General features: G+C 34.8%; 62 protein-coding genes, 1 pseudogene and 1 other annotated feature. Of the genes and pseudogenes, 37 read left to right on the top strand and 26 right to left on the bottom strand.

Features of this window, described 5'->3' with window-relative positions; translation table 11 throughout:
• Window positions 1-87: 87 nt before the first annotated feature.
• Window positions 88-252: a hypothetical protein gene (locus A9G28_RS13670; protein ID WP_176702154.1), complete on the bottom strand. Its 165-nt coding sequence runs from the start codon at window positions 250-252 to the stop codon at window positions 88-90.
• 192 nt (window positions 253-444) lie between these two features.
• Window positions 445-2,592 carry a replication endonuclease gene (locus A9G28_RS12120; RefSeq protein ID WP_065580838.1) on the bottom strand — a complete coding sequence of 716 codons (2,148 nt, stop codon included), beginning with the start codon at window positions 2,590-2,592 and terminating at the stop codon, window positions 445-447.
• A 62-nt stretch (window positions 2,593-2,654) separates the two neighbouring features.
• On the opposite strand from A9G28_RS12120, the gene A9G28_RS12115 reads away from it, so the two are divergent.
• A complete protein-coding gene (locus A9G28_RS12115) occupies window positions 2,655-2,927 on the top strand; it encodes a hypothetical protein (protein WP_065580837.1) in 273 nt (90 codons plus the stop codon).
• Here the strand turns inward: A9G28_RS12115 and A9G28_RS13940 are convergent.
• The 6 genes from A9G28_RS13940 to A9G28_RS12085 form a co-directional block, all read right to left on the bottom strand.
• Entirely contained in the window at window positions 2,910-3,044 is a 135-nt protein-coding gene (locus tag A9G28_RS13940; protein ID WP_255307570.1) for a hypothetical protein, read from the bottom strand. The two genes, A9G28_RS12115 and A9G28_RS13940, sit on opposite strands and share 18 nt — an antisense overlap.
• 18 nt (window positions 3,045-3,062) lie before the next feature.
• Window positions 3,063-3,884: a DNA adenine methylase gene (locus A9G28_RS12110; RefSeq protein ID WP_065580836.1), complete on the bottom strand. Its 822-nt coding sequence runs from the start codon at window positions 3,882-3,884 to the stop codon at window positions 3,063-3,065.
• A gap of 261 nt (window positions 3,885-4,145) precedes the next feature.
• Window positions 4,146-4,373, bottom strand: coding sequence for a TraR/DksA family transcriptional regulator (locus tag A9G28_RS12100; RefSeq protein ID WP_065580834.1), 228 nt, complete (start codon window positions 4,371-4,373; stop codon window positions 4,146-4,148).
• Window positions 4,373-4,588 carry a DUF2732 family protein gene (locus tag A9G28_RS12095; RefSeq protein ID WP_065580833.1) on the bottom strand — a complete coding sequence of 72 codons (216 nt, stop codon included), beginning with the start codon at window positions 4,586-4,588 and terminating at the stop codon, window positions 4,373-4,375. The genes A9G28_RS12100 and A9G28_RS12095 overlap by 1 nt, the downstream gene beginning before the upstream one ends.
• Window positions 4,589-4,933: a hypothetical protein gene (locus tag A9G28_RS12090; protein ID WP_065580832.1), complete on the bottom strand. Its 345-nt coding sequence runs from the start codon at window positions 4,931-4,933 to the stop codon at window positions 4,589-4,591.
• Between the two features lie 199 nt (window positions 4,934-5,132).
• Complete coding sequence (locus A9G28_RS12085) at window positions 5,133-5,372, bottom strand: MerR family transcriptional regulator (RefSeq protein WP_065580831.1); 240 nt, start codon at window positions 5,370-5,372, stop codon at window positions 5,133-5,135.
• 119 nt (window positions 5,373-5,491) lie between these two features.
• Between A9G28_RS12085 and A9G28_RS12080 the strand changes: the two genes are divergently transcribed.
• The 8 genes from A9G28_RS12080 to A9G28_RS12045 all read left to right on the top strand — a co-directional run bounded on the left by A9G28_RS12080 (window position 5,492) and on the right by A9G28_RS12045 (window position 11,323).
• Window positions 5,492-5,848: a helix-turn-helix domain-containing protein gene (locus tag A9G28_RS12080; RefSeq protein WP_065580830.1), complete on the top strand. Its 357-nt coding sequence runs from the start codon at window positions 5,492-5,494 to the stop codon at window positions 5,846-5,848.
• A gap of 14 nt (window positions 5,849-5,862) precedes the next feature.
• Window positions 5,863-7,107, top strand: coding sequence for a BRCT domain-containing protein (locus tag A9G28_RS12075; protein ID WP_065580829.1), 1,245 nt, complete (start codon window positions 5,863-5,865; stop codon window positions 7,105-7,107).
• Window positions 7,108-7,192: 85 nt separating this feature from the next.
• A complete protein-coding gene (locus A9G28_RS12070; RefSeq protein ID WP_065580828.1) occupies window positions 7,193-7,606 on the top strand; it encodes a hypothetical protein in 414 nt (137 codons plus the stop codon).
• Window positions 7,607-7,663: 57 nt separating this feature from the next.
• Window positions 7,664-8,794 carry a hypothetical protein gene (locus tag A9G28_RS12065; protein ID WP_065580827.1) on the top strand — a complete coding sequence of 377 codons (1,131 nt, stop codon included), beginning with the start codon at window positions 7,664-7,666 and terminating at the stop codon, window positions 8,792-8,794.
• Window positions 8,795-8,800: 6 nt separating this feature from the next.
• The gene (locus A9G28_RS12060; protein WP_065580826.1) at window positions 8,801-9,136 is read left to right on the top strand and encodes an STAS-like domain-containing protein; all 336 of its coding nucleotides are present in this window, start codon (window positions 8,801-8,803) and stop codon (window positions 9,134-9,136) included.
• Window positions 9,137-9,140: 4 nt separating this feature from the next.
• Window positions 9,141-9,569, top strand: a complete 429-nt coding sequence (locus A9G28_RS12055; RefSeq protein ID WP_065580825.1) for a hypothetical protein — start codon at window positions 9,141-9,143, stop codon at window positions 9,567-9,569.
• 63 nt (window positions 9,570-9,632) lie between these two features.
• On the top strand, window positions 9,633-10,631 hold the full coding sequence (locus tag A9G28_RS12050) for a phage integrase (RefSeq protein WP_065580824.1): 999 nt from the start codon (window positions 9,633-9,635) through the stop codon (window positions 10,629-10,631).
• 11 nt (window positions 10,632-10,642) lie between these two features.
• Entirely contained in the window at window positions 10,643-11,323 is a 681-nt protein-coding gene (locus A9G28_RS12045; RefSeq protein ID WP_065580823.1) for a hypothetical protein, read from the top strand.
• Window positions 11,324-12,094: 771 nt separating this feature from the next.
• On the opposite strand, the gene A9G28_RS12040 is transcribed toward A9G28_RS12045, so the two are convergent.
• A complete protein-coding gene (locus tag A9G28_RS12040) occupies window positions 12,095-12,559 on the bottom strand; it encodes an STY0301 family protein (RefSeq protein WP_065580822.1) in 465 nt (154 codons plus the stop codon).
• A gap of 606 nt (window positions 12,560-13,165) precedes the next feature.
• Between A9G28_RS12040 and A9G28_RS12035 the strand changes: the two genes are divergently transcribed.
• The 13 genes from A9G28_RS12035 (at window position 13,166) to A9G28_RS11975 (ending at window position 25,014) form a co-directional block, all read left to right on the top strand.
• On the top strand, window positions 13,166-13,525 hold the full coding sequence (locus A9G28_RS12035) for a hypothetical protein (RefSeq protein ID WP_065580821.1): 360 nt from the start codon (window positions 13,166-13,168) through the stop codon (window positions 13,523-13,525).
• A gap of 262 nt (window positions 13,526-13,787) precedes the next feature.
• On the top strand, window positions 13,788-14,078 hold the full coding sequence (locus A9G28_RS12030) for a hypothetical protein (RefSeq protein ID WP_065566475.1): 291 nt from the start codon (window positions 13,788-13,790) through the stop codon (window positions 14,076-14,078).
• Window positions 14,079-14,195: 117 nt separating this feature from the next.
• Window positions 14,196-14,498, top strand: a complete 303-nt coding sequence (locus A9G28_RS12025) for a hypothetical protein (protein ID WP_065580820.1) — start codon at window positions 14,196-14,198, stop codon at window positions 14,496-14,498.
• 365 nt (window positions 14,499-14,863) lie between these two features.
• Complete coding sequence (locus tag A9G28_RS12020) at window positions 14,864-15,841, top strand: HlyD family secretion protein (RefSeq protein ID WP_065580819.1); 978 nt, start codon at window positions 14,864-14,866, stop codon at window positions 15,839-15,841.
• Between the two features lie 41 nt (window positions 15,842-15,882).
• Window positions 15,883-17,043, top strand: coding sequence for an ABC transporter permease (locus A9G28_RS12015; RefSeq protein WP_065580818.1), 1,161 nt, complete (start codon window positions 15,883-15,885; stop codon window positions 17,041-17,043).
• Window positions 17,040-18,230 carry an ABC transporter permease gene (locus tag A9G28_RS12010; RefSeq protein ID WP_065580817.1) on the top strand — a complete coding sequence of 397 codons (1,191 nt, stop codon included), beginning with the start codon at window positions 17,040-17,042 and terminating at the stop codon, window positions 18,228-18,230. Before A9G28_RS12015 ends, A9G28_RS12010 begins: the two co-directional genes overlap by 4 nt.
• Before the next feature lie 312 nt (window positions 18,231-18,542).
• Window positions 18,543-19,262: an epoxyqueuosine reductase QueH gene (locus tag A9G28_RS12005; RefSeq protein ID WP_065566245.1), complete on the top strand. Its 720-nt coding sequence runs from the start codon at window positions 18,543-18,545 to the stop codon at window positions 19,260-19,262.
• A 152-nt stretch (window positions 19,263-19,414) separates the two neighbouring features.
• A complete protein-coding gene (locus A9G28_RS12000) occupies window positions 19,415-20,032 on the top strand; it encodes a CDP-alcohol phosphatidyltransferase family protein (protein WP_065580816.1) in 618 nt (205 codons plus the stop codon).
• A 3-nt stretch (window positions 20,033-20,035) separates the two neighbouring features.
• On the top strand, window positions 20,036-21,793 hold the full coding sequence (locus A9G28_RS11995) for a bifunctional alpha/beta hydrolase/class I SAM-dependent methyltransferase (RefSeq protein ID WP_065580815.1): 1,758 nt from the start codon (window positions 20,036-20,038) through the stop codon (window positions 21,791-21,793).
• Between the two features lie 6 nt (window positions 21,794-21,799).
• Complete coding sequence (locus tag A9G28_RS11990) at window positions 21,800-23,113, top strand: phosphatase PAP2/dual specificity phosphatase family protein (protein ID WP_065580814.1); 1,314 nt, start codon at window positions 21,800-21,802, stop codon at window positions 23,111-23,113.
• Window positions 23,114-23,124: 11 nt separating this feature from the next.
• Window positions 23,125-23,619 (top strand): hypothetical protein, encoded by a 495-nt coding sequence (locus A9G28_RS11985; RefSeq protein ID WP_065580813.1) that lies wholly within the window; start codon window positions 23,125-23,127, stop codon window positions 23,617-23,619.
• Window positions 23,620-23,675: 56 nt separating this feature from the next.
• The gene (locus tag A9G28_RS11980; RefSeq protein ID WP_065580812.1) at window positions 23,676-24,614 is read left to right on the top strand and encodes a phosphatidate cytidylyltransferase; all 939 of its coding nucleotides are present in this window, start codon (window positions 23,676-23,678) and stop codon (window positions 24,612-24,614) included.
• A 136-nt stretch (window positions 24,615-24,750) separates the two neighbouring features.
• The gene (locus A9G28_RS11975) at window positions 24,751-25,014 is read left to right on the top strand and encodes an HPr family phosphocarrier protein (protein ID WP_034913021.1); all 264 of its coding nucleotides are present in this window, start codon (window positions 24,751-24,753) and stop codon (window positions 25,012-25,014) included.
• A 120-nt stretch (window positions 25,015-25,134) separates the two neighbouring features.
• On the opposite strand, the gene A9G28_RS11970 is transcribed toward A9G28_RS11975, so the two are convergent.
• Window positions 25,135-26,496: an APC family permease gene (locus A9G28_RS11970; protein WP_065580811.1), complete on the bottom strand. Its 1,362-nt coding sequence runs from the start codon at window positions 26,494-26,496 to the stop codon at window positions 25,135-25,137.
• A 365-nt stretch (window positions 26,497-26,861) separates the two neighbouring features.
• Here A9G28_RS11970 and A9G28_RS11965 point away from each other — a divergent pair, with 365 nt between their 5' ends.
• Both A9G28_RS11965 and A9G28_RS11960 read left to right on the top strand, forming a co-directional pair.
• On the top strand, window positions 26,862-27,296 hold the full coding sequence (locus A9G28_RS11965) for a PTS sugar transporter subunit IIA (RefSeq protein WP_065580810.1): 435 nt from the start codon (window positions 26,862-26,864) through the stop codon (window positions 27,294-27,296).
• Window positions 27,289-28,683 (top strand): PTS fructose transporter subunit IIC, encoded by a 1,395-nt coding sequence (locus tag A9G28_RS11960; protein ID WP_065580809.1) that lies wholly within the window; start codon window positions 27,289-27,291, stop codon window positions 28,681-28,683. Before A9G28_RS11965 ends, A9G28_RS11960 begins: the two co-directional genes overlap by 8 nt.
• Window positions 28,684-29,154: 471 nt before the next feature.
• Here the strand turns inward: A9G28_RS11960 and A9G28_RS11955 are convergent, their stop codons facing one another.
• Window positions 29,155-29,346, bottom strand: coding sequence for a hypothetical protein (locus tag A9G28_RS11955; RefSeq protein ID WP_065580808.1), 192 nt, complete (start codon window positions 29,344-29,346; stop codon window positions 29,155-29,157).
• Window positions 29,347-29,629: 283 nt separating this feature from the next.
• Window positions 29,630-31,312, bottom strand: coding sequence for an amidohydrolase (locus A9G28_RS11950; RefSeq protein ID WP_065580807.1), 1,683 nt, complete (start codon window positions 31,310-31,312; stop codon window positions 29,630-29,632).
• 148 nt (window positions 31,313-31,460) lie between these two features.
• Between A9G28_RS11950 and matP the strand changes: the two genes are divergently transcribed.
• The 3 genes from matP to cysB all read left to right on the top strand — a co-directional run bounded on the left by matP (window position 31,461) and on the right by cysB (window position 35,701).
• Entirely contained in the window at window positions 31,461-31,925 is a 465-nt protein-coding gene (matP, locus tag A9G28_RS11945) for a macrodomain Ter protein MatP (protein WP_065566256.1), read from the top strand.
• Window positions 31,926-31,954: 29 nt separating this feature from the next.
• Window positions 31,955-34,564, top strand: coding sequence for a type I DNA topoisomerase (topA, locus tag A9G28_RS11940; RefSeq protein ID WP_065580806.1), 2,610 nt, complete (start codon window positions 31,955-31,957; stop codon window positions 34,562-34,564).
• Between the two features lie 165 nt (window positions 34,565-34,729).
• On the top strand, window positions 34,730-35,701 hold the full coding sequence (gene cysB, locus A9G28_RS11935; RefSeq protein WP_065580805.1) for an HTH-type transcriptional regulator CysB: 972 nt from the start codon (window positions 34,730-34,732) through the stop codon (window positions 35,699-35,701).
• Between the two features lie 72 nt (window positions 35,702-35,773).
• On the opposite strand, the gene hisIE is transcribed toward cysB, so the two are convergent.
• The 9 genes from hisIE to A9G28_RS11890 form a co-directional block, all read right to left on the bottom strand.
• Window positions 35,774-36,400, bottom strand: a complete 627-nt coding sequence (gene hisIE, locus A9G28_RS11930) for a bifunctional phosphoribosyl-AMP cyclohydrolase/phosphoribosyl-ATP diphosphatase HisIE (protein WP_065580804.1) — start codon at window positions 36,398-36,400, stop codon at window positions 35,774-35,776.
• Window positions 36,394-37,170: an imidazole glycerol phosphate synthase subunit HisF gene (gene hisF / locus A9G28_RS11925; protein ID WP_065580803.1), complete on the bottom strand. Its 777-nt coding sequence runs from the start codon at window positions 37,168-37,170 to the stop codon at window positions 36,394-36,396. Before hisF ends, hisIE begins: the two co-directional genes overlap by 7 nt.
• Window positions 37,152-37,904, bottom strand: coding sequence for a 1-(5-phosphoribosyl)-5-[(5-phosphoribosylamino)methylideneamino]imidazole-4-carboxamide isomerase (gene hisA, locus A9G28_RS11920; RefSeq protein ID WP_065580802.1), 753 nt, complete (start codon window positions 37,902-37,904; stop codon window positions 37,152-37,154). The genes hisF and hisA overlap by 19 nt, the downstream gene beginning before the upstream one ends.
• A 2-nt stretch (window positions 37,905-37,906) precedes the next feature.
• On the bottom strand, window positions 37,907-38,494 hold the full coding sequence (gene hisH, locus A9G28_RS11915; protein WP_065566262.1) for an imidazole glycerol phosphate synthase subunit HisH: 588 nt from the start codon (window positions 38,492-38,494) through the stop codon (window positions 37,907-37,909).
• Entirely contained in the window at window positions 38,495-39,562 is a 1,068-nt protein-coding gene (gene hisB / locus A9G28_RS11910) for a bifunctional histidinol-phosphatase/imidazoleglycerol-phosphate dehydratase HisB (protein WP_065580801.1), read from the bottom strand. It abuts the gene before it with no gap.
• Window positions 39,563-39,570: 8 nt separating this feature from the next.
• On the bottom strand, window positions 39,571-40,629 hold the full coding sequence (gene hisC, locus A9G28_RS11905) for a histidinol-phosphate transaminase (RefSeq protein ID WP_176702153.1): 1,059 nt from the start codon (window positions 40,627-40,629) through the stop codon (window positions 39,571-39,573).
• 10 nt (window positions 40,630-40,639) lie between these two features.
• Window positions 40,640-41,938 (bottom strand): histidinol dehydrogenase, encoded by a 1,299-nt coding sequence (gene hisD, locus A9G28_RS11900; RefSeq protein WP_065580799.1) that lies wholly within the window; start codon window positions 41,936-41,938, stop codon window positions 40,640-40,642.
• Window positions 41,939-41,942: 4 nt separating this feature from the next.
• A complete protein-coding gene (gene hisG, locus A9G28_RS11895) occupies window positions 41,943-42,842 on the bottom strand; it encodes an ATP phosphoribosyltransferase (protein WP_065580798.1) in 900 nt (299 codons plus the stop codon).
• A gap of 38 nt (window positions 42,843-42,880) precedes the next feature.
• Window positions 42,881-43,005 (bottom strand) — a sequence feature (His leader region).
• Window positions 43,006-43,262: 257 nt separating this feature from the next.
• Window positions 43,263-43,655: an Lrp/AsnC family transcriptional regulator gene (locus tag A9G28_RS11890; RefSeq protein WP_065580797.1), complete on the bottom strand. Its 393-nt coding sequence runs from the start codon at window positions 43,653-43,655 to the stop codon at window positions 43,263-43,265.
• A gap of 106 nt (window positions 43,656-43,761) precedes the next feature.
• Here A9G28_RS11890 and A9G28_RS11885 point away from each other — a divergent pair, with 106 nt between their 5' ends.
• A complete protein-coding gene (locus A9G28_RS11885; protein ID WP_065580796.1) occupies window positions 43,762-44,313 on the top strand; it encodes a cysteine hydrolase family protein in 552 nt (183 codons plus the stop codon).
• Between the two features lie 217 nt (window positions 44,314-44,530).
• Here the strand turns inward: A9G28_RS11885 and pgm are convergent, their stop codons facing one another.
• The 3 genes from pgm to A9G28_RS11870 all read right to left on the bottom strand — a co-directional run bounded on the left by pgm (window position 44,531) and on the right by A9G28_RS11870 (window position 46,984).
• Window positions 44,531-46,168, bottom strand: coding sequence for a phosphoglucomutase (alpha-D-glucose-1,6-bisphosphate-dependent) (pgm, locus tag A9G28_RS11880; RefSeq protein ID WP_065580795.1), 1,638 nt, complete (start codon window positions 46,166-46,168; stop codon window positions 44,531-44,533).
• A 104-nt stretch (window positions 46,169-46,272) separates the two neighbouring features.
• Window positions 46,273-46,776 (bottom strand): hypothetical protein, encoded by a 504-nt coding sequence (locus tag A9G28_RS11875; RefSeq protein WP_065580794.1) that lies wholly within the window; start codon window positions 46,774-46,776, stop codon window positions 46,273-46,275.
• Between the two features lie 22 nt (window positions 46,777-46,798).
• A complete protein-coding gene (locus tag A9G28_RS11870) occupies window positions 46,799-46,984 on the bottom strand; it encodes a hypothetical protein (protein WP_065580793.1) in 186 nt (61 codons plus the stop codon).
• Window positions 46,985-47,150: 166 nt separating this feature from the next.
• Here A9G28_RS11870 and A9G28_RS11865 point away from each other — a divergent pair, with 166 nt between their 5' ends.
• A complete protein-coding gene (locus A9G28_RS11865; RefSeq protein ID WP_065566277.1) occupies window positions 47,151-47,651 on the top strand; it encodes a glycine zipper 2TM domain-containing protein in 501 nt (166 codons plus the stop codon).
• Between the two features lie 199 nt (window positions 47,652-47,850).
• Window positions 47,851-48,258 carry a lactoylglutathione lyase gene (gene gloA, locus A9G28_RS11860; protein ID WP_065566272.1) on the top strand — a complete coding sequence of 136 codons (408 nt, stop codon included), beginning with the start codon at window positions 47,851-47,853 and terminating at the stop codon, window positions 48,256-48,258.
• 51 nt (window positions 48,259-48,309) lie between these two features.
• Here gloA and gmk read toward each other — a convergent pair whose 3' ends face one another.
• Window positions 48,310-48,942, bottom strand: a complete 633-nt coding sequence (gmk, locus tag A9G28_RS11855; RefSeq protein WP_065580792.1) for a guanylate kinase — start codon at window positions 48,940-48,942, stop codon at window positions 48,310-48,312.
• Window positions 48,943-49,627: 685 nt separating this feature from the next.
• Here gmk and A9G28_RS11850 point away from each other — a divergent pair.
• The 7 genes and pseudogenes from A9G28_RS11850 (at window position 49,628) to A9G28_RS13925 (ending at window position 57,057) form a co-directional block, all read left to right on the top strand.
• A complete protein-coding gene (locus A9G28_RS11850; protein ID WP_065580791.1) occupies window positions 49,628-50,107 on the top strand; it encodes a YhcH/YjgK/YiaL family protein in 480 nt (159 codons plus the stop codon).
• 15 nt (window positions 50,108-50,122) lie between these two features.
• Window positions 50,123-51,061, top strand: a complete 939-nt coding sequence (locus tag A9G28_RS11845; protein WP_442903270.1) for a sugar kinase — start codon at window positions 50,123-50,125, stop codon at window positions 51,059-51,061.
• A 228-nt stretch (window positions 51,062-51,289) separates the two neighbouring features.
• Window positions 51,290-54,130 carry an excinuclease ABC subunit UvrA gene (uvrA, locus tag A9G28_RS11840; protein ID WP_141673624.1) on the top strand — a complete coding sequence of 947 codons (2,841 nt, stop codon included), beginning with the start codon at window positions 51,290-51,292 and terminating at the stop codon, window positions 54,128-54,130.
• 1,199 nt (window positions 54,131-55,329) lie between these two features.
• A pseudogene (locus A9G28_RS14275) lies at window positions 55,330-55,638 on the top strand (reverse transcriptase N-terminal domain-containing protein); the annotation flags it as partial.
• Between the two features lie 33 nt (window positions 55,639-55,671).
• On the top strand, window positions 55,672-56,133 hold the full coding sequence (locus A9G28_RS14270) for a reverse transcriptase domain-containing protein (RefSeq protein ID WP_442903269.1): 462 nt from the start codon (window positions 55,672-55,674) through the stop codon (window positions 56,131-56,133).
• Window positions 56,103-56,699 carry a group II intron maturase-specific domain-containing protein gene (locus tag A9G28_RS13975; RefSeq protein WP_335340527.1) on the top strand — a complete coding sequence of 199 codons (597 nt, stop codon included), beginning with the start codon at window positions 56,103-56,105 and terminating at the stop codon, window positions 56,697-56,699. Before A9G28_RS14270 ends, A9G28_RS13975 begins: the two co-directional genes overlap by 31 nt.
• Window positions 56,671-57,057: an HNH endonuclease gene (locus tag A9G28_RS13925; RefSeq protein ID WP_255307569.1), complete on the top strand. Its 387-nt coding sequence runs from the start codon at window positions 56,671-56,673 to the stop codon at window positions 57,055-57,057. Before A9G28_RS13975 ends, A9G28_RS13925 begins: the two co-directional genes overlap by 29 nt.
• Before the next feature lie 151 nt (window positions 57,058-57,208).
• Here the strand turns inward: A9G28_RS13925 and A9G28_RS11830 are convergent.
• Window positions 57,209-57,511, bottom strand: a 303-nt coding sequence (locus A9G28_RS11830; protein ID WP_141674712.1) for an integrase core domain-containing protein, incomplete at its 5' end; no start/stop codon positions are given.

Below are 57,511 nucleotides of genomic sequence, written 5' to 3'. Positions count from 1 at the left end.
TAATAAACTTAAAATCATTTTTTTCATACATACCTCTAAAAATTTAACTAATTTAATGATTATCGGTAACTTAATTATAAATAAAATTTATTTTTCTTTACCAATTAAATTTTCTTTTATTGGCTCCAACAAATCACGAATCCAAAACAGTGTAATATCCTTATCTCTTTCTGTTAGATGTTCGGATTCTGTTATAACACGGATCAGTAATTCAGCTCTTTCTACTTTTTTTGCTTTTTCTAATTCATCCATATCCAATTCCCTTTTACTGTTTTTTTATGCAGTATATTTGCACGATAAATTTAAGCAAGAAAAATTTGAAAATTTGTGATTAATATCTAACCAACCAACTAAATATATAAAATATTATAAATTAATGAAGATTATGTACCATATAACGGCATAGACTCCTGAAAGTTTTTTACAGTTGTTATCAAATTTGGACTAAAAATCAAACTCAACAAAATCATTTTTAATCGGCTTTTTAAATCGGCTTGGCGAATTGCTAACGATGAGATGCACACCATCTAATGCGTTATCTAATTTTAACCACTGACTTTCACTAATTTTTATACTCTCTCGCAAATAAAGTCTATTAATAGTGAAATTATCATCGGGCAAGCCGATTATTTTTAATTGTTTTCTAATTTCTTCACGCTGATCGTCCTGCGGTGATTTTTTAACCTGCGTACAGTTATTGACAGAACTCCAAGGCGTGCGTGCCGCACGTTTTTTAAGGTCAAGGTCCTTGCTTGGTTTTTCTTTTTTAACTATTTTCCACTTAATCAGTCTGGTGCAAATAAACGAAGCTAGCCCTGACAGCGGTGAAAATACACCTTTTATTTTTTTAATGGTTTCCTCATATTGATTTAGTTCTTCTTCATAAGATAGCCTAACCTTTAAATCTTTACGCAAAACCATAGGGCCGCCTTGGTGGCTTGTATATGCTGCCCAGTCGCCAACATCTGCGGATGCTAAAACAGGATCAATAATTTTATCTTCTACTTTTTGATTTCTTAATCTGCGTAGCTCTCGCCAAACGGTAACAGGTGCACCGCCTAATTGTTGAAATTGGCGGATCTTCCAACGGCTTGCCCAGGCAGTTACCGCTTTGGCTGTTTCTTTTAAGTTTTCGCCAGTTTCATCATCTACTTCATTATCCAACGCATAACCATCAATATTTTTAGAAATATATTTAGCGATGTAGCCAGTTGCTGAGCCTTTTTCTTTATCGATCATGGTAAATTCAAAACGGTTTTTGGCCGCTCCTTTTTCTTGCCCGTCTTCATCCATGGCATAGATCCACATTACTTTAAACGCTGTTTGTAAATCTTCGGGACGCATAAAAACTAAAATATGCCAATGCGGTGTGCCATCGTGATGAGGTTCTGCAACACGGAAGCCAAAAAACTTAATATCCTCACGATTAAGCTTTGCTCGAATCCTTGACCATACTTTACACAAATAGGTTTGAGTTGCACGTGGATTATTACCTTGCCAATTTTCGACAAATCCACCTTTTGAATAGGCGCTGTGATATTTTGATGGGGCGGTCAATGTAATAAAAGCACCGATATAACCCATTTCATCAGCCAAATCTTCAAAACCACGCATACGAGTCATTAACTCAGCACGACGAATGGCAGGGTTAGCAATTGATTTATAGACTTGCAAATCAAGGGGTATTTGCTCGCCAGTTTCTTCATTTTCAATTGCCATTTGTTCTAAATATTTTTTATTGCGTCGCTTTTGCTCCTTCCATTCTGATTGGCAAGATTGACTAGCATACGGAGTAGCTTTCTTTTGTACTTGCCCAACTGCAATGGACAAATGTTCATGCTGAAAATCTCGGCGGTTTTTTAACTTGTTATACCACCAATCCTCATTGGTTAATTTTGTCAACGCTTTGACAATATTTTCATTTGTTAATTTTCCCTTTTTATAATCGGCAAAGTAGGGCGGTACGATATTGATGCCGTCAAGTTCATTTAAAACAGATTTATAAAGTTGATGCTCAAGCCCAAGCTGATTAACTTCATTGGCAGATAAACAAAACTCATGATCAGCTAGTAAGTATTGTATAAGTTTATCTATATAACGGGCTATTTCGACACTAAGTTCAGCAATTCGCGCTCTGCCAAATGTAGGCAAGTTCTCAAACTCAGCAGAAAATTCAATAGATAGTGCACTTGGTTTAATAAATTCATATTGTTTATTAACCAAATCAAGCCTTGATTTAATATTACCGCCAAGTGTTTTACGCAAAAATGTATTGGCGGCTTTTCGGCTTTTTGTTTGAAATAATTTGATGTATTTATTTGCAAAATAGCTACTTAAAAAGTCTGGCAAACCAGAAAAATAATTAGCTCTAAAATTATGATCTTCGGTATCTACTTGCCATAATTTTATTTCACTATATGAAAGCCCATTAGGCATTTTTGGTGATAATGCATGTGGATTAAATGGTGTTCTGATAACTTCTTTATTAGGTAAGAATTTCCCAACTTTTTCATAATAATCACGCATATCAGAAAGCAAGGCATATTTAGCCTTGTTACTGATTGATGGTAGGTTTTGCGTGATTGATGTCATGTTAATTTTTCTAATTTTGTATGCTATATTGTTCTAAAAACACATAACAAAAGGTAGCCAATATGGAAGATAAATACATTAAAGATGTTGCAATTAGTAAGCTTGATAGTGAAATAACCAAAATCATTGAACTAGTCGATGCAAGAGGTCTTGGCGGCAACCCAATGGTTATTGGAATACAAAATGAAGATGGTGTTGTATATCGAAAAATCATAACTTATGGCCTCGGTTCATATTTGGATTTAGTTCAAAGTATTGCTCGTTTGGGGCTTATCGATTTATATAAAGATGATTTAACCCCGCATAAATACGATAGTTTATTTATTCATCCCTAAAATAGTTTTTCTTAACTGGTCGCTTTCATCTGTGCGGCCATATTTATGTTCATATTTTGCAATATATTTAAGTTTGTCATTAGCTTGCGCTTTATTGCTTATTTGTTTGTTTTTCATGGTTTTTCATCCTTATTGTTAAAGCATATCCGGCGTTAACACGCCAATAATTTCTTTTGCGGGCTGACGATTGCCGTTTGCCGCAACTGACCGCGGGGCGTCGATTTCGTAGATTTCGAAATCACTAAAAATACCCCGCACTATTATGTTGTTACTGTTTGATACGATCGCAGTTGCTCCACGTCTAACGGCATGAACAAGCAAATCACGTAACAATTTAGTAACTGGGTAATTAAATTTATGAGGAGTGTAGCCGGTAAAAATATCGTTTTTAGTGCCAGAAATGTACGGCGGATCACAATAAATGACATCGCCCGCATCGGCCGTTTCGATCGCCGCTCTAAAATCTGCTGCTATTAATGTAGTTGGTCGGGAGATCAGCTTATTGCTAAATGCGATTAGTTCAGTTTTTGGAAAATAAACTTTTTTATATTTGCCGTACGGTACATTAAATTCGCCTTTCTGGTTATAACGGCAAATACCATTAAAGCAATGGCGATTTAAATAGATAAACTCCGCAGCACGATCTAACGTGAATGGTTGCGTTATATTGCAATTAAATCGGCAGCGAACCTCATAAAAATTGATGTCACTGTCAAATAATGATTGAGCCGTATTTATTAATCCCGCTAAATCATCACGCAACCAATGATAAACATTAATTAAATCACGGTTTTTATCAGCTAATACATAGCTATCATAATTTGTATTAATAAACACATTACCCGCACCGACAAATGGCTCTATTAGTCTCTTGCCGCTTGGCAAGTGAGGTAATAACTGAGGAATAAGCCGACCCTTACCGCCGACCCATTTTAAAAAGGACTTGTCTACACGCATTTTTATTCCTAAAAATTAATTATGATTTAACGAAATCCAAACCTAATAGTAGTTACGCAGTCGTCAACTTCCGAGCTATGTAACTTATCAACCTCGCAAATGACTACTGCGTCATCGCACGTGATAGTGAATGTGTCACCGATCTCCAATGCCTCGGACTCGCTTTTTAAAACGCTAATCACCCGAACGCCATAAACAGCAATCAACTCAAACAGTTGGGCGTCCACGTAAAAATTCTTGTACGCAGCGTGTATAAATTTTTCAAACATTCATTTTTCTCCCTCTACCTACATTTTTTAATTCTTCTAACTGTTGACAATCAAAACACAAACTGCAACCCGGCACAGCTTCACGTCTTGCCTCTGGTATTGGCTCGCCACATTCACAGCAATAAAGTGATGATTTGCCGGTGTAAACTTTTCTTTTTGCAATCAAGTTATCAAGCTCTAATTGAGCAATGTCATTGGCTCGGTCGATAACATCACGCATCAGATCTGATTCTCATAATGCTGATTGCGTATTGCTTCCGCCTCTTGTTCTAACAGCTCCGCCGACTCGGTGGGTGTTAGATAATTAGTGCGGATATGTACCGCCAAACGCTCAAGCTTTGCGGTAAATACATCGCACAACCCTGATTTAGTTTCTTCTTTTGCTTGATTTAGAGCCTGCAATAACGCATCTCCCGATAATGTTGTCATGTTCATTTATGCCACCTTTTTAGTTTCTTTCTTAAAATCCTGTTCTTCACATAGTGCGAATGCATCGATAATTGCTTGCAACCGACGTAAACCCTTTTTCAGATCTTCAATTTCGTTATCTGTTAAATTGTCGTAATTCATTTCCCAAGTGTGAGTAAATTGACTATCTACGTTATAAATCGTTGTTGTGCGCGGCTCGATGCCTGATGCGTTCAGCAGTAAACGTTTTTGCCCAGGCTTTAAATTGTTAAAAGCAGAACGGGCTAAACTGCGCTTATTGCTTAATATTTGGTGAAACTCACGCAATAGACTGCGTGGTTCTATAGTTTGATTATTTTGCATTGTGTTCATGTAACCCCCTCCCCCTGCAATGTCCAGGATTGAGTGCGCCTAGGCTCACTTAATTAGCCATTAACTTTTTATGCAACTTAATTACTTTACCGTTCGACTTCTCAACCCAGCCTTTCTGGTTATGTTGATTGATTTTGATATAAATTGTTTTCGAAACGCCGGCGCATTTCGGGCTTAAATAGACTGCATAGCTCATTGTTTATTCCTCTTTAATATTTAACTCAGGGTTAAACGCTTTAGCGCCCTCAAGGGTTAAAGCCACCATATTGATAAAGGTTGATGAACGGTCGTACTTGCCTGTGATTTGTTTTTTGCGGATAGGTAATTTGCCTTCACTAATGTATTTTTTTACCGTGCGTGGATTCATGCCTGATACACGGGCAAATTCATCAACAGTGACATAAGGCGCTGAAATAGCTATTGATATTCTTGGCGTCATAGTGCATTATTCCTATTTTTGTGTTTATGTATGTTTATATATGAGAAATCTCTATTTGAGTTAAATATAATCTCTATTAAGTAGAGAGTCAATGTTTTTTTCTAACTTAAAGGAAGAATATGGGTATAAATTTTGAAAGTGGTGGTGGGAAAGTAATAGACCGAATAATAAAATCGTACGGTTTTAAAACTAAATTAGATTTATGTAGACACCTAAATATCAGTTCAGGCACCTTGTCTATGAGATACAAAAGAGATTTTTTCCCTTCTGATTTGGTTGTGCGATGCATGGATGAAACAGGAGCAACATTAGAATGGTTGGCGAATGGTCAAGGTGAATTTTTACCGAATGAAAAACCAAAAGAAGCCGTTCTAACAGATGAAATGTTAGAAAAATTGGAACGACTGGCCAACCTGAAAGAAAAGGGTGCAATAACCGATCAAGAGTTTAACGAATTAAAGGCTAAATTGATTTGACAGGAGATTAAAGGATGAAAAACAATCATCTATTTTCAGATAAAAAACTGTTTTTATTTATGATTGTTTGTTTCTTTACACTTGTGTTTTCTATTTCATTGGCAACTAATTACGACGAAAAATCTATAATGTTAGGTCTTTTTATTGTCGTTTTATTTTTCTTTTCAGCTTTAGGGTTTTTAGTATCTTTTTTGTTTTTGACCGTAAAAAAATTAATAACAAGCACCAACAAAGTGGTTTTAAAATTTAGTGGCTTTAGTTTCTTAATTTTTTGTACATCAATTCTTTTCGTTGTATTTGTTGATAAAGATAATAATAAATTTTCATTGTTGTTGCCATCATTTGCAATTGTTATCTCTTTTTTTTCCTCAATAACATCTGCCCTTTTCGTAGCAATACGCTTTATTTTATTCAAGTTAATATCAAAAATTAATATTTCAAATTCTATACAGGTAGAAAAAGGCAATGATTCCCCAAAAATTACTGAACAAAAAGATACAACAAGTTCAGATACGATCAATTTTGGCACAGCAAAATTATCTAAAAGCTCACCTGAAAAAATTCTAAAATCCAAAGTTAAAAAAGCAATTAAAGCTGACGCAAAAAAAGAAAAAAAACAGAATCCAGTCAGAAGTATTTCTTACATTCCTCCAACTGAAGAAGAAAAAGAGAAAAAAGCTAAAGAACGTGATCGATATTTAAAAGATAATTTTGAATCTAAACTAAAAACCTTGTGGGTAGGTTCAAAAGATATTGAGTTTTCTTATTCTGATGCAAATGATGATATTAGCTATCGTCTTTTAAATTTAAATAAGGTATTGATTAACCAACATAGTGAAATCTATTTTTCTGGTATTTGTGCCGTTCGTGATGAAATCCGAACATTTAAGGTAGATCGTATTATATCCACCATTGAGTACAATTATCATGATTATAGTATTAAACAGTTTTTAACCCAAGTTTTACAAATTAGCAATAATGCTGGAAGTTCAAGAAAAAAAAGTAAAGCTAAAAAAGAAACGTTTGATGTCCATTTTACAGGGTTTAAGCAATCTGATAAAAAACGATTAATCGAACTAGCAGAAGAAAAAGATCTAACAGTAAGAAAAAGTGTTACTCAAAACTTGCAAATATTGTGCATAGGTTATAATGCTAGCCAAAACAAAATTGAAAAAGCACAAGAAATGGGAATTAGCATCATGAATGAAAGCGACTTCTTAAACTTTTTAGAAACTGGTGAGATATTATTAGGGGAGTGATTAAAAAAGTTTTGTCTAATAATCGGTGAAAAATTTAATGTATTAAAAGTTAACTTGATAAAAATTAAGGAATAGGAGATAAAATATGAAAAAAGTATTTAAAACAGTTCTATCACTTGCATTATTCTTGTTATTTTCTTCAATGAGCTATGCTAGCCCCAACGGCGTGGCGAGAGAGCTGGCTCGAATTGCTAAACAACAAATCCAAAAACAATATGGCCAATTTCCAATAAAAATAAACGATGAAACATCATTAGCAAATATCACTGCTGATGGACAATATATTATTTATGATTATCTTTATAACGATAACAGTAAAAAGTACACACCAGAGATGTTTGCCTTATATGTGCAAATGATTTTCGACAAAAGAGCCTGTGAAAATAATGACTTTGTATCATTATTTCGAAATAACGATCTTCAATTTGTGTATCGCTATACATTTAATGATAAAAAAACCATGTTCGTATCTTTTCGAATTGATGAGGTTTGTGATTAAAAACGATTTTAATGATTTAGTTAATTCAATAATAAAAATTATTAAAGTAGATATGATATGAAGAAATTTGTTTTTAGTAAACATAAAAAACATTGGCTACGCCGTTTATTAAAAAAGACAAGTCGGCGTTGGATTTCAGTTGAAAAAAAACATTTAAAAAATAGCTCTAATAGCAAGCCTCATTATCATAATGCAAAAATAAAAGGCTCGAAATACTTGAACTCTATTGTGACTATTAGCGCGCCTAAAGTAATGAGTTTAAGGCATGGGAAAATGCAACCACTTGTGATGAGTTTTATAGAGGCTCTAGAAAAGCTTAGTAAAAAATGCGCAATAACTAAAGATAAGATTTTGATCAACTTTAGCGCAACATCAAAAATTCATCCAGATGCTTGTGTTCTTTTGATTGCAACCGTAGATAATATTAGACATTTATATCCACAATTACGGTTTAAGGTAAGAAAACCTATAAAAAACCCCAGTTCAATTTTTGATCCTCATGCAATATTATGCCACTTAGGTTTTTATAAATTACTAGGTTTAAACTATAATGCGGATTGTTCTAGCAAGTATGTCAAATGTTGGCAGTATGTTAGTAGTGATGAAACAGAAGGAGCAATTACAAAACCATTAGTTGAAGAATTAATAAAAATGGGAGTTGATACAAGAGGAATGTATAAAAGTTATATGGAAGCAATTGCTAATGCGATTGAACATGCATATATGGATGAAATTAAACTACCAAATGAAAATCAGCTAAAAAAATGGTGGATGATATTAGCTAGAATTGATAATGAATTACAATTATACGTTTGTGACAAAGGTCATGGTATACCTAATACATTAAAATTGACTCAGAGTGAACATATCTTTAAATTGCTAGTTGGGAAAGTTAAAGGACTTTTAGAGTTAAATAAAGATTGTCTATATATTAAAGCATCAATGCTTGTAAAAGAAACGAAAAAAGAAGTCGCTAGAGAGACAAGGACAGAATTATCTTATAGAGGAAAAGGTAAAGATGATATAAAATCATTTATTGATAAAACAGAAGGGAGTGAGCTTGTTGTTCATTCTAATAGAGGTGTTTTTATTTATAAAGGAAAAGAGGCAATAGCAGGTAGTTGCTATAATAATCCTGCGTCAATTAATGGAACCATTCTCCAGTGGTCAATGCCAATACAGGAATAATTAATTATGAATAAGATATTATATGTTAAAGATTTTAGTACCTTTCCAGGAGCTAGATATAAGAGATTAGGACCAGCAAGTGGTGAGGAATTTAGGGATGATGTTCTAATACCTGCTTTAAAACAAAATTCCCAAATTTTAATTAATTTTGATGGGGTTGTCGGTTATGGATCTTCTTTTTTAGAAGAAGTATTTGGTGGGCTTATTAGGAAAGGAATTGATAAGAATATCGTATTAAATTTAGTTAAAACTCTTATTTCAAATGATGACGCACTTCTTAAAGAGGAAATTCAAGGATATGTAAATGATGCAATTAAAGAAAAACATATGATAGGTAATTAAAATAATGACCGCTTCTGATTATATTTCATTAACTTCTTTATTTTTCACTTTATTGGGAATTCCTATAGGGTATTATTTAGGGTGCCGAAGTGCTAGGCATGCAAAATATAATGAATTAATTGATAATTTAGAAAATATAAATCAAAAGGTACTTGAATTATTTTTAGATATTTATCACAGAAATAATTTTGAGATTAGTGACTATCATTTGATGGTTGCTTACCATAAAAAAATTCAACGACATAGTTATGAGCTCAAGGTTATTGGTAAATTTAAGGAGTTTTCTGATTTAAATCGGTTATTACTAGAACTAAAAAAAATTCTAACAAATAAATTATTTTCTGAAAAATTAGATGTAAAACAACAAGCTCTTAGCGAGTTAGTAATTAAATTGGATGCAATAAACTGTTTATATCCCAAAAAATTTTTTTAGTAGTAAAAAACAAGAATTTTTAATTTATATCACATACATATTTGTGTTTTTTGTATCTAAATTATGGCAATTAGAAAACAACAATCAGGGAAATGGCTATTCGAAAAATACCTTGAGGGCGGTCGTAGAGTTCGTAAAACTTTCGCCACCAAAGGAGAGGCGTTAGCTTACGAAAATTATTTAGAAGAGCAAACTAACCAAAAGCCTTGGTTGGGTGAAAAGATTGATAAACGCCATTTATCAGATTTAATTAACAGTTGGTATTCATTACATGGGCAAACGCTTAAAGATGGTGAAAAACGCCTAAAAGCCATGTTATTTGCTGATGATTGTATAGGTCATCCACTTGCTACCGATTTCACGTCCAAACAGTTTACTAACTATCGTCAAAAACGCATTGATGGTGAGATATTTAGAACCGATCGCATTAAAAATGTTGCCCCTCGAACCATGAACCTTGAGTTAACTTATTTTAAAGCAATGTTTAATGAGTTGATCAGGCTAGGGGAATGGCAACATAACAATCCACTTGAACGAATACGTCCATTTAAAACCGATGAGCAAGAAATGGCTTATCTAACAAAAGAGCAAATTCATGAACTCCTATTATCTTGTGAGCAAAGCACCGCCACCGATTTAACCATTATTGTTAAAATTTGCCTAGCAACAGGAGCAAGGTGGAGCGAAGCCGAAAGTCTAAAGGGCGCACAAGTTAAAGGTGGAAAAATCACCTACATTAACACCAAAGGCAAACGTAATCGTACCATTCCAATTAGCGACAAACTCTTTAACGAAATTCCCAAAAAGAATGGTGGCTTATTTACCCCCTGTTATTCAGCGTTCCGCTCGGCAATCGATCGTGCAGGAATAGAATTACCCGAACGACAATTAACCCACGTATTACGTCATACTTTTGCAAGTCATTTTATGATGAATGGTGGAAACATTTTAGTTTTACAAAAAATCCTCGGCCACACCGATATCAAAATGACCATGCGCTACGCACATTTTGCACCTGATCACTTTGAGGATGCGGTAAGGTTGAATCCATTAAATGACTAAGAGGAAATTGAATGAAATTATTAAATATATTTAAAAAAATTGAATTAGAAAATTATTATAAGAAAAATAAGCGTAAGCCAAAACTAAAACTAAAACTTAATTTAAAACAAATAATATTATCATTCATCATTCAACATCTATCACTCGTAATAGCCGTTATTTTATATGCGATTGCAATAATAACATCATTAATAAATAAAGATTCTCTTTACCCATTTTGGTTATTATTAATATCTCTTCTATTGATTCATTTTAATTACTCTCAATTTATATATAGAAGTTTTAAAAAAGATATTAAAAGTTTTACTTTACCTGTAAATCATTCAATTAATTTTAATGTGAAGGGTAACTACGTCATAGATAAAAAGTATTTAAAAGCTCTTATATCATTAGATATGGAACAATTGAAATTTGGTTATTTAGAATTAAATCATGAATATGAATGCCTAAAAAGGAGAATTAACTTAGTACTTGGACCACTAGATAAGTTGGGGATATTTCCAGGTATTGTATCTTTACTTGGTCTATTACCTCAAGTTAAAGCGATTTCTTGGCAATGGATTGAAATAATTCCTTATTCGTACGGCGGGTTAATGATTTTAGGTTTGTTTTTTTATAACAATCTTGATAAGTATGAAAGAATGCTAGCTTTAATAAAATTAGCTATTGAACTTAAAGAAGAGACTAATTAATTGGCGATAAAATGGCGGTTGACTATATCCTTATATAGCTAAATGTGTTAATATAGATATTGTTAACTGCTTGATTTAATTGTAAGTTATTGATTTTTAATGCTACTTTAAAGAACTCATAATCGATTGGTCACTGGTTCAAGTCCAGTAGGGGCCACCATTATATGATTTATCTACTTTTTATATTTAATAAACAAGGGCGTTTATGACTATGCCACTAAATATTATTGATATGTTTTTATTATCGCTGATTGTTTTTTGGTGGGTGTATTTGGCTGTTTTTGTATTGAGTATAATTATCGTTTTTGCATGTAAAAATAAATTTTTAAAGTTTATCTGTACAATATTAGCAATAGTACTATTTTGCAGTTATATTTCTCTTTATTATCTTTCGTCGTTTTATACTTATTTTAAGTTTTTTTGATAAGCATTTATGTCCCTTGAAGAAATAACAGTTTTAGCCTTATTGAGTTGTTATCCTTTTCTTCTTGCAATTATCTGTTTAGTTGAATTATTTCTAACTTTTAGCCTCTTAGAAACTCAGATTTAGCTTTCTGTCTCATTATGTTGCGCTTGCCATTAACAAAAAAATGGCTTTTAATAAAGCGATTTAATACAGATAAAACATCGTTTTTCACCGCTTGCTATGTTAATTTTGTTTAATGAGCTGATATTTTTCTGTATTCAAATCTGATTTTGCATTTTTCGGGAAATAGTTTATAGCTTGTCACTCGACTAATCTTTTACTACGAGTGAAAATTAGTTATAGGCTTAATGAATTTCTTGTAATTCACTCGTGCTGCATTTAAATACAATTTGAGGATTATCGAATTGATCTTTTGAACTAGTCATCCAGCAGCTTTTCATTGATGGATCGATTTTCTTTATTAATTGCACTTCGTCGCTATTATAGCCACAGCTAATCCAGTTACCCTCTTTATCATAAATGGTATTAACACTCCAAGTCGACTCATATTTTTTGCCATCAATAATACCTACTTCAGGTTTTAATTGAATTAATTTAACAGGTTTATCGGAATAAATACCTGCGGCATTAAGTACTTTACGCTCATTTCTTTTTTCTGAAACTTCCCAACCGTCAGGAACACTATCAATATCAAATTGAGCAGATTTAACTTTCACCGCTATTGGACAAGTAATTTCATAGGCATTAGCAGTGTGCAAAGCGCCAATTAAAACCAAAGAGGCAACACCTATCTTTAGTATTTTTTCCATTGATAAATCCTTATTAAAATATTGGCATAAATCATCATTTAATTTTATGTTAGATTGCAATTATGCAAAGATCATAAGTGTTGTCAAGCATATAGAATTTAACTCTATAATTATGTATGGTAATTGTTATGGGCATAAGCATAGGAACAAGTAAGATAAAATTTACAATATTTTGGAATGGCAACTCATTTGCAAACAAAAAATTAAGAGAGAAGCGATTTGTTAAATTCTACAGGAGGAGAATAGCCTGACAATACGAACCTAATTTCTTAATGCCCTCTAAGTAGTTATATAAGGTAACCAGAATAACGATATTGGTTTGCATTTAGGATGCCATTTCCCATTTGCAACTGTTTAAGCTTTTTGTGTAATGCAAACAGATTATTTTCTTCTGGTTGTGATGATCTGTAGGTTTGAATGAGACACTTTGCTTGATTTATTTAGTGATCTAAAGTGCAGATCATATTCTCCGGCTAAATTACTGTGTGATTTTTTTTGCAGATAAAGTTTAACCATTTTTGATTTTACCTTATCCTGATCCTTAAAAAAATTGTATGATATCTAATAATTTTTAACAAAAAATGGATAAGCAAGGATAAAAGTAAGGTGCTAAAAGTAAATAATCAGGCTATTAAGACTCTATATGGTGAAGTATATGGAAGAGATGCCTTTATTCTAAAAAATGTCATATTAGATATGTATCCTCTGGAACTAGAGGTAGTAACTTCTCTTGATTTATCTTTTTGTCAATTAAATAATGGGCTAAGTGGTGAAGTTTTAGTTTATTTTAAGTTCAAAGATATAAAAAGTTTAACGATTACGATGATTGATGAATCAAAATATCAACTGGTAAAAAAATCTTGTTTTGATAAAGTATTTGATACCGAATGTGATGAACATTATATCTTAAGTACTTATGATCATGTGTTTGATGTAATTGGTCAATGTGAAGTATGTTATAAGTAGTTATGAACGTTTAGGATGGCGTTTAAATCGTTCAGCTTTACTTATCTGCTATTTATTTGATAAAGCTAGTATGTTTAGATTTAATTGCGATTTTTTACTCAGTTTTATTTTGGGCTCTACAATAAATAATAGTTGTAGAGAATTAAAAATAGTAAACGTTTTTGTAATTGAGAAAAAGATCTATCCCATTATCCAAATAAAGTAATCAATAAGCTATGGTCACTTTCTACTTAATTCTAACCAACTTTACAAGTTTATTTATATGAGAAAAATTATTGCTATTATACACTATGTGATTTACTTAGCCGGTATGTTTATCTTATTAGTTATGGGTTCTAGCAAATACGATTGGATGCAAGAAATGGATAATACCATGACTAAATTGCCAAAAGATAGCTCTGGTAATATAGGTCTAGTAATGGCAATCTTGGGGCTAATACTAGTTATAATGCAGGCTTTTCGTTTCAAACTGACTCACAGCCATGTTGAAAGGAAAATGATTGTTGTGCTAACGTTACTTGGATCCATTATTGGGTTGATTATATGTAGTTGATGACTAATTTGCTGGAATTCGCAATAATCTAAAGATTGAAAAATGTAGTAGAGCAAACTTTTACCTTAACATAACAAAATACTAACCTTTGGGTAGTAAACTGCTGGGTGCTTTTAGATGGATAATCTTTTAATCAAAAATTTACTTTCCGCTATTGAAAAAGGTAAAGTCAGGGGATGTGATGAAATAAAGGAAATAAATGGAGAGCGCTATTTTTTTCAATATGCATTGAAAAAGAAAAGCGGATTTTATAGCACTTACCTTTTTTATATCATTGAAAGTAAGATGGACGTTATAGAGGATTATGGCATTGAGCAAATTAAACAATTCTCTGATATTATTGATGCTGTTAATTATTTTAAATCACTTGGTGTTAATATTGAGCAATTTTCGTCGATAAAAGGAAATTTGCCTTTTTAATCAAAATCAAAAATAGTAATAGAGTAGTGTTGTTATTATCATGTAGATCTATACCTTTACTGTTGAAATAGCTAAAATAAAGCTTTAGATATCGCAAATTATTGCCCGAAAGCTTAGCGTTGCATTTATATTTAGATGGCTAGTTTTTAGTGTATTATGATTCAATGTCTTTTCAATAAATAAATTTTAAAGTTAATAATTCAGCCTTCACTAAGAATAAATATTTTCAAAAATCATTCCAAATATGAAAAACACCGTGCTTCATATAAAGTCACATTTTATTGCGTATTTTAATATTTGGCTTTATATTATGTCTCTAGTAACTCTATTTTAGTTTTTCGCTAATCATTTATAAGCACAATTTTATGCATAAAAAACGCCTTTCTTTGATTGTAGCAATCATGGCTGTTATTGCCATGGTTATAATTATATATTTTGTAAATCAACCTAATACCATTATATTACAAGGTGAGGTTGAATCTAACCGTGTTGATGTGGCGGCTAGAGTACAAGGTCGAGTTATTCAATTTAATTATGATGTTGGAGATAATGTTAAACAGGGTGATATTCTTCTTAATCTTTCAAATCCAGCATTATTAGCGCAGTTAGCGACATCTGAAGCCCAATTAAAAGTGGCAATGGCAAGTCGAGATAATACTTATAGTACTAGACCAGAAACAATTGATCTGCAAAAAGCACAGTTAGATAAAGCGAAATCTGATTTATTATTAGCGCAAACCAGTTATGAGCGAATTAATCGCTTAGTTAAAAATGGAACGGTTTCCAAACAAAATTACGATGAATCGTTTAACCAATATCAAGCGGCTATTAAAGCACATGAGGCAGCTAAAGCTAACCTAGCATTAGCCGAAAATGGTAGCAGTGTAGAACAGAAAAAATTAGCCGATGTACAGGTTGAACAATCAAAGGCAGCGCTTGAGCAAGTCAACGCTGATGTAAATGAATTAACTTTAGTTTCTCCAATTAATGGTCAAATTACAACTCGTGTTGCCGAAGTAGGGCAATTATATAGCCCTGGAACTCCACTTTATTCTATCATTGATTTGAATGATATTTGGTTTACCTTTAATATTCGTGAAGATTTATTAGGCGATCTTAAAGTCGGTGATACGTTCAAGGTAAAGGTACCAGCATTAAATAATCAAGTCATTGATGTTAAAGTAACTGTCTTAAATGCTTTAGGACAATATGCCAATTGGCAAGCGACTAAAGCGACGGGTGACTTTGATTTAAAAACCTTTGAAATGCGCGCCAAACCAATTAATCAAGTGTCTGGTCTCCGTCCTGGAATGAGCGTTACCACCAAATGGCAATCTCGTTAACATAATAATGTGGAGATTTTACACAAAAGGGAACGGCATTAATGGCTAATTCGCTATTAAAAGTGATTATATGGGAACTGCATAAATTAATTAAACAGCGTTTTTTGTTTTTGTTGGTTTTCATCTATCCTTTATTGTTTATTTTTTTGTTTTTTTATATGTACCATGCAGGAGTGATTACTCAGGTACCAATAGCTGTTGTTGATCAGGATACAACATCATCATCACGTCTATTGATTCAACAAGTTGCCGCTTCACCTCAGTTACAGGTTGCTGAACGCTACCAAGATCTTTCATCTGCTAAGCATGCCTTGATTAAAGGTGATGTTTATGCGGTACTTTTTATTCAACCTAAATTTGAAAAAGATCTTATTGCAGGCCATCAACCAGAAGTAGTGGCTTTTTATAATAATCAGTATATGTCGGCAGGCACGATTATTTTTCGAGCGATGAGCTCTGCGTTAAAAACAGCTAATAGTCAAATAGTATTGCAACAACTACAAGAAAAAGGGGTTGCTGCGCCAGTTGCGCAAAAACAAATGCAAACTGTTCCAACGAGTTTACATCCATTATATAACCCAACATTAAATTACTTGTATACCTTGATTAGTGGCATAATTCCTACCATTTTGCAGATAATTATTATGCTAGCAATGGTTACTAGTGTTACCCGAGATCGGTTTGATGTAACAAGTTATCAAAAAATATTCCAATTCGCTAATCATAATATTTTTATTTTTTTATTGGGGCGAATCTTTCCTTATTTTTGCTATTTTTTATTTTGCCTGATTTTATTTGATACAATTTTAATAATTTATTTTAATTTACCGCTCAATGGGCAGTTTATGTTGCTTTTGATTGGTGATATAGGATTTATTTTAACATCTTGTTTATACGGCATTTTTTTTGGTTTGACAGGCTCAACATTGGCGCAAGCTTATGGTACTGCAAGTTTAGTTGCATCACCAGGTTTTGGTTTTACAGGACTTATTTTTCCTCGTATTGCGATGAACATTTTTGCTTCTATTTGGGGCGCTTTATTACCCGTGACATGGTACATACAAATTCGGCTAGATCAAACACTTAGAGCTCCAAATATGATAACATCATTAGAGCCATTTTTTTATTTATTGATTCAATTTAGTGTTATGGCAATTCTGATCTCTTTTCATTTACGAAAGATTCGTAGGCGGTTAATATGATTAAATCTTTGCTATTAATTTCCTATGACGAATTAAAGCGTATTTTCCAAACTAAGGCGATCGCAAGTGTCATGTTTATTGGGATCTTTCTTTATTTCTTCTTTTATCCGCAACCTTATTTACATGAAGCGATAAGAGATGTACCAATTGCTGTGATCGACCAAGATAATACCAATTATAGTCGAGAGCTAATAAGGCAAATGGATGCGAATAAATCGATAAAAATAGATTTACATATTGCGGATTTGCAAACGGCTAAATCACTTATTGAGCAACGTAAAATCTATGGGGCATTACTTATCCCATATCGCTTTCAGCAGCATATCTTAGAAGGGACTCCTAGTCCTATTATATATTATGGTGATGCAAGCTATATTTTAATTTATAGTAATGTTGCAACAGCTATTAATACTGTTGCTGGTGATTTTGGTGCTAAAATTTCAATTTCACGGAAAATAGCACAAGGCACAGATCCTGCGATAGCCACTAATAATACCGCACCTTTTAATACGCAGTTAATTAGTTTATTTAATCCACAATCGGGGTATGCGACGTATATTATTCCTGCTGCTTTTATTTTGATTTTATACCAAACATTACTTATTGGTAGCACGTTGTGTCGTTTATTTAGTAAAAATTCAGAATTTGAAATAAAGTTTATTCAGCAGCAAAGTCACGCAGCATCATCTGCATTACTATTACTTTCTGGTAAGTTATTAACTTATTTAGCGCTTTATTTGATCTATTTTATTATTTATACCGTATTTGCTAACTATTGGTATGATTTACCAAGGCTAGGTCACGTTTTAGTTTCTTTATCATTTATAATTCCCTTTATTTTGTCTACGGCATTATTCGGTAAAGTTGTATCGCATTTTGTTCATACAGTCAGCGATGTGTTTTGCTTAATTATACCGTCAAGTATGATTATATTTTTTATGACAGGATTGTCTTGGCCCAAAGAATTAATGCCTTATTTGTTTCATCTGATTGGCGATATATTTCCAGCCGTTCCCGCTATAGTCGGTTCGGTAAAAATTAATCAAATGGGCGCAAACTTTTCCGAATTTAGCCAACAATATTGGCATTTATGGATATTAACTATTGTCTATTTCTGTATCGCTTTTATTTTAGAAAAGCGGTACGTGCAAAAGGCAATGATAGCAAATGCTAGTAAAGAAAGTTAAATACTGTCATATATCCGTTTTATCATATTTATTTGACGTATTAACAAAATTGATTTAACTATTTTTATTATATTTTGTAAAAAATATTCAGCTTTCTATACCATTTGGTTATTTACAAATAATCTATTATTGCAATTTTTTTAAATTATTTGTGGTCATATCAATTAATTTGTTTTTTGGCAAAATCTTTTAAGTAAATTATACATTTCAATATAAAGATTTAACTATTGATCTTGTGTCGCAATATATATATCTATATCATAGCGCGCCATAAAGACTTTATTCATCAAAATAACAAATAAAAGAGTCCTCATGTTAATCAATGCTAAAAATATTCTAGAAAAATTAAATCCACATAATAAAGTAAATTACGATTCTGTATTAAAAGAGGTGATAGCTCATTGGCAATCTAAATCGGTGCGGCCTAAATTATTGATTCATAGTTGCTGTGCACCTTGTAGTACCTATGTTTTAGAGTACTTAGCGCAGTACGCAGATATTACCATTTATTTTGCTAATTCAAACATTCATCCTCGAGTTGAATATGAGCATCGTAGTATGGTACAACAAAAATTTATTGCTGATTTTAATCAAAAAACAGGTAATAACGTACAATTTTTAGAAGCACCTTATCAGCCAGCAGAATTTATTAAGAAAGTTAGCCATTTACGTGATGCTCCAGAAGGTGGTGAGCGTTGTCATATTTGTTACAAAATGCGTTTAGACTTAGCTGCGATTAAAGCCCAAGAATTGGGATTTGATTATTTTGCTAGTGCATTAACGCTTAGTCCTAAAAAAAATAGTCAAAAAATTAATGATCTTGGATTTGAAATTCAAGAGCTTTTTTCAGTAAATTATCTTCCTTCTGATTTTAAAAAGAATAATGGTTATAAGCGTTCGGTTGAACTTTGCAAAGAGTATGATGTATATCGGCAATGTTATTGTGGTTGCATTTTTGCTGCCAAAGCGCAAGGTGTTGATTTAAAAAATGTGATAGCTATCGCTAAGCAAGGATTAGAAAAGGGGATTTAGCTATTTGATTAGATTATTAAAAATAAACTGAAAGTATGATTAGTTCATTAAAGCCCATATGGCTAAATTGAATTAATCATTATATAGTCACAATATTATGGTATAGTTTATAAAAATTAATCGTAGTTATGCATTTATAATAAGGATTAGTCGTGTTGTCGATTTATCAATTAAAACCTAAATTCCAAGCATTTCTTCGACCTTATGCCGATTATCTTTATAGTGCCAATATAACCGCTAATCAGGTAACACTAATGGCGTGTTTTGGATCAATTTTAATCGCTTTTATTGTTGGTCGATTTGCCGCTTATCAATGGATTTTTGGTCTTATTCCAATATGGATGTTTATCCGTATGGCGCTTAATGCTATTGACGGTATGTTAGCAAGAGAATATAACCAAAAATCAAATTTAGGGGCTTATTTGAATGAGATTTGTGATGTGGTTTCGGATTGTGCGTTGCTATTAATCTTTACGCAAATAAATCAAGTCGATACCAGTTTGGTGATAGTCATTGTTTTGTTATCATTTTTAACGGAGTATGTTGGCGTGTTAGGTCTGATGGTTGGTTGCGCTCGACGTTATGATGGACCAATGGGTAAAAGTGATCGTGCTTTTGCGTTTAGTCTAATTAGTTTGGGGATTGCTACCTATTTATTGCCGCTTGATTGGCTCAATATACTATTGTTGCTTATTACCTTTTTGCTATTAATTACTGTGATTAATAGAGTCAGAAAGGGATTACAAGAATCAAAAAATAACAAGGTATAAGTTATGCGTGAACAGCAAGAAAAAACATTTATTAGTCATGATGGCTGTCAATTATTTTACCGTTATTGGCCAGCAGTTGATAGTGACAGCAATGCTAAGCCTTCGCGAGCAATTGTTCTTTTTCATCGTGGTCATGAACACTCTGGGCGAGTTGCTCATCTAGCTGATGAGTTAAATCTACCCAATTATCAAATTTTTGCTTGGGATGCGAGAGGTAATGGGCAATCGGAGGGTGAACGTGGTGATGCTCCTAATTTTGCGACTTTAATTAAAGATGCAAACTGTTTTATTGAGCATATTATGCATGAGTATGATATATGCCAAGAAGATATTGCTATTATAGCCCAAAGTGTAGGGGCGGTTATCGCTTCAGCATGGGTACATGATTATGTGCCAAATATTCGTGCCTTAGTACTTGGTTCGCCAGCTTTTGACATAAAATTATATGTACCATTAGCTGTGCCAGGTTTAAAATTACTGTATAACTTGAAAGGTAACTTTTTTGTTAATAGTTATGTAAAACCTAAATTGCTGACACATGATGCTGAGCGAGCACAATCTTTCACAGAAGATCCATTAATAACACGACCAATATCAGTACGCTTACTTTTGGATTTATATGCAGTGTCCGATCGCATTGTTAAAGATGCAAATGCGATAACGGTACCAACACAGTTATTAGTTTCTGGTTCAGATTATGTCGTTAAGCGTAAACAACAAAAACTGTTTTACAATAATTTAGGTACAGAACAAAAAGAATTTCATATATTACCTGGGTTTTATCATGATACTTTTGGTGAAAAAGATCGTAAATTAGCAATTGATTATGCAAGACGATTTATTATTGGTTGTTTTGCTAATCAACCATGCGTGCCATTATTAACCAATGCTGATTTAATGGGATACACAAGGCAAGAGGCTGATAATTTAACATTGCCGCCATCAGGTTGGATTAAGCCTTTATATTGGCGATTTATTAAAGCTAATTTAAAATATGCGAGTAAACTCTCAGATGGGATCAAACTAGGGTTTGATACTGGATTTGATTCGGGCAGCACACTTGATTATGTTTATCGTAATGAACCATCAGGAACATCAAAACTAGGACGTTTTTTTGATTATATCTATCTTCAATCGATTGGTTGGCGAGGCATTCGGCAACGTAAAGAACATCTTGAAGAACTATTAAAATTAGCTATCAATAAATTACACGAACAGAACCATTCTGTGAATATTGTTGATATAGCAGCAGGGCACGGGCGTTATATTTTAGAAACGGTTAATCAAATTGCCAACAAACCTAATTCTGTATTATTACGAGATTACAGCGATATTAATGTACAAAAAGGCAGAGCATTAATAGAAGAAAAAGGCTTAACGGCTATAGCGCGTTTTGAAAAAGGAGACGCCTTTAATCGACAGCAATTAGCCCAATTGTCACCTAATCCCACATTAGCTGTGGTTTCGGGATTATATGAGCTATTTAGTGATAATCAGATGTTACGTGATTCTTTAGCAGGGCTCGCTGAGTCTATTCCTGAAGGAGGATATTTAATTTATACCAACCAGCCATGGCATCCACAGCTAGAGTTTATTGCAAGAGCTTTAACATCTCATCGAGATGGAAAGCCATGGATTATGCGCAGGCGTACGCAACTGGAAATGGATCAATTGGTTGCATCGGCTGGTTTTAGAAAAATAACCATGCGTATTGATCAATGGGGCATTTTTACAGTATCACTTGCACAACGAATGAAATAATTAGTCATGACTAGCGTAACATGGCGGTTTAATAAGCTGATTACTTATAAATTAATATGGTTAATAAGTTTGACCGTGTTCTTTTTTACTAGCTATAATTTTGCAAACTGGTTTACTTCTACACGTAACGATGTCGGAAGTATCGTTTTTGAATGGGAAAGATCAATTCCTTTATGGCCTTGGTCTATCATACCTTATTGGTCGATAGACTGTATGTATGGGCTTGCAATTTTGCTGGCTAGTTCTTATCGAACACTAAAAATTCTTTGTTTTCGTCTTTTATCTGCTCAGATTATTTGCATAGCTTGCTTTTTGATCTTTCCGCTAAAGTATTCTTTTGAGTGCCCTGTATTAGATGGATTATCGGGGCTATTATTTGATATTTTAATGGGATTTGATAAACCTTTTAATCAAGCACCATCGCTTCATATACCCTTATTGGTTATTTTATGGCAATTTTACGCCCGTTATTTTCGAGGAATATGGCGCTATATTTTGCATATTTGGTGTTTATTGATCGGTTTATCAGTATTAACCACTTGGCAACATCATTTCTTTGACATCCCAACTGGGCTTTGGGTAGGGTGCTTTTGTGTTTGGTTATGGCCAGACAATCATTTATCACCAATAACAAACAATCAATTACCTAAACAATATGTGTGGGGTAGCGCCTATTTTTTACTGTTTTTATTGTCGTTTTGTTCTGCTATCTACTTTTCTTCTTGGGCATTATGGTTATTATGGGTTTCAGGTGTATTTTTGTTGGTTTCCCTCAATTATTTATTATTTGGCGCAGCAGGATTTCAAAAACAGACTAATGGCCACTTTAATTTAGCTGTTACTATTTTATACTTGCCTTATTTTATTATTATGTGGGTTAATTCACGATTATGGACATTTAAAAATAATCCAACGGATTTGATTATTGATAATGTTTATTTAGGTCGTATACCGTCTAATAAGACATTACAAGCCAATCAGTTTACGTCGATTGTAGATCTTTGTGCTGAATTACCAATAGCCCAATTTAATGGCCATTATAAATTGATTCCAGTATTGGATATGACACCACTTACCATGGATGAGTGTCAACAAGCAGCCGAAATTATTGAACAATATCATAAGCAAGGCAAATTATTAGTCTGTTGTGCGTTGGGGTATTCACGCAGTGCTACGGCAATTATTGCTTGGTTATTAATGACCCAAAGAGTAACTAGCTTAAATGAGGCTATAGCTAAGGTAAAATTATATCGTCATAACGTGGTTATTACGGCTAAACAACAATTAATTTTGTCGAATTGGTATGCAAAAATAACATGAAGAGAATAAATATGTTAAATCACGATGATGCAGGAATAGCAACAAAAACAGCAACAGTTAGTCAAACATCATTGGTGACATTTTGTAGTATACTCTCTATCAGCTTGCCTATCGGTATATTTTCGTTACTATTAACCATTATCGCCTTATTTTTTGCGTTGATAACAAGTGGAATGATTAATAGCAGTTTATTATCAACTGTTTTTTATTTTCTGGCCTTTATTATGGGAATAGTGGGTGTTTATTATGCATTACGGATCAAATTTGACAAAAAGTTATTTGATTATTTAGCTACCAGCAATGAATGCTTAATCAATACACTTATTGATTTAGATAATGCATTAATGGACTTTCATTTAATTAAATCTAAGCCATTAGCAACACGAACTATTACCGAGCGTCAACAAGGAACCTTAAAGCTATTTAAACAACAAATCATTATGCTAGTAATACAAATCATGTTGTTAATAGGCGCATGGATCAGTGGCCTTATCCAATTATGTTAACAAGCGTTTAGCTAAAATGTACCATCATATTAAACAAGCAATAAAGGAAAACAACAATGTCTAATTATCAAAAAGATACTTTATTATTGTTTGTTGGTATCGGTATTTTACTTGTGATGGCTTCTATTATTGGTTGGTTGTTAAAAAAACGACTGAATAGCCCTAATAAAGTCATCGATAACCTGAATACTCGCATCAATGCATGGTGGGTGATGGTGGCAATTATTGGTATTGCTTTTTTAATAGGAAAATTAGCTGTTATTTTTTTATTCTTTGTCGCATCAGGCATTGCATTACGCGAATTTCTCAGTTTAACTCCTGTTAATCGTTATGATTTTTATGTCTTGATATTTGCTTATTGTATTGCTTTACCCGTGCAATATATTTTAGTGGCTATATCATGGTATGGATTGTTTAGTATTTTTATTCCTGTTTATGGTTTTTTATTATTAGCGATATTGGCAACAATAACCGGCTCAACAGATAATTTTTTAGCACGAACCGCTGAAGTGCAATGGGGGGTAATGATTACAGTTTATAGTATTTCTTGCGTACCAGCACTATTAACATTACCTATTGATAATTATCAAGATCGTAACCTTTTATTAATTGCTTATTTAGTGTTAGTTGTTGAACTTTCTGATGTATTGCAATACGTATTTGGTAAGTTGTTTGGCAAACGCAAAATTAGCCCGAATTTATCACCATCTAAAACTATTGAAGGATTTATTGGTGGAATATTATCAGCAAGTTTACTAGGTGCTTGCTTATTTTGGATAACCCCTTTTAGCTTTATACAAGCTGGTTTAATTTCACTTATGCTTACGTTACTAGGCTTTCTAGGGGGATTGGTTATGTCAGCCATTAAACGTGATAGAGGTGTAAAAGATTGGGGAAAGCTAATCGGTGGTCATGGTGGTGTGCTTGATCGTCTTGATTCTGTCTGTTTTACTGCACCTATCTTTTTTCACGTTATGCGCTATTTTTGGGTATAACCTTATGTTAACTGTAGATAACCAAGCAGTTTAGATAAATTAAAAAATATACACGTAAAAAAAGAGCAAAACAGTTTAATTTATGATATAAATACAAGTATTGTATTAACATTAAGATAGAAATAAGGACTTTATTATGCTAAAAGAGCAAATGGTAGTTAAAAATTCAACGGGCTTACATGCTCGCCCAGTTACAACACTCGTTAAATTAGCCGGTCGCTATAAATCATCAATTGAGCTTGTTTATAATGACAAAGCAATTAAATTGAAAAGTATGATGGGATTACTTGGTGCTGGTGTTAAAGGTGGCTCAACCGTTGAAATCATTTGTGATGGTGAAGATGAACAAGCAGCAATGGATGAAATTCGTGAATTATTTGCTACTGGTTTTGGTGAGTAATTAACTGAGTTAATCAGACTAACATCAAATACTTCATTATTCCGTCGACTAAGGTCGACGGAATCATTTTTAAAAAAGACGTAACTAAACTTTTAAGTAGACCTATTTAAAAAGATTAAATTAATCTTTAATGATTGAATTCAATTCATTAGGATCAATTGATGGTAATGATTTAGTAAAACATTTAGTTAGATAAAGTAAATAACAGAATCCAAACGCCAACCAAATTAAACCGACGGTCATAGCTGTCGTTTCAAGACTTGTCCATAGCCATAATGAAAGTAAAATACCAATAGTAGGTATTAGACCATATTTTAAAAGCATTGGTACTGTTTTCTTTGCATTTCCGCCTAGGTAGCTTTTAATTACGCATAAATTAACAAAAGTAAATGCAACTAATGCGCCAAAACTAATCATAGAAACAACTAAGCCAAGCTCTAATACTAACGATAGTAATGAAAAACAAGCAACAAAGATAATTGATAAATAAGGCGTTCTAAAGCGCGGATGAATTTTATAGAAGATCTGTTTTGGTAATACTCCTTCACGCCCCATTGCATAAAAGATTCGTGACACACTAGTTTGAGCAGTCATTGCTGAGGCAAAAACACCAGTTACGTAAGCCGCTTGGAAGAAGTTATACATGAACTCTCCACCCAATTGACTAATATCATCAACACGACGCACGACATCCAAACTTGCAGTATCTTTGTTGTCTATAAAATCAGTCCATTCAGGGTAAGCTAAATGCGCACAATACGAAACAATTAAGAATATACATCCAGCAATAAGTACGGTGCATAAAATTGCTTTTGGTAATGATTTTTTAGCGTCATTTGATTCTTCGGCTAGAGTAGCTATTGCATCAAAGCCTAAAAATGCAAGACACAATATAGCCGCGCCAGAAAACAGTCCGCTAAAGTCATCTGTTGTAATCAATAATGGTTTTGCCATTGCTTCAGGTGTTAAATTGACATTATTTAACGTTAATATAACAAATAATACGATGAACACTACTTGAAAAAAGTTCAAAGTAAAATTAACCCAATTGATTAATTTTATTCCAAGATAGTTTAAGATACTGACACTGAAAAGTGATCCTAATACAAAAACATAAGCTGGAATACAATCAAATCGATCGTGTAAATATATACCTAACACTAAATAATTTAATATCGGTAGAAATAGGTAATCAAGAATTTGTGCCCAACCCACCAAAAATCCAACTTTTCCACCAAAAGTACGTTGTACATAGGAATAAGCAGAACCAGCAATGGGCAATTTATTTGCCATTCGGCAATAGCTCAAGGCTGTAAAAAAGATCATTGCAAGGGTGATGATATAGGCTATAGGTAAGTGTCCATTGCTGGCAACAGTGACTTCCCCATAAGTGGTAAAGATCCCCAAAGGAACCATATAAGCTAAACCAAATGCAATTAATGCAGGTGTGGTTAAAACTCGTTTCATTTTTATTGCGGACATGATTAACTTTACTCCTCTGTCCCAAAAAACAATAAAAAACTACTAAGTATAGTTTTGCCTTTTTACCCGCTGAAAGCGGCAAGGAATTCTGCCACATTATAATAATTATGCAAGCTAATTTTTAGTAAAAATTATTAAAGCGTGTAGATTATAAGCTTTAAACCATGTCACTAGTTATTTTAGGTTAATTAAATTCAAATTGCTTGGTTAAAGCTTAAGTTTCAATTTTCATATTTGTGATCGATATCTAATATTTGCTAGGCAAAATCCATGTGAGTGTATATAAATTATTGTATATTAAATTTACAGTATAGAGCGAAAACTAAGCCATTGAGGAAACCTATTATCAAAAAGAGGATCTATCTATGTTATCCATTCCTGTTTTATCGGTTGATTTAACTCGTGATATTGTCAATCAAAAATCAGCAGTGATTAATTTAATGGCTGAAACTAGCCAAGCATATTTAACTGATGTCAAAACCTTTTTTGACGATGTAATGATTCATGAACAAGAAATGGAAACGGATGTGTTGCCAGATGTCGCTTTACCTCACGCTAAAAGCATTGCGGTTAAAATGCCCTTTATAGTTGTTGGAAAATATATTGATGGCATTATTTGGAATAATGGCAACAAAGTAAAATTAGTCATTTTGATTGGTGCACCAGAAAATGCTAATAAAGAACACTTAGCCATTATTGCTAAATTAGCATCTAATCTAGCTGATGATGATTTTATTCAAGATTTACTTAAAATTGATATTCAATCTGTAGCAAATAAGATTCGAGGTCTATATGAATAAAAAGAAGATTGTTGCAATTTGTGCTTGTACAGCAGGCATGGCACATACTTATATTGCTAAACAAAAAATTGAAAATGAAGCGAAGAAGCGTGGCTGGGATTATAAAGTTGAAACTCAAGGTGCGGCAGGTATTGAAAATTCATTAACAGAACAAGATCTTAAACTGGCTGATGTCATTATATTAGCCTCTGATATTTCAATTGAAAATGCCGATAGGCTTGAACCGTATAAAAACATTATTAAAGTTAGTACGGGTGAAGCGGTTAAAAATACTGCCCATATTTTTGATAATGCCGAAATAATGTCAACAAAAGTTGTTAAAGATAGCATTGGAACTGAAATATTTAGAGCATTGAATACCGGTATTAGCAAATTTTTACCTGTAATTATCGCATCGGGAATCCTTTTCTCTATTGTATTAATGACTGGTGATGTGGCTAATGACACTATTTTGCCAAGTAATCAATTTTTTGCGGATTTAAAACAAGTTGCATTATATGGCTTTGCCATGATGGTCCCTGTGTTGGCAGCTTATATGGCTTATTCTATAGGTGGTAATGCCGCTTTAGCGCCGGCATTTATTATGGGATATGTAGTTAATAATCCAATTGGTGTAAATCAAGTCAGTACAGGTTTTATTGGCGCCATGATTTTTGGTATTTTAACTGGTTATTTTGTTAAATGGTTTAAAACAGTTAAAGTGCATCCAGTAATTGCGTCAGTGATGCCCGTGATGATAATACCTACAGTAACTTTATTGGTTATGGCACCCATTTATATTTATGTTTTATCTTATCCTCTTGAGTGGTTTGTTAAAGCAATGGTAGCCGCCTTAAAAGGTATGTCAGAGGTTAACGCGGCATTTTTAGGTATTGGTATAGGCATATTAGCTGCATTGGATATGGGCGGTCCTTGTAGCAAAGCGGCAACCGCGTTTACTTTAGCAGCTATGGCTGAGGGAGTTTATGGTCCAAATGGGGTATTTCGTATGTGCTGTGCTATTCCTCCATTGGGATTGGCGGTATCATCATTAATTGTTTCACGATCAAAATACAGCAAAGAAGAAAAAGAGTTTGGTATTACCGCTTTCTTTTTATCGTTAGCTGGTATTACGGAAGGAGCCATCCCTTTTGCGGCTAAAGATCCAAAACATGTCATTGTTGCCATTGTTATTGGTACTGCAATTGCTGGTATGCTAGGTATGATTAATGGTATTGATTCATTAGTCGCATTTGGTGGTTTAGTTGCGTTAGGCGGGGTGACCAAAGGAGCAATTTGGTATGTAATTGATATGTTTATCGGGGCATTGATTATTGCTGGAATCTTACATTTTACCAAAAAAACTCCGACAAAATCAGAACTGGAAATTGCTCCCGAAGCTGACTAGCTGTTAAATAATTATTAGTGCTACATCACCAATTATTGTTGGTGTAGCAATTTACAATAAAAAAGTTAAATTTAAATTATTCTAGTTTTATTTTTTTATGTTTAATAACGATTTATTATTTAAAGCCTATTGCAAAAAGATTAATGTTATTGATTCCTATTGCTTTAAAAAACTTCAATAAAATCAATGGTTTTTCTGGCTGATTTTTATCGTGATGATTTGTCGTTTTTTCTGATATATCATTTAGTTAGCTTGGCACACTAAAACATGCTTTAAGTTCACGTTTAAGTTAAGGGTAATAACCTAAGATGCTAACATTTAACTGATAACAGGTTGCGGTACTCAATACGATGAGAAATATTGATACATCTATTTGTACTTCACTTACTAGGATAGTTGATGAAGTATACCTGCATTTTCTTACTTAGATTTTATTTTCTATTTTCAGTTCTTTATTTTCTTTTTCTAGGCCTATAGTTTTTGTTGCTCACTGATTAACTTAAGTTTGCTGGTTTTGCCTGCATTGATTTGCCTAATCAAATTATAAATCATTGGTTTACCAATATCTAAATGATTAGCAATTACAGCTAATAAGAGATAGGTATTAGGTAAGGCATAATTAGTTGCCTGTTGTTTTAACTTTGTACTAACTTTTTTGAGCATAATGCGTTTTCATACAGATTGCTTAAAAGATATTGGATAGGCTACACATTAAAGACAAAATAAATGAAAGCCAGCCAACCAGTTACATTTAGGTAACCAGCATCTTTCATAATGTGGATTTGCTTATTTTTAACGAATTGTAATAGGTAAAATAGCTATGTTTAACCAATTGAAAAATATTATGAAAAATTGTATGTTTCAGATAGAGGTTGTTATTTGATTAGTAGGTGGAGGATGTCCACCTACGATGTTGTTTTATATGTTGAATATCTTTGTTATCACATTAGTTTTTTTGATAAACCGTTTTACCACCGACAATAGTTGTTAACACTTGCACATTTTGCATGTCAGTTGCTGGAATGGTAAATGGGTTGCGATCCAAAATAATCAAATCAGCAAATTTACCTTTTTCAATTGAGCCAATATATTCATCTTGCTTTAATACATAGGCGGCATTAATAGTGGCACTACGCAATACTTCAATAGCGGTTAAATTACGATCATTATCTAATCGAGGATGCTCCGTATCGATTTGTCTGGTCATGGCAATTTGGAAATCATACCATTCATTTAATGGATCAATTGGCCAATCACTCCCAAAAGCGCAAGTGACACCAGCATCAATATATTGGCCATGTGCCTCTAAGCCGTTATAACGTTCAAGACCAAATAATGTTCGATACTGCTCAATCATTGCCGTACTACAGCCTGCCCATTGGAATGAAAATACAACACAAGCGTTTAATTGTTTGTATCTAGCAAACTGATGTGATGCGCTTAGTTCATTATGTGCGGTACTTGGGCGAATATCAGCATCAGGTAATGCTTTACGCATTTTTTCAATGGCATCAAGCACGACTTCAATTGCACCTTCACCTACTGTATGCATATGTGGGTGAAATCCCGCTTTTGCTGATTCAAGTATTAAAGCATCTAACATCTCAATTGAGTAATACAGGTCACCATAACGATCTTTTTCATCAGTTAACTGGTATGGCTGAAGCAAGCGTGCTGTCATTAATGGTGCTTGCATTACGCCATCTACAAATAGTTTGGTATGCGATATCTTTATACCGGGCTTAGGTTGCCAGTTTTTATCATCGTAACGAGAAGCAAACTGTTTTACTTTCTCAATGACATTTGGAATATCCGCTATAGACGAAACATCATCTGGCGGCAGTTCACGGGCACCAAATAGACGAATCGAAAGCGTATCTTGTTGTTGTAGTCTTAAAAATGCATCAGCTTGGGTTTCGGTAATGCGCGCATCCATCACTGAAGTAACCCCTTGTTTATTGAGCTCAGCTTGTGACAGTTTTGCGATGTTAACTGCTTGTTCGTCAGTCAGTTTAGAAATGCTGTCAAATGCGCGCATGGCTGGTGCATCTTCTAATATACCATTTAATTCGCCGTCGTCGGTACGACCAATCTTTCCATCTGTTGGTTCTGGCGTGTTTCTATCTAAACCAAATTTTTCTAATGCAATGCTATTGGCAACGAGAGTATGGCAATCGTTTGAGAACAAAATTACGGGTCTTTTCGTATTGAGTCTATCAAGATCAAAACGTGTGATATCTGTGCCAATTGGTAATACCTCTTGTCGTAACCAACCACGAACTTGTAACCAATTATCGTTGTGATTTAGCGAATCTTGATCTAAAGATTGTTGGATAATGGCTAAAGTATCATCAATAGTTAAACTTTGATAATTTAAATTGCAAGATGACAATTGCATCCCTCCCCAAAAAGTGTGTAAATGGGAATCAATAATGCCGGGCATCATCGTTTTGCCTTGCAAATCGTAAATCGTTGTATGATTATCAACATAGTGGCTGTTATTTATTTCTTGGGTTGTGCCAATTGCAATAATATAGCCATTTTCGATTGCAATAGCTTCGCAGATACTATCGTGTTTGTCTGCGGTATAAATATAGCCATTAATATAAATAACATCAGCTTTAGCCATTATGAGTGTTCCTTAAATAAAGATCAAAATGAAAGGTGAACGATAGCAGATTTATAAAAAATTTGTCAAACGTAATAATTTTCTTTATTGTGTGTCGAGATTATGCTACAAATAAACTATATTAGTTACAGCGTCACAAGATGAGTCAATGAAGTATCAGCAATTAGAGAACCTTGAATGCGGTTGGAAGTGGCACTATTTAGTAAAAAGGCACCAAGAAGGTGAGTTAATAACACGTTATATTGAAAAAAGTGCTGCGCAGCATGCGGTCAATGAGTTATTGTTATTAGAACATAATCCAACGGGTGTTGTTGATTGGATAAAAGCGCATTTAAATCCCGATTTAGATAATCGCCTAAAGCAAACCATTCGGGCAAAGCGAAAACGGCATTTTAATGCAGAACAACAAAATACCCGAAAAAAGTCCATAGATTTGGAGTTTTTAGTTTGGCAACGATTGGCTAATTTAGCCAAACGCCGAGGATGCACGTTGTCACAAACCATTACACAACTCCTTGAAGATGCTGAGCAAAAAGATCAATATGCAACGAAAGTATCAACAATTAAAGATGATTTACTATCGCTTCTTGATGTAAAGCTTGATAGTAAATAATATAAACAACAGAATAAAAAGGTTTAATTATGGGAAAATCCCTTGTTATTGTGGAATCACCAGCCAAAGCAAAAACGATTAATAAATATCTTGGCAAAGATTTCGTGGTTAAATCCAGTGTCGGTCATATTCGTGATCTGCCTGTAAGTGGTAGCAGCCAACGAGCTGAAAAATCAACAAAAGACAAAAAAGATAAAACCGAGAAAAAAGTCAAACGTTCCGAAAAACAGATCTTAGTTGATCGAATGAGCGTTGATCCCTATAGCGGTTGGAAAGCTCATTACCAAATTTTACCAGGTAAAGAACGGGTGGTATCAGAATTAAAAAAATTAGCGAAAGATGCTGATATGATCTATCTGGCAACCGATTTGGATAGAGAAGGGGAAGCTATTGCTTGGCATCTTAAAGAGGTTATTGGGGGTGACGATAGTAAATATCGTCGTGTTGTTTTTAACGAAATCACTAAAACAGCGATCAAAAATGCCTTTAATCAGCCTGCAATGCTTGATATGGATCGGGTGAATGCACAACAAGCCCGCCGATTTATGGATCGAGTTGTCGGTTTTATGTTATCACCATTACTTTGGAAAAAAGTGGCAAGAGGTTTATCTGCTGGTCGTGTGCAGTCGGTTGCAGTGCGACTTGTTGTTGAACGTGAACGTGAAATTCATGCTTTTATTCCTGAAGAGTACTGGGATCTTTATGCTGATTTAAATACTGCTAAAAAAGAGCAATTAACATTACAAGTTACGCATTACAAAGATGAAGCGTTTGAGCCAAAAGATAAAGTGGCTATTGATATCGCTTTAGCACAGTTGGATAAAAACCAATATCAAGTTACCCATATTGAAGAAAAACCAACTAAAAGTAATCCAACTGCGCCGTTTATTACTTCAACATTACAACAAGCTGCAAGTACGCGTTTAGGATTTGGTGTTAAAAAGACCATGATGCTAGCGCAACGCTTATATGAGGCTGGTTATATCACTTATATGCGTACTGATTCAACCAATTTGAGTCAAGATGCATTAACCATGGTTCGGGATTACATTGGTAAAAATTTCGGTAATAAATATTTACCTAATTCACCTAATGTATACAGTAGCAAGAAAAACTCGCAAGAAGCACATGAGGCTATTCGCCCATCAGATGTGACTATTCTTGCTGATAATATTAGTGATGTAGAAGTAGATGCTTGTAAATTATACCAACTAATTTGGCGTCAATTTGTGGCTTGTCAAATGACATCGGCGGAATATAATTCAACAACAATTACCGTTAAATCTGGCGATTTTACGTTAAAAGCCAAAGGTCGTACATTGCGTTTTGATGGTTGGACGAAAGTGCAGCCACAACTGGCTAAAAACAATGAAGACAAGATATTACCGCAATTATCGGTAAATGATCAACTTGGCTTAATTAGCTTAACCCCAAATCAACACTTTACTAAACCACCTGCTCGTTATAATGAAGCATCATTAGTCAAAGAACTGGAAAAACGTGAAATTGGTCGTCCATCTACTTATGCAACGATTATTTCAACAATTCAAGATCGAGGATATGTACGTTTAGATCATCGCCGTTTTTATGCTGAAAAAATTGGTGAAATTGTTACCGATAGGCTTAGTGAAAACTTCAATGATCTAATGAGCTATGACTTTACAGCACGCATGGAACATGCATTGGATGAAATTGCTCACAAAAAGCAAGAATGGCGCGAAGTGCTTGACCAATTTTTTAGCGATTTTAGTAAGCATCTTGAAGTGGCTGAACAAGCACCTGATAAAGGTGGAATGCAACTTAATCCATTAGTGTTAACGCCTGAAATTAAATGCCCTAATTGTGCGCGTGAAATGGGAATTAAAACGGCGGGTACAGGGGTATTTTTAGCATGCTCTGGTTATGCATTACCACCAAAGGAGCGTTGTAAGCAAACAATTAATTTAATTCCTGAGCATGAAACACTTAATCTTTTAGAAGAGTCAGAAACCGCGGAAACCGATGCATTAAGAGCATGCAAACGTTGTCCTAAATGCCATACGGCAATGGATAGCTATTTACTTGATAGTGAGCGAAAATTACATATTTGTGGTAATAATCCAATTTGTGATGGTTTTATTGTTGAAAAAGGCAGCTTTAAAGTTAAAAGTTACGAAGGTCCTATTATTGAATGTGAAAAATGTGGTTCTGAGATGCATCTAAAATCAGGGCGTTTCGGCTTATATATGGGCTGTACTAACCCAGATTGTAAAAATACCCGTAAAATTCTAAAAAACGGTGAGGTTGCGCCACCAAAAGAAGATCCGGTTGATCTGCCTGAACTTAAATGTACAAAATCTGATGCGCATTTCGTATTACGTGATGGTGCATCTGGAATCTTTTTAGCCGCGCATAATTTTCCAAAATCAAGAGAAACCAGAGCGCCTTTGATTGAAGAATTGCAACGTTTTAAAGATCGTTTGCCAGAAAAATTTATCTATTTAACGCAAGCGCCAAACAAAGATCCTGATGGTAATCCATCGATTGTTCGTTTTAGTCGTAAAAATAAACAACAATATGTTACTTCTGAAGTGAATGGCAAATCGACAGGGTGGGTGATGCAATACGTGGATGGTAAATGGATAAATACCAAAAAATAGATAATAGTATCTGAATTTTTGTTAAAAAGTTTCAGGAAATTATACGTTTTAGTATGAAAATAGTTATTTTTGTTTGTACTAGAGTGTGAAAGGATTTACCTTACAAAATCACCCTTGCGATCTTATCAACAGGGTGAAACGCATACAGTTGAAGGAGCCTTTGTCATGAAATTGCAACAACTACGTTATATTGTTGAAGTCGTCAATAATGATCTTAACGTATCGTTAACATCCGAAAAACTGTATACCTCTCAACCAGGTATTAGCAAACAAATAAAACTATTAGAAGATGAACTTGGTGTTCAGATATTTACTCGAACAGGTAAACACCTTTCACATGTGACGCCTGTTGGTGAAAAAATTGTTGCGCTTTCCCGAGAAATTGTAAATAAGTCCAACGATATTAAAATTATCGCTAAAGAATTTAGTCAGCCAAATCAAGGTTCGTTAACTATTACCACAACGTATACTCAGGCTCGTTATGCTTTGCCTGTTGTGATTCAACAATTTATGCAACAATACCCGAGCATTATTTTGCATATGGAACAAGGCTCATCAGCACAATGTATTGCACAAGCGCAAGCAGGGCAGGCAGAATTTGCTATTGTAACTGAGATTTCGTCGTTAAGTGATGATATGATTGCTTTACCTTGTTATCATTGGAACCAAGCCATTATTGTGATGAAAGATCACCCGTTAGCGAAACGTAGTCTAATTTCAATTGAAGAACTCTCAAAATATCCGTTAGTCAGTTATGATTTTTCAAATGATGGTTCAGATTTAAATCAAGCTTTTACCCGAGCCCATCAGACTCCGAATATCGTTTTTAGCACAACAGATGCTGATTTAATTAAAACCTATGTGAAATTAGGAGTAGGCGTTGGTATTGTGGCAAAAATGGCTGTAAATAATACCTCAGATGATGATTTGGTCGTACTGAATGCTGGGCATATTTTTCCTTACAGTACCACCTATATTACTTTTGCTCGCTCATTATTTTTACGTAGCTATATGTATGATTTTATCAACCAGTTTTCGTCTCATCTGAATCGACAAACCGTTGATAAACTTATGCTAAGTGAAAATAATAGTGATGTATTAGCAATGTTTAATGGGATAAAATTGCCAGTTTGTTAAGTAAGCCTATTATTTTTTGCTCATTGAAAAGTAACATAAAGCGCGATAGGGATCGCACTTTATTGGTTTTTACTATTTATGCCTTGCTTTTAAAATACCAATGACATCTTGTAAAGATAGATTCTGATCTTGAAGTAAAACTAATAAGTGATAAATGAGATCTGCTGATTCATTTTTTAGCTCTTCACGGTCATGAACAGTTGCTGCAAGAGCCGTTTCGACGCCTTCTTCTCCCACTTTTTGCGCAATACGTTTAGTGCCATCGTGGTAGAGTTTTGCTGTGTATGACGATTTCGGATCGGCATTCTTGCGCGCAGCAAGTAATTGTTCTAACTCAAATAAAAATCCCCACTCAGTTTTAGCACCCACAAAACAACTGTTAGCACCTGTGTGACAAGTTGGTCCTATTGGATCGGCTAAAATAAGCAGGGTGTCATTATCGCAATCGGCAGTGATATTGATTACCTTTAGATAGTTACCAGAAGTTTCACCTTTTGTCCAAATACGTTGTTTAGTTCTTGAATAAAAGGTCACTTTACCACTACTTTGTGTTTGCGTTAATGCTTCTTGATTCATATAACCCAGCATCAAAACATCGCCAGAAATATAATGCTGAATAATAACTGGCATCAAATTATCTACTTTTTGCCAATCTAATTGTTGTGAATTTAATTTCGTATTGCAATTTTGAGTTAACATAATCGAATATCTACTCCATATTGTGCCAAATAGTGTTTTAGTTCAGCAATGTTAATAATTTGCTTATGAAAAACAGATGCAGCCAATGCGCCATCCACTTCAGCTTCGTTAAATGCCTGTAAAAAATGTTGCATAGTGCCTGCGCCACCTGAAGCAATTATAGGAACACGGCATACTTCACGAACTGCTTTAAGTTGAGCAATATCGTACCCATTGCGAACACCGTCTTGATTCATCATGTTAAGCACAATTTCACCAGCACCACGTTTTTGTACCTCTTGTACCCAGTCAAGCGTGTTCCACTTAGTTGCAACTGTACGTTTTTCATCGCCCGTGAATTGGTAAACATGATAATTGTGCGATTCTTGGTCATACCATGTATCAATACCCACTACAATACACTGCACACCATAACAATCGGCAAGTTCAGTAATTAAATGGGGGTTAGCTAATGCGGGCGAATTAATTGAGATTTTATCGGCACCAAAGGTTAATATTTGCCCCGCATCTTCAACTGTTTTTATCCCACCAGCAACACAAAAGGGGATATCAATGACTTCGGCGACTTTTGCCACCCAACTTTTATCAACTACACGGCCGTCTGACGAGGCGGTAATATCATAAAAAACCAGTTCATCAGCCCCTTCTTGTGCATAACGTTTAGCTAAAGGTACAATATCACCAATAATTTCATGATTGCGAAACTGCACGCCTTTAACTACTTGACCATCACGGACATCTAAACAAGGAATTATCCTTTTTGCCAGCATGAAATTGCCTCCTGAACAGTAAATTTTTCTTCAAGTAATGCCCGACCTACAATCACACCAGCAACACCACTGTCTTTAAGTGCTTTGACATCACTTAACTGACCAATGCCACCTGAAGCCTGAAAAGCAATTTGTGGGTATTTTTGGCTGATTTGCTGATACAATTTAACGTTTGATCCGCTAAGTGTGCCATCCTTAGAGATATCAGTGCACAGTACGTGCTTTAAACCGAACGGTAGGTAATCATCAATCACTTGTTCTAAGGTTTGGTTGGAATCTTCTTGCCAACCATGAATAGCAACATGTTTTTCTCCATCAGCATTAATGCGTACATCAAGTGCTAATACCAACCTTTCTGCGCCATATTTTGTAAACCACTGTTTGACTAATTCGGGTTGTTTAATGGCGGTTGAGCCAATAACCACTCGCGCAGCACCCGCTGATAGTAATGTTTGTACATCTTTTTCTGTGCGAATCCCTCCACCAACTTGGATTGGCACTTGTACTGCATTAATCAATGTTTGTATTAACGAAATCTGACGTGCTTTTGGATCTTTTGCGCCAGTTAAGTCCACAAGATGTAATAATTTAGCACCTTGTTTTTCATAATCTTGCAATCGTAAAAGAGGATCATTTCCGTAATCACGTTTTTGTTCATAATCACCTTGATGTAAGCGCACAACTGATCCATCAATTAAATCAAGTGCAGGTATTATTGTGGGCAAAGCAATCATGATTACATCTCCAAAAAGTTTTTGAGTAATGTGGCGCCGGCCAAGCCAGAACGCTCGGGATGAAACTGCACGCCGTAAAAGTTGTCTTTTTGTACGGCAGCGGTAAAGCTTTCGCCGTAACTGGTTTCTGCTATTGTTGCTGAGCATAATGGCATCGCGTATCCATGTACAAAGTAAAAATAAGCATCATCAGGAATATCTCGAAATAGATGATGTCCGGCTTTTGGTTTGACTTGATTCCAACCCATATGTGGTAAAGGTAGTCCACAATCAGGAATTTTTACCACATTTTCAGGAATAATGCCTAGCGTATGCACATGACCTTCATTACTATAATTTGCTAAAAGTTGCATACCAAGGCAGATCCCTAACACAGGTTGGGTACAAACTTTTATCAACTCAATTAAATTGCGTTCTTTTAAATTTTGCATAGCGGCTTTTGCTGAACCAACTCCCGGTAAAAACAGTTTATCAGAGTTAAGTACCACATCAGGCTCAAGACTAATTATTGGCTCATAACCTAATCGTTGCACAGCATATTTAACCGATGAAAGATTAGCACAGCCAGTATCGAGAATGACTATATTCATTTATAATACCCCTTTTGAGCTTGGTAAACGGTCACCGTCAATTTTTATGGCTTGTTTTAAGGTTCGCGCAAAGGCTTTAAACAAACTTTCTACTTTGTGATGATCGTTATCGCCTTCTGTTTCAATATGTAACGTGATACCCATTGCATAGCTCAGAGAGTAAAAGAAATGCTCTACCATTTGTGTGCTCATATCGCCGACTTTTTGGTGAGTAAATTCTGCTTTAAATTTAAGGTACGGCCTACCAGAAATATCTATTGCACATTTAGCTAGGCACTCATCCATAGGAATAACAGAAGCATATCGAGTAATACCTCGCTTATTATTCAGTGCTTTTTTTAGTGCCTCACCTAAAGCAAGTCCTGTATCTTCAATTGTATGGTGATCATCAATATGTAAATCGCCATCGACTTGGATATTGAGTTTAATTCCACCATGGGTAGCAATTTGATCAAGCATATGATCAAAAAAGCCAATCCCTGTATTAATTTGGCTACCACCTTGGCGATCAAGCCAGACCTCGACTAATATCTTGGTTTCTTTGGTATTACGCTCAACTTTAGCATAACGATTAACCTCTGTTAACTGTTGAGCAATTTCATTCCAATTGAGATTTTCAGGATGATAGCGTAATCCTTTTATTTGCATATTTTCAGCAAGTTGAATATCGGTGAGTCTATCACCAATAACATAACTGTTTTGTGTATCTAACTTACCACTGATAAGATAAGGTAAAACTAATTGAATTTTAGGCTTACGGCACTCGCAATTATCCTCAGGAAAATGAGGGCAAATTAGGACATCTTCAAAATTAACACCTTGTGATTTAAAAATTTGCATCATAAGGTTATGTGGGCCATCAAAATCTGCTTGTGGATAGCTACTTGTACCTAGTCCATCTTGATTGGTGACCATGACTAATTTATACCCTGCTGATTGTAGTTTTAACAGAGCAGGGATTACGTTGGGTTCAAAAGCTAATTTGTCAAAACGATCAACCTGAAAATCAATAGGTGGCTCGGTAATTAGTGTGCCATCTCGATCAATAAATAAGTATTTTTGTAACATGATTACTCCTATTTTATCGTTTTGAGTGCTGAAATTACCGCCTCGCATTCAGCTTGAGTGCCAATGGTAATGCGAATCATATTTTGTTGTCCAATTACTTTGCTTTGATCTCGTAAAATAATTCCTTTATTCCATAAGGTGTTAAATACTTCTTTATTATCTTGAAATTTAACACATAAGTAGTTGGATCGACTTGGGTAAACTTTTTCAACAATCGGTAGTTGAGATAATTGGTTGGTAAACTTCTCTTTCTGCTTATTTAAATTGATCACATGCAATTTCATGGTATTAATACCATCTTTACTCAGCGCTTGTGTTGCAATATCGGCCACGGGCGTTGCAAGAGGATAAGGCGCAATGACTTTTTGTAGTGCATCAATCACTGCTTTATTGGCAATAGTAAAACCGCAACGTAATCCTGCTAACGCAAACGCTTTAGATAAGGTACGCAAAATCACTAAGTGTGGATAATTAGCAAGCCAACTAACGACTGATGATTCGGGTGAAAATTCAATATAAGCTTCATCAATGATAACTAATGCACGATCTTTAGCTATATCAAGTAACATCTTAATATCATCAGGATTGATTAAATTACCTGTAGGATTATTAGGTGAGCAGACATAGATCAGTTTTACTTTATCAAGATTTTGTTTTATTCCTTGAAGATCGAGCTGCCAATCTGCTGTTGTTGGAACAGTTTTGGTTTCTATTCCAAGTGTTTCAGCACTAACTTGATACATACCATAAGTTGGCGGGCAATATAAAATACTATCTTGAGTAGGCTCACAAAAAGCACGCATTAATAACTCAATGGCTTCATCTGCTCCTCGGCTCACAATGACTTGTTCTGGCGTAACACCAACATATTGAGCGTAACGGTTGATAACCTTTTCTGGTTGTGGTTCAGGATAACGGTTTAGGCTTTGTTCCTTTAACTCAAAATGCGGTGCAACGGGGAATTCATTGGCATTTAACCACACATCGCCATTACCACCAATTCGACGAGCAGATTGGTATGGCGTTAGTTTTTGTACATTCTTTCTAATAAGTTTATTGATATCCATGTTAATTACCTTATTTATTTTCCGCTTGTAATGCCGCTAAACGGAGTGTTACGGCTTGTTTATGTGCAGTAAGTTGTTCAGCTTCGGCCATAAGCTCAACAGCGTTGCCTATCATTTTTAATCCCTCTGGCGTTAATTTTTGCACGGTCATACGCTTTTGAAAATCAGCAAGTCCAAGACTAGAATATGTTGCGGTATAGCCATAAGTAGGTAGTACATGATTGGTTCCTGATGCGTAATCTCCTGCTGATTCTGGTGACCAATTCCCTAAAAATACTGAGCCAGCACTAGTGATTTTTTCAACTAACTCATCCGCATTAGATGTTTGAATAATCAAATGTTCTGGCCCGTAGCAATTACTGATATTGACACATTCATCTAAATCGCTAGTCACAATTAAACGACTTTCTTGTAAGGCTTTTTCGGCAATGTTTTTGCGCGATAGATTGGCTAGTTGTTTATCAACTTCGATCGATACTGTTTGAGCTATTTTCTCATCTGGCGTTAACAAAACGACTTGCGAATCTGGACCATGTTCCGCTTGTGATAAAAGATCGGCGGCAATAAAAGCAGGATTTGCCGAACTATCAGCAATGACCAGCACCTCAGAAGGGCCAGCAGGCATGTCAATAGCAGCACCATCTAAACTCTGGCTTACTTGACGTTTCGCTTCGGTGACATACGCATTACCAGGTCCAAAGATTTTAGCCACTTTAGGTACCGATTCTGTACCAAATGCCATAGCAGCGATAGCTTGAGCTCCTCCGAGTTGATAAATTTCAGTCACTCCACAAAGTTCAGCTGCATATAATATTTCATCAGCAATCGGAGGCGGAGAACATAAGATTACTTTATGGCAACCCGCAATTTTAGCAGGGGTCGCAAGCATTAATACGGTTGATAATAAAGGTGCTGAACCACCTGGAATATAAAGTCCAACAGAATCAATTGGGCGAGTTACTTGTTGGCATTTTATTCCTGGCATTGTTTCAACCGTAATGGTTTGTTGGATTTGCGCTTGGTGAAACTTCTTAATATTAGCAACGGCAAGTTGCATAGCTTGTTTTAATTCAGGGTTAACTCGACTGGTTGCCAATTTGACTTCATCTTGAGTTAGTTTAATTTGCTTAATTTGAACTTTATCATACTTGCTACTAAGCGCTTTTAATGCTTGATCCCCATTTTGTTTAACTTGTGCCAAAATGTCAGCCACTGCTTTGCTAATTGATTCAGAAGAGCTAATTGCCGGTCGAGTTAATAATGTTGCTTGTTGTTCATTAGTACATTGTTGCCAATAAGAGAGTTTCATATTTTTACTCCATCATTTTTTCAATTGGTAATACAAGAATTGAGCTTGCTCCTAACGCTTTTAGTTTTTCCATGGTTTCCCAAAAGAGCGATTCAGTGCTGACCATATGTAATGCCACTCGATTTTGTTCACCAGTTAACGGTAAAATGGTTGGATTTTCAGCGCCAGGGAGTAAAGCAACAACATCATCTAAAACCGCAGTTGGCGCGTGTAACATAATATACTTTGATTCTCGAGCTTGGATCACTCCTTGAATTCGAGTCATAATTTTATCTATTAATGCTTGTTTGATTGTAGACATTTCACCTTGTCGTTGAATTAGACAGGCCCTTGATTGATAAATGACTTCTATCTCTTTAAGTCCGTTTGCTTCAAGTGTTGCTCCACTGGAAACTAAATCACAAATCACATCAGCAAGCCCAGCTCGTGGCGCAACTTCGACCGAACCATTAAGTAAACAGGTTTTAAAAGTCACATTATATTGAGCAAGATAGCGACGTAGTAGGTGAGGGTAAGTTGTGGCAATTCGCAAATCATTTAAACATTCAGGTCCCGTATAATCAAAATCACGAGGCGCTGCAATCGACAAACGGCAACCACCAAAATCTAAATTGCGCAATTTTTTAAATTGTGGATTTTCTCCTTCTGCTTGTCTATCTAAGACTTCTTCTTCTAGTACATTTTCGCCAACAATACCAATATCGACAACACCATCAATAACCAGCCCAGGTATGTCATCATCACGAACTCGTAAGATATCAATTGGCATATTTTCAGCAAAGGCAATTAAGCGTTGTTCTTGAAGATTTATTTTAATGCCACATTGAGCCAGTAACTTTTTTGACTCATCGCTTAAACGACCTGATTTTTGCATCGCAATGCGTAAACGCGAATTATCTAACATAATATTCTCCCATCTATCCAAAAAATTTATAAATTACAAACAAAAAACCCCCGGAAGTTTGATCTTCCGAGGGTTTTCTATTTGCTTTTGCGATATCACCGGAAGATCAACGTCTTCCAGCACCAATCGCCCGAAGACTATTCAGGAATGATGGTGATGATGATGTTTAGTGATAAAATTAGTTACAAAAACGCAAAAACAAATCATAAAATAATAACCTTTAACTGAGTTAATAATTAAAGCTATTGAACAAAATATAACATAAATTGCTTACTCGCAACTGTTTTTTGTTTTTTATTAACAAAATTCGTATTTATTCTTAGCTAATGAGCATGAATTGTTTACTTAAGTTTAAGATAATCAGTTATTTTCACGCTTAAATGGTATAGAATCCTGAATATTTTTTACAACTGTATAACATTAAATAATTTGTTGTAGTTGATGATTAATTTTGTATCGGCAATATTGCTCAATTTCTTCTAAAAATAACGTTAATCTTTCATCAATAAAGCAACTTTTTATCATATAACACCCATCGCCTGTAATTTTATAAAACTCGATAATTTCGTTAAACGATTTAACCCTATTTTCAAATGCTTTGAATTGGTTGCAATCCATATAAATAGTGATAAATTGCAGATTGCTGGTTTTTTCTTTGATAGTAAACTTTTCGATAATGTGATTAGCGTGCAGTTCTTGAACTCGCTGCCCAACAGCTTGCCCTGTTAAAAATACTTTTTCGCCAATCTCTTTCCATGATTGACGGCTGTTCTTTTTCAATTCATCTAAAATAGCTCGATCTTTTTTATCCATTTTTCATTTTGAAAGCGAATAATAGCAAAGGCTTTCAGTCTACTATGTTATGCGTTACTCAATTATTACATAATTATAAATAGAAAGATAACAAAGGAGCAAAAAGATGAAACAGGCATTAGTGATTATTGATGTCCAAAATGACTATTTTCCAGAAGGTAAATTTGCCTTAGTTAATACCGAATCTACATTAAAAAATATTCTAAAATTACAGCAATATTTTAGAATAAAACAGTTACCCATCTATTATATTCAACATATAAAATCTGATCCTAATGCTAACTTTTTTGTTAAAGGAAGTAATGGCGCTGAAATTCACTCTAGCCTATTACCTATTAAGGATTTACGTGAATATATTATAGAAAAAAATTTTCCCAATAGCTTTTACCGAACCAATTTACAACAAAAATTACAGCAAGAAAGCATAGAACAATTAGTTCTTTGTGGCATGATGAGCCACATGTGTGTTGATTCAACTACGCGCTATGCTTGCGAGCTAGGTTATCAGCCTATTTTAATTCATAATGCTTGCACAACGCGAGATCTTGAATTTAATGATCAAATCCTTTCTGCTCAAATGGTGCATAGTGGTTTTATGTCGGCATTGACGGGGTTTGCATCAGTAATAAGTGCTGATGCATTTATTCAGATGAAATGAAATATTAGTGAAACTAGCTTTTTTGATAGGTATGTACACAAAATACTACACCATATCAAATGGTATAAAGCGATTGGGAAAAATTAGGTGTTGATAGAAACAAAAAACTAATAAAATCGTTTTTATCAGAAAATCAAAATGTTAAGTTGGAATTCAAATTGTACTTTAAAAATGAAAAGCAACTTTAACAGTTGCTTTTCATTGCAAATTCGGCTAACTATTTAATTGCTTTTGCCACAATTTCTTGCGCTTCTTGTTGAAGCGTGCTTAAATGTTCGTTGCTTATAAAACTTTCAGCATAAATTTTGTAAGCATCTTCGGTTCCTGAAGGGCGAGCGGCAAACCAACCGTTTTCTGTAATCACTTTAAGCCCACCAATTGGTGCATTATTAGCAGGTGCAGTCGTTAGGCATTGAGTAATTTTTTCGCCAGCTAGGTTGTCGGTAGTTAATTGACTTGCATCAAGTTTCGCTAGTTTTTGTTTTTCATTAAACGAGGCTGGCGCTTGAATTCGCCCATAATAAGAAACACCAAATTTTTCTTCCAACTTTTGATATTGTTCTTGTGGATTTTTACCCAATTTAGCTGTCATTTCGGCCGCTAATAAGCATAAAATAATCCCATCTTTGTCGGTCGTCCAAACTTTACCGTTGGTTCTTAAAAATGAGGCGCCAGCACTTTCTTCGCCAGCAAAGCCTAGTTTACCTTGGTAAAGCCCATCAGCGTACCATTTAAAGCCAACTGGGTATTCTAAGTATTTTTTGTTTAAGCTATTGGCTACTCGATCAATCATTGAGCTTGTTACTAGCGTTTTACCAATGGCGATATCTTTATGCCATTGAGGGCGATTTTGGAACAAGTAATTTACACAAGTAGAAAGATAGGCATTTGGGTTCATTAGCCCTGTAGGGGTCACTATACCATGCCGATCAAAATCAGTGTCGTTGCCAAAGGCTAAATCAAATTGGTCTTTTAATTTTAATAATCCAGCCATTGCCCAACGGCTTGAGCAGTCCATTCTGATCACTTCATCATGATCTAGGTGCATAAAACTAAATGTTGGATCGATGTTGTTGTTAACAATATTTAAGTTAATACCATATTTTTCGGCAATTCTAGGCCAATAAGTAATACCAGCACCACCCAATGGATCAACACCAATTTTTAGTGATGATGATTTGATGAGAGATAGATCGAGAATATTTTCAAGATCGTTAATATAATCGGTTTCGTATTCTTTCGTATGGATATAATTTGAATGTATTGCTTTGTCTACGCTGATGCGTTTTACACCATTTAGTTTGTTTTTTAGTAATTCATTAGCACGGTTTTCTATTTGCTTTGTAATATCAGTATCTGCAGGACCACCATTAGTTGGATTATATTTTATTCCGCCATCTTCAGGTGGGTTATGTGATGGCGTAATTACGATGCCATCGGCAAGCTGGGAATGTTTGCCTTGGTTATAGGTTAAAATAGCATGTGAAATCACTGGCGTTGGTGTATAGCCCCAATCATAAGCCATAACCACAGTTTGTTCATTAGCAACAAAAACTTCAATAACTGATTTTAATGCAAGTTCTGAAAGTGCATGGGTGTCTTGACCAATAAAGCATGGACCAGTAATGTTATTGGCTTTGCGGTATTCGGCAATGGCTTGAGCAACGGCTAATATATGAGCTTCATTAAATGTACCTTTGTTGGAACTGCCACGATGACCAGACGTACCAAAAATGACTAATTGGCTAGCATTATCCGTATCAGGTTGGATTTGGTAATAATTATTTTTTAAGGCTTCAACATTAATAAGATCCGATGCTTGTGCTAGCATTCCTGCGCGGCTTTGCTTGGCCATTTTTTACTCCTCTTTCATAAACTAATATTTTATAAAGGCTAAAAACATGAATTGATTGAGTTTATATCGTGTTTTTAACGTTATATATGTTTTTATTTAACCTGTTAAGGTAAAAAAGCGTTGGTAACTTGGTTTATCATTGTTTCAGATATGCCCATGTCACTCATTATCGATTCAATAATATACATTTTTCTGGCAGTATTGGTATTACTAATAACCCAATAAGGTGTGCCAGTAATTTCGCGAGGTTTGGTATTTTTACCCGATGTTTCGAGTGATAGCTTGTCTTTTGCAAGATATTGTCGTTTGCTACCATGCAATGAAGTGGCGGCAATAGCAAAAAGTGCTGGATTATAGTTATATAAAGCACTAAGTAATAATATAAAACGACTAATAATGGATTTTTCGTTTGTAAAAGTGTTGCTAGTTAATAAATCATTAAAAAGAGGATAATGATTTTCTTTTTTTACGCTAGTTCGTTGTTTTGCCAATCCTGATTGGTTTATATTTAACAAACGTCGTAATATACTTGATGCGTCTTCACCAATATGTTTAGTTTGGCCAGCAATAAATTGGTATAATTCTTCGTCGATTTCGATAGTTTTCATTATGTTACATATGCCTATTAAATTATTTTACGGGACATCCTAAAGCAGGAACTTTGCCAAGATGTGAATCATTTGCTGTTTTATTATCTAAACAACCACCTGATGGTTGCTCAAAAGCAGCATTATCTGTTTTTTGTGGCGCTTGATTTACATCATGACAGGCAGTTATCATAACTGATAATATTACTTGAAAAAATAACCGTTTCATATATTCATTATATACTTAATAAAATATTGCGCTGAGTATAACCTAACTTAGGCATAAATTGTATTGGCTATTGATAAAATAATGAAAATGCTATTGTTGTTTTTCAAAAACAATATTATCCTAAACAATGTATAACGAGTTTATACGAACATTACATGAGGAATTAATTATGAAAAAAATCGTCACATTAACTATTTTAGCTGCACTTATATCTGGATGTAGCAATAGTGATCTCCATTCTGGCGATGTATATACGGCTGATCAAGCAAAACAAGTTCAACAAGTGAGTTATGGTACAGTTGTTTCTGTACGACCAGTTAAAATTCAAGCTAATGCGTCAAATGGTAAGAGTGAAAACGTAGCGGGTACTTTAGGTGGTGCTGTTCTAGGTGGTGTTTTAGGCAATACCATTGGTGATGGCACTGGTCGAGTATTAGCAGCTGCTACAGGTGCTATTGGTGGTGCAATTTTGGGCGATGCAATTCAAAATAAAGCCAACCAAGCTGAAGGGGTTGAATTAGAAATTAAACAGAATAAGGGATCAAATATTGTTATTGTTCAAAAAGGTTCTCCTAACGATTTCTTTGTTGGCCAACCTGTTCGTTTAGTGACTAACGGTAAACAAATTAGCGCTTCACCTCGTAGTTTTAAAAATTCAATAAAATAAGAGTTTTTAATTTTTAATAAATTGCATGTCATTTTTGATTGAATTTTGCTCATCTTTATGGTGAGCAAAATGTTAATTTTACTCGTTTTTTGTAGTTATTTTTTATCATGCATTCCTAATCTGCAACAAATATTTGCCTGTCTAAGCACTAACGTATAAACTCACCACAAATTTTAATGTGATAAGGAGCAATAAAGTAATGCGTATATTACATACCATGATCCGCGTTGGCGATCTACAACGTTCCATTGATTTTTATACTCGTATAATGGGAATGCGTGTGTTAAGAACCAGTGAAAATACTGAATACCAATATTCATTAGCTTTTGTTGGCTATGGTGATGAAATTACCAGTTCAGTTATTGAGTTAACTTATAACTGGGGTACGGATCAATATGAACATGGTTCGGCATTTGGTCATATTGCAATTGGTGTTGATGATGTAGCTAAAATGTGCCATGACGTGAAACAAGCAGGCGGTAAAGTTATTCGTGAAGCCGGACCAGTTAAAGGGGGTACAACTATTATTGCTTTTGTTGAAGATCCTGATGGCTATAAGTTAGAGTTAATTCAAAACGATCAGGCCGATAGAGGATTAGGTCATTAATTTATTCTATCAATGATATCGCACTGATATTTAGGCGATATCATATATGTTTTAATTTGAATGGTTTGCCAACAAATCTGCTAATAATTGTTTATTGATAACAGTTTGTTTTGATTGCTCTAAACTAGCTGTGGTAATTATTGCGCTTAAGGCATTTAATGATACATCAAAATCATCATTGATAATGACATAGTCATACTCGTTATAATGCGAAATTTCAGCCTGTGCTTTTTTCATTCGTTTGGCAATGATATTGCTGTCATCTTGCCCACGCTTTACTAGCCGATTTTCAAGCTCTTTTAGTGAGGGTGGTAATATAAATATACTTTTTGCATGAGGCATTTTTTTGCGTACTTGCCTAGCACCTTGCCAATCAATATCTAAAAAAACATTAATACCTTGTGCTAGGCTTTGCTCGATTTCGGCTTTAGATGTGCCGTAATAGTGGTCAAAAACGTTAGCATATTCAACAAATGCCTGCTTGGCAATTAATGATTCAAAGTGCTCATGATCCACAAAATAATAATGCTCGCCATGCGCTTCACCAGGGCGAGGTGTGCGTGTTGTATGCGAAATTGATACTTTGGCTGGGTACAAATTATTTTGGGAAAGGTAAGCTTGAATTAAACTTGATTTACCAGCACCACTTGGCGCTGAAACAATAAATAGAGTTCCTGTATACATAGATTGCTTTATCACTTTTAATAAATAAATGTTTTTTAATTGTCAAAGATGCTTTTGTAAATATTATAGCAAAATTAAAAAATAGATAGAGCTCTATATCTATTTTTGATATTGGATCGTGCAATTTTTATTGTTTATCATTACTTTTTGCGATTTAGGTAAAATTATTTTACAAACATCGCTTAACACACGGTAGTTAACCAAGTTTTGTTACAAATTAATCATTGCATTGATTTGATTATGCTAACATTTGTGAGAGATGCTTTTTGATGAATAATGCCAGTAAGGTTAATGAGTACGAAGCAATACCAAAAACTAACTTAGAGATTGGTTTTTTATAATATTTTAATTTATTTTGTTTTTATTGAGTGGTGGTATAATAAAATTATGAGCACAGCATGTAAAAAATACCTCTTTGTTCTTTGGTGTGGAGCCTCCCGTTGAATTTAAAAAACACTTACTCCTTAATTTTTTGTTTGAATATGTGTTGCCATTCCAAACCGTAAACAAGCGATGACTAAACTATAAAAGGCGATAAAAACTTATTAGCAAATGATCTACAAAAACAGGCGACTTAAGTATATACTCTTTATTAATTTAATTAGCTTTATCATAGTGTAAGTTAGTTGCAATTAATGCCATTATCAGTATTAATCTTCATCAATATTTTTAAGGATCATTTAGCATGATTATAGGTAATATCAATCATTTAAGGTTAGTTCCTTATCTTCCAGAAAAAATAAAACAGTCAATTGAATATATTAAAGATAACGTGAATAGGAATACTCCTATAGGGCGTTATGATATTGATGGCGATAAAATGTTTTTTATGGTATCGGATAATTCTCCACGTCACATCAACGAGGCTAACCCAGAATATCATGAAAAATATATTGACGTTCAGATTGTTTTAGAAGGACAAGAAGGAATGGCAGTGTGCACGTTACCGCCTCACACAACAATTTTAGATGATAAATTAACAGAAAATGATATTGCTTTCATTGAAACACCGAAAGAAGAAACCATATTAGTTTTACAACCAAACGATTTTATTGTATTTTTTCCTCATGAAGTGCATAAACCACTTTGCGCAATTGATGGCAAAATGGTGACTGTTCGTAAAGTTGTGGTAAAAATTGCATTTGATTATTTAAATTTAGAATAAGGATCTTAGGTAAATATTATGGCAACAAAAATTGCGGTTATTGGCGAATGCATGATCGAACTTTCAATGAGACAAGATTCGACTACCCGAGGCTTTGGTGGTGATACACTTAATACATCTGTTTATTTGTCACGTTTATTAAAAGATAATGTTTTTTCAATTTATTATGTCACAGCGCTTGGCACTGATCCTTTTAGTCAAGAGATGTTAAATTGTTGGCAAAAAGAAAATATTCAAACGGAATTAGTACAAAAAATGCCTAACAAACTGCCTGGGCTTTATTCTATTGTTACTGATGAACAGGGCGAAAGATCATTTTATTATTGGCGCAATGATGCTGCCGCTAAATTTTGGTTGAAATCATCTGAGGCAGATAAAATCATTCAACAAATTACTCAGTGTGATTATGTCTATTTGAGTGGTATTAGTATTGCCATTTTAGATGCTGAAAGTATTGTTAAATTATTAGCACTTTTAAAACGTGTTAAATCTCATGGCGGTAAAGTCATCTTTGATAATAATTTCCGTCCACATTTATGGAGTAGCCTTGAATTAGCTCGTAGTGTTTATGCCGATATTTTATCCTATACAGATATTGCATTTTTAACGTTAGATGATGAAGATTTGTTATGGGGTAAGTTGCCTTATGAGCAAGTCATTGAACGTACAAAGCAGTTTGGCGTTACTGAAATTGTAATCAAACGTGGCAGTGATAGTTGTATTATTGATTCTGCTGAAGGTCGTTTCGAAGTTCCAGCTAATAAAATAGCAAAGGAAAATGTAATTGATACCACAGCAGCTGGTGATTCGTTTAGTGCTGGTTATCTTGCTGCCCGTTTAAACGGAAAGAATCCAACACAATCAGCATTGCAAGGTCATTTAGTTGCTGGTACAGTTATACAATATCGAGGGGCAATTATTCCCGTTGATGCCACACCTAAATTAATCAATTAAATTTGCAAAAAAGCGGTCATTAATGACCGTTTTTATTCATGTTATAACAAATAAGTGCAACAAGTATTTTGTTAAAATTTTCAGAAAAATTAGTGTTTGAGTATAAAAACACTTAATTAATGCATTTCTCTATATAGTAGTATATTTAATTAAATGCCACTGGTATAATATACAGTTGGTTTTCTATTCATTTAGTTTAAAAACACATATAAGAAGAGATCTATGTCAATCAAAGATATCGATATTCGTGGTGCGCGAACGCATAATTTAAAAAACATTAATGTAACCATTCCAAGAGATAAGCTAGTTGTAATTACTGGTCTTTCGGGATCGGGCAAATCTTCGTTAGCATTTGATACTCTATATGCGGAAGGTCAACGACGTTATGTTGAATCTTTATCGGCATATGCTCGTCAGTTTTTGTCACTAATGGAAAAACCTGATGTAGATCATATTGAAGGCTTATCCCCTGCTATTTCGATAGAACAAAAATCAACTTCGCATAATCCCCGTTCGACAGTTGGAACTATCACTGAAATTTATGATTATTTACGATTGCTTTTTGCCAGAATTGGGGAGCCTCGTTGTCCAAATCATCACTTACCATTAGCGGCTCAAACAGTATCACAGATGGTTGATAGTATTATGGCGTTGCCTGCTGAAAATCGTTATATGTTACTTGCACCCGTTGTCACAGAGCGCAAAGGTGAGTTTGTTAAATTATTTGAACAACTTGCTGCCAGTGGATATATTCGAGTAAGAGTAGATGGTGATGTCTATGATCTTTCAGATCCCCCTTTACTTGAATTACAAAAGAAACATACCATTGAGGTTGTGGTAGATCGTTTTCGTATTCGTGATGATTTAAAACCTCGTCTTGCTGAGTCAATTGAGACAGTGCTTTCAATCACTAATGGCATTGTTAAAGTAGCAAATTTGGATGATCCGCAAGCCCAAGAACATTTGTTCTCGGCTAATTTTGCTTGCCCTATTTGCGGTTATAGTATTTCGGAGCTAGAGCCTAGATTATTTTCATTTAATAACCCAGCGGGTGCATGTCCTGAGTGTGATGGATTGGGTATACAACAATATTTTGATTCAAAACGGATTGTGCAGATGCCAGAAGTTTCCTTAGCGGCTGGTGCAATTAAAGGTTGGGATCGCCGCAACTTTTATTATTTTCAGATGCTAAAATCATTAGCTGAGCATTATAAATTTGATATTGATAAACCATATGAAAAGCTACCACAAAAAATAAAAGATATCTTATTGAATGGCTCAGGTAGCACTGAAATCCAATTTGTGTATACAAATGACCGTGGTGATGTGGTTAAGCGTAAACACCCGTTTGAAGGTATTCTTAATAATTTGGCGCGTCGCTATAAAGAAACAGAATCTCAAACTATCCGCGAAGAGCTAGCAAAATATATTAGTCATCGACCTTGCCCTTGCTGTGATGGTTCAAGATTATGTACAGCAGCAAGAAATGTTTTTATAAATGATACTAATTTGCCGACGATTAGCGATTTAAGTACGCAACAAGCTAAAGACTTTTTTGATAAATTGTCATTGACTGGGCAACGAGCACAAATAGCCGAGAAAATATTAAAAGAGATCAACGATCGTTTACAATTCCTGATTAATGTTGGCCTCAACTATTTAACGCTTTCACGTTCAGCAGAAACTTTATCAGGTGGTGAAGCCCAACGTATTCGATTGGCTAGTCAAATTGGAGCTGGGCTTGTTGGGGTGATGTATGTACTTGATGAGCCTTCTATCGGTTTGCACCAACGCGATAATACCCGCTTGATTGACACATTAACGCATTTACGTGATTTAGGTAATACGGTTATTGTGGTTGAGCATGATGAAGAAGCTATTATGGCTGCTGATTATGTCATTGATATTGGACCTGGTGCTGGTGTACATGGCGGTGAAGTTGTAGCACAAGGTACGCCAAAACAAATTATGGCATGTAAAACCTCTTTAACAGGACAATATTTATCTGGAAAAGAACAAATTGAAATTCCAGCTGATCGCACTAAAGTTGATAAGAAAAAAATGTTATCGCTTATTGGTGCAACGGGAAATAATCTCAAAGATGTTACATTAAATATTCCTGTTGGATTATTTACCTGTATTACTGGGGTATCAGGATCGGGGAAATCAACTTTAATTAATGACACCTTATATCCATTAGCTCAAAATGAACTTAATGGTGCAGAAAAAAGCGATATAGCACCGTATAAAGCGATTAAAGGGCTTGATTATTTTGATAAGGTCATTGCCATTGATCAAAGCCCAATTGGTCGTACACCTCGTTCTAATCCTGCAACATATACTGGATTTTTTACATCGATCCGTGAACTTTATGCAGGTGTACCAGAATCGCGTGCTAGGGGATATACTCCAGGTCGATTTAGCTTTAATGTTAAAGGTGGACGTTGTGAGGCTTGTCAAGGTGATGGATTAATTAAAGTGGAAATGCACTTTTTACCCGATATTTATGTGCCTTGTGATCAGTGTCATGGTGCCCGTTATAATCGTGAAACCTTAGAAATCAAATATAAAGGTAAGTCGATTAACGAAATTTTAAATATGACCGTTGAAGAAGGACGTGAATTTTTTGATGCAGTTCCGATGGTATCACGCAAGCTACAAACATTGATTGATGTTGGATTGTCTTATATAACTATTGGGCAGTCAGCAACCACATTATCGGGTGGTGAAGCACAACGTGTAAAGCTTGCAAAAGAATTATCTAAACGAGATACAGGTCGAACTTTATATATACTAGACGAACCAACAACTGGTTTACATTTTGCTGATGTGAAGCAATTGCTAGCACAATTACATTCATTGCGAGATAAAGGAAATACCATTGTTGTTATCGAGCATAACTTGGATGTGGTTAAAACCGCTGATTGGATTGTTGATTTGGGTCCTGAAGGAGGTAATGGTGGCGGTGAAATTATCGCCGAAGGCACACCAGAAGAAGTGGCAAAATCTAAACAGTCCTATACGGGAAAATACTTAAAACCATTGTTAGAAAAACAAAAAGCCAAATAGCCAAGTGCTATCACTTCTACTCAAAACATATAAGTGCGACAAGGGCGCACTTATGACACCTAACTTATTGATTTAATTGAATAAAGTTGGGTGGGCTATTAAAGTGAACAACTTTAATTAGCTACCCTTCACAATATCTGAGTAGGACGTTACACATGTCCGAAAGGATATTGTGTAACCTATATTCGGTAAAGAATAATTTTTTAGTCTGTGAAAGACAATCTCATATATTTAAAGAACTAATTCTTTGGACAATTCAATTAATCATATCTGATATTCTGGAATTTCCAAGGTATTCAATAAGAAATTATTGAGCTGACCAAGGAAACGAAAGAACCCATCAGCATATAGTTTAAGCTAGAATTGACCTATTGTGAAGTTAAATAAGTGCACAAGCTGTTATTATCATTGTTGGCATATTTTATAGGCACTATGTTATATAAAATATGAGTCAACCTGTTATATGGCTAACAGTAGCCTAGGGATAGTGCGAGATTGGCAACGGTCTGGTGCGGAGCTTCCTGACAATGTACCCCCTTGAGGAATAGCAAGGTTAATGCGTATCGTGAGGTAACATTAAGTAATGGCAAGTAGCATGTCATGAGGGGCTAGGCTAAATAGAAAGATGAACGTAAGTGAATTGCTGATAAACGTCGTGAATTGTAAAGAGCTTAAGCTACTGACAAGCTCTAACCAAAAAGGTATATAGTGGGATATCTCTTTTTACATTGGGGATACGTCATCATAAACACTATCGGCGAACAGGCAGCATCTTAACTATTTATGTGATAATAATGGAACTTGGTAAGCCTGTATTTCCGCCGAAAGGCAGGTAGAGCGCAAGCGATACTGTTGGGGGTGCAGGTAAGGGAGGTTAGAGAAAGCGAATGATTGGCTGTAATGGCTGATATAGGGTATGAAACATGACCTAACCCGAAAGGGTGCAGACTTCTAACTGGTCTTTCATCGTAAGATGTTGGCTAATCCTTTTGTGGTCATTTCTTCGGGAATGATTGGGTGAGGAAGGAAACAGGCAAGTAAAACAAGCCCATTTCCCTACTCTAACAATTTTACCATGTGACAGAGAAGTAGAATTTATTTGGTAACTTGAATAATTCTTCTCTCCGTTCACGATAGAAGAAATTATTCATCACAAACCAAGTAGATTTCTGCTTATTTCTGTTACGACAGGAGTAAGTATGAAAGAGTACACTAAGTTTAACCAAAAAGTTAAAAGTAGTCCAGCTCCAGCGACTCCTGACATGAATGAGCTATGGCACACTATAGATTGGGTCAAAGCAACAAAACATGTTAAAGGGTTGCAGGTACGGATTGCGAAGGCAACAATTGAAGGTGACTATCGTAAGGTTAAACGCTTACAAAGGTTACTAACACGCTCAACGTACGCCAAGCAGTTGGCAGTGCGGAGGGTGACGGAAAACAGAGGTAAAAGAACGGCAGGCGTTGACAAAGTAACATGGTCAACACCAAAGAGTAAATGGAAAGCCATTGCAACGCTAACAAGTAAAGGATATAAACCCATGCCGTTAAGGCGAGTTTATATTCCCAAGTCTGACGGAAAGAAGCGCCCATTAGGCATTCCGACCATGAAAGACAGAGCAATGCAAGCGCTGTACTTATTTGCTTTACAGCCTGTTGTTGAAACTACAGCGGACAAAAACTCGTATGGATTTCGCATCAATCGCTCAACGGCGGACGCGATAAGCCACGTGCATAAGATATTCTCACGCAAAGGGAGTCAAATGAGACAAACGGCGCAATGGGTATTGGATGCCGATATACAAGGTTGTTTTGACCATATAAGCCATGATTGGTTAATCGCAAATATTCCGATGAATAAGCGGATATTAGCAAAATGGTTAAAATCGGGCGTAGTGGATATGGGACAGGTCAAGCGGACGGAGGAAGGTTACACCACAAGGGGGGTATTATTTCACCGACTTTGGCGAATATGGCACTGGATGGCATGGATGAACTATTAACGAAACACTTCGGTATAGTAGGAAATAGACAACGGCGAGCCAATAAGGTGTATATGGTTCGATATGCGGATGATTTTATTATATCTGGAAGTTCGAAAGAATTACCGGAAAATGAAGTTATACCAGTAATGCGTGAATTTTTGAAAGAGAGAGGATTAACCTTATCTGAAAGAAAGACGCGCATTGTTAATATCGAGCAAGGATTTGATTTCTTAGGGTGGACAGTAAAATCATTTAAAGGCAAATTGTTGATTAAACCAAGCAAAAAGAATGTGAAAGCATTTTATCGCAAGGTAAAAGAGACAATAAGTGCAATGAAGATGGTTAAGCAGGACATACTAATAGCAAAATTAAATCCAATGTTAAGGGGATGGGCTAACTATCACCGTAGCATTGTTGCTAAAGAAACGTACAGTAAAGTAGACCATTTAGTCTGGAAAGCGATTTGGCGTTGGTGTTGTCGAAGACACAGTAACAGACGGAAACGATTTGTAAAAGAGAAATATTTTACAAGGACACAAAACAGGGACTGGATATTTGGCACACACAATAAATCGACATGGTGAAAAGAAATGGATGGAATTACTGCTGTGCAGTAAGACAGAAATTAAACGTCATATAAAGGTGAAGTCGGAATACAATCCGTTTTTACCTGAATGGGAATTATACGGCGAAACGCTATACCAAAAACGGATGTACGAAGATTATTCGCACAGAAGTCAATGGCAAAGGTTGTATAAAGAACAAAAAGGGCGTTGTGGATTATGTCAGTTACCTATCACAAAAGAGACAGGTTGGCATGACCATCATATTATATACCGTGTACATGGGGGAGATAATAAGCTAGAAAACAGAATATTATTACACCCTGTATGTCATACTAAAGTTCATGCACTGAAGTTAGAAGTATTGAAACCGACTTAGCAATAAGTTAATAGAAAGGCTTGAGCTGTATGCGGAGAAATTCGCTCGTACAGTTCTTAGGGGGCGGCGACACAGTAATGTGTCGTTGCTACCCGACGATGGGCGAAATATTGTAAATACCCCAAACTTAGTACACAACTCACGTAGAAAATCATGCTGCTTGTTTTAGTGTTTTATACTCAATCGGTGTCATGTTATTTAATGCCTCATGCGGTCTTTCGGTGTTATAAATTGTTAACCATTCTTCAGTTATTCTCCTTGCTTGAGCTAAGTTGTTAAAAAGATATAAATCGAGTACTTCAGTACGATAGGTACGATTAAATCGTTCAATATAGCCATTTTGATAAGGGCTACCGGGCTGGATATAATCAATGGTTATATCATGTGATTTAGCCCAGTTGGTAAAGGTTTTTCCTGTAAATTCTGGCCCATTATCGACCCGTATTTTTAATGG

It is taken from the genome of Gilliamella sp. Fer1-1 (assembly GCF_001690825.1).
Taxonomy (GTDB): domain Bacteria; phylum Pseudomonadota; class Gammaproteobacteria; order Enterobacterales; family Orbaceae; genus Gilliamella; species Gilliamella apicola_C.
This window is presented reverse-complemented; position numbering and strand designations above follow the sequence as displayed.

Coding starts and splice junctions, on each gene's coding strand:
- A9G28_RS13670 (WP_176702154.1), bottom strand. CDS start 252: ATGGATGAATTAGAAAAAGCAAAAAAAGTAGAAAGAGCTGAATTACTG.
- A9G28_RS12120 (WP_065580838.1), bottom strand. CDS start 2,592: ATGACATCAATCACGCAAAACCTACCATCAATCAGTAACAAGGCTAAA.
- A9G28_RS12115 (WP_065580837.1), top strand. CDS start 2,655: ATGGAAGATAAATACATTAAAGATGTTGCAATTAGTAAGCTTGATAGT.
- A9G28_RS13940 (WP_255307570.1), bottom strand. CDS start 3,044: ATGAAAAACAAACAAATAAGCAATAAAGCGCAAGCTAATGACAAACTT.
- A9G28_RS12110 (WP_065580836.1), bottom strand. CDS start 3,884: ATGCGTGTAGACAAGTCCTTTTTAAAATGGGTCGGCGGTAAGGGTCGG.
- A9G28_RS12100 (WP_065580834.1), bottom strand. CDS start 4,373: ATGCGTGATGTTATCGACCGAGCCAATGACATTGCTCAATTAGAGCTT.
- A9G28_RS12095 (WP_065580833.1), bottom strand. CDS start 4,588: ATGAACATGACAACATTATCGGGAGATGCGTTATTGCAGGCTCTAAAT.
- A9G28_RS12090 (WP_065580832.1), bottom strand. CDS start 4,933: ATGAACACAATGCAAAATAATCAAACTATAGAACCACGCAGTCTATTG.
- A9G28_RS12085 (WP_065580831.1), bottom strand. CDS start 5,372: ATGACGCCAAGAATATCAATAGCTATTTCAGCGCCTTATGTCACTGTT.
- A9G28_RS12080 (WP_065580830.1), top strand. CDS start 5,492: ATGGGTATAAATTTTGAAAGTGGTGGTGGGAAAGTAATAGACCGAATA.
- A9G28_RS12075 (WP_065580829.1), top strand. CDS start 5,863: ATGAAAAACAATCATCTATTTTCAGATAAAAAACTGTTTTTATTTATG.
- A9G28_RS12070 (WP_065580828.1), top strand. CDS start 7,193: ATGAAAAAAGTATTTAAAACAGTTCTATCACTTGCATTATTCTTGTTA.
- A9G28_RS12065 (WP_065580827.1), top strand. CDS start 7,664: ATGAAGAAATTTGTTTTTAGTAAACATAAAAAACATTGGCTACGCCGT.
- A9G28_RS12060 (WP_065580826.1), top strand. CDS start 8,801: ATGAATAAGATATTATATGTTAAAGATTTTAGTACCTTTCCAGGAGCT.
- A9G28_RS12055 (WP_065580825.1), top strand. CDS start 9,141: ATGACCGCTTCTGATTATATTTCATTAACTTCTTTATTTTTCACTTTA.
- A9G28_RS12050 (WP_065580824.1), top strand. CDS start 9,633: ATGGCAATTAGAAAACAACAATCAGGGAAATGGCTATTCGAAAAATAC.
- A9G28_RS12045 (WP_065580823.1), top strand. CDS start 10,643: ATGAAATTATTAAATATATTTAAAAAAATTGAATTAGAAAATTATTAT.
- A9G28_RS12040 (WP_065580822.1), bottom strand. CDS start 12,559: ATGGAAAAAATACTAAAGATAGGTGTTGCCTCTTTGGTTTTAATTGGC.
- A9G28_RS12030 (WP_065566475.1), top strand. CDS start 13,788: ATGAGAAAAATTATTGCTATTATACACTATGTGATTTACTTAGCCGGT.
- A9G28_RS12025 (WP_065580820.1), top strand. CDS start 14,196: ATGGATAATCTTTTAATCAAAAATTTACTTTCCGCTATTGAAAAAGGT.
- A9G28_RS12020 (WP_065580819.1), top strand. CDS start 14,864: ATGCATAAAAAACGCCTTTCTTTGATTGTAGCAATCATGGCTGTTATT.
- A9G28_RS12015 (WP_065580818.1), top strand. CDS start 15,883: ATGGCTAATTCGCTATTAAAAGTGATTATATGGGAACTGCATAAATTA.
- A9G28_RS12010 (WP_065580817.1), top strand. CDS start 17,040: ATGATTAAATCTTTGCTATTAATTTCCTATGACGAATTAAAGCGTATT.
- A9G28_RS12005 (WP_065566245.1), top strand. CDS start 18,543: ATGTTAATCAATGCTAAAAATATTCTAGAAAAATTAAATCCACATAAT.
- A9G28_RS11995 (WP_065580815.1), top strand. CDS start 20,036: ATGCGTGAACAGCAAGAAAAAACATTTATTAGTCATGATGGCTGTCAA.
- A9G28_RS11990 (WP_065580814.1), top strand. CDS start 21,800: ATGACTAGCGTAACATGGCGGTTTAATAAGCTGATTACTTATAAATTA.
- A9G28_RS11985 (WP_065580813.1), top strand. CDS start 23,125: ATGTTAAATCACGATGATGCAGGAATAGCAACAAAAACAGCAACAGTT.
- A9G28_RS11980 (WP_065580812.1), top strand. CDS start 23,676: ATGTCTAATTATCAAAAAGATACTTTATTATTGTTTGTTGGTATCGGT.
- A9G28_RS11975 (WP_034913021.1), top strand. CDS start 24,751: ATGCTAAAAGAGCAAATGGTAGTTAAAAATTCAACGGGCTTACATGCT.
- A9G28_RS11970 (WP_065580811.1), bottom strand. CDS start 26,496: ATGTCCGCAATAAAAATGAAACGAGTTTTAACCACACCTGCATTAATT.
- A9G28_RS11965 (WP_065580810.1), top strand. CDS start 26,862: ATGTTATCCATTCCTGTTTTATCGGTTGATTTAACTCGTGATATTGTC.
- A9G28_RS11960 (WP_065580809.1), top strand. CDS start 27,289: ATGAATAAAAAGAAGATTGTTGCAATTTGTGCTTGTACAGCAGGCATG.
- A9G28_RS11955 (WP_065580808.1), bottom strand. CDS start 29,346: ATGCTCAAAAAAGTTAGTACAAAGTTAAAACAACAGGCAACTAATTAT.
- A9G28_RS11950 (WP_065580807.1), bottom strand. CDS start 31,312: ATGGCTAAAGCTGATGTTATTTATATTAATGGCTATATTTATACCGCA.
- matP (WP_065566256.1), top strand. CDS start 31,461: ATGAAGTATCAGCAATTAGAGAACCTTGAATGCGGTTGGAAGTGGCAC.
- topA (WP_065580806.1), top strand. CDS start 31,955: ATGGGAAAATCCCTTGTTATTGTGGAATCACCAGCCAAAGCAAAAACG.
- cysB (WP_065580805.1), top strand. CDS start 34,730: ATGAAATTGCAACAACTACGTTATATTGTTGAAGTCGTCAATAATGAT.
- hisIE (WP_065580804.1), bottom strand. CDS start 36,400: ATGTTAACTCAAAATTGCAATACGAAATTAAATTCACAACAATTAGAT.
- hisF (WP_065580803.1), bottom strand. CDS start 37,170: ATGCTGGCAAAAAGGATAATTCCTTGTTTAGATGTCCGTGATGGTCAA.
- hisA (WP_065580802.1), bottom strand. CDS start 37,904: ATGATTGCTTTGCCCACAATAATACCTGCACTTGATTTAATTGATGGA.
- hisH (WP_065566262.1), bottom strand. CDS start 38,494: ATGAATATAGTCATTCTCGATACTGGCTGTGCTAATCTTTCATCGGTT.
- hisB (WP_065580801.1), bottom strand. CDS start 39,562: ATGTTACAAAAATACTTATTTATTGATCGAGATGGCACACTAATTACC.
- hisC (WP_176702153.1), bottom strand. CDS start 40,629: ATGGATATCAATAAACTTATTAGAAAGAATGTACAAAAACTAACGCCA.
- hisD (WP_065580799.1), bottom strand. CDS start 41,938: ATGAAACTCTCTTATTGGCAACAATGTACTAATGAACAACAAGCAACA.
- hisG (WP_065580798.1), bottom strand. CDS start 42,842: ATGTTAGATAATTCGCGTTTACGCATTGCGATGCAAAAATCAGGTCGT.
- A9G28_RS11890 (WP_065580797.1), bottom strand. CDS start 43,655: ATGGATAAAAAAGATCGAGCTATTTTAGATGAATTGAAAAAGAACAGC.
- A9G28_RS11885 (WP_065580796.1), top strand. CDS start 43,762: ATGAAACAGGCATTAGTGATTATTGATGTCCAAAATGACTATTTTCCA.
- pgm (WP_065580795.1), bottom strand. CDS start 46,168: ATGGCCAAGCAAAGCCGCGCAGGAATGCTAGCACAAGCATCGGATCTT.
- A9G28_RS11875 (WP_065580794.1), bottom strand. CDS start 46,776: ATGAAAACTATCGAAATCGACGAAGAATTATACCAATTTATTGCTGGC.
- A9G28_RS11870 (WP_065580793.1), bottom strand. CDS start 46,984: ATGAAACGGTTATTTTTTCAAGTAATATTATCAGTTATGATAACTGCC.
- gloA (WP_065566272.1), top strand. CDS start 47,851: ATGCGTATATTACATACCATGATCCGCGTTGGCGATCTACAACGTTCC.
- gmk (WP_065580792.1), bottom strand. CDS start 48,942: ATGTATACAGGAACTCTATTTATTGTTTCAGCGCCAAGTGGTGCTGGT.
- A9G28_RS11850 (WP_065580791.1), top strand. CDS start 49,628: ATGATTATAGGTAATATCAATCATTTAAGGTTAGTTCCTTATCTTCCA.
- A9G28_RS14270 (WP_442903269.1), top strand. CDS start 55,672: ATGCCGTTAAGGCGAGTTTATATTCCCAAGTCTGACGGAAAGAAGCGC.
- A9G28_RS13975 (WP_335340527.1), top strand. CDS start 56,103: ATGGCACTGGATGGCATGGATGAACTATTAACGAAACACTTCGGTATA.